A 57,671-nucleotide genomic window follows, 5' to 3' on the forward strand; every position below is an offset into this window, starting at 1 on the left:
CCCTTGATCCCTCGCTCACGGAACCAACGCAAAGAGTCTCTGGCAATGACCTTCCTCTCTTCCCGCCGCGACAGCATCGGCAGCGCGGCATGACCCGGGCATGTCGCCCGTCGCGCACGACCTCGTGTCCCTGATGCGCGATCGACGGCCCCCGCAGACCGACGAGGCACTGCAGCGCGAATTCGGCATCAGCGGGAAGGTCAGTGAATCGGCATCTGCCTGGATTTCGAGAAGGGCGATGCAAGCCGCCTCCAAGCGAGACCAGGGCGTGCTTTCCTTAGCCACTGCTGTGTCGATTCTTTCAGCTGCCATGTCGAGAGCGGCGTTGTGTAATTCGATGAACAGCGCGTCCTTGGACTTGATGTGATGATAGAGGGAACCGCCGAGGACGCCGGAGTGGTCGCCAATGTCCCGGATTGACGTGCCTCGATAGCCCTTCCGCGCGAAAAGCCTTGCCGCGATTTCTAAGATTTCGCGCTTGCGCGGACTCATATCGTCGTCGAAACGGACTTTCGTCTCGGCCGATGGCGGCGTGGAAGTTGCTTTCGGTACGTCGTTCATCGTGCTGCGAATAGCATTTTTCCGACGCTAATATGCTTACATATTGCGGCCTTTGGCCTGATGCGGTCAGGCCGACACGATCGACGTTCGGCCATGCGTTGCTTGTTCGCCTAGAGTGCAAGATCCATCGGCAGCTCAGTGGTCGATTTTATCTCCGATAGGGCCACCATCGAATTGATTTCCTGGACACCGGGTACACGAGACAGCTTTTCGAAGAAAAACCGCTCATAAGCCTCGATATCGCGCGTGATGATCCTGAGCAGGAAGTCGACCGTACCCATCAACACAAAGCATTCGAGCACCTCGGGAAATTCGCGGATCGCCTCGGCAAATTCGCTGACGTTGGTGCGTCCGGTGGCGGTCAGTTTGACCTGAGCAAATATCTGGGCGTTGAGACCCAGCTTACGGCGATCCAGCAGATCGACCTGGGCGCGAATATATCCGGCTTCCTTCAACCGGTTGATGCGTCGCCAACACGGCGCCTGCGACAAGCCAACGGCTTCGGCGATTTCGGTCGTGGCGCGAGATGCATCCTTTTGGAGCAGCGACAGAATTTTGCGGTCGAACACATCCAGTTCCGGCATATCCCATTCTCCACATCTAGATCTCCTGAAAACCCTATTCGCAAATTGCGCGAAAATCTCGCGTCAAAGCAATTTTTTTCAGCCAGTTCAGCCATAATATATGCGGGAAGGAGAATTCAACGTGGCGCAGTTTGCCGTAGAGGGCGATTTCCAGGAATATCTTCACGTCATCGATGACGCTGAAGCAGGCCTCACGGGGGTCATCGCCATCCATTCGACCGCTATCGGTCCCGCAGCGGGCGGATGTCGGTTGTGGCACTATTCCAGCAAGTCGGAACTGACCGCAGATGCTATCCGGCTGGCCCGCGGGATGAGCTACAAGAACGCGGTCGCCGGTCTGCCATTCGGCGGCGGCAAGGCGGTGCTGCAACGCCCGGAAGGCAGCTTCGACCGCGAAGCGTTCTTCCGAGCCTATGGCGATGCGGTGGCATCGCTTGGCGGCACGTACGTAACGGCCGAGGATGTCGGGACGACGGTGGCCGACATGCGCGCCGTGCGTGAGCGAACCGCCTATGTGGCGGGTCTTGATGCCGCCGCGGGCGCGGCCGGCGGCGATCCCTCGCCATGGACCGCGTTGGGGGTGTTCGAAGCGATGAAAGTGGCGGCGCGCGAAACACTCTCGCTCGATCTCAAGAACGCGACGGTGGCCATACAGGGGACAGGCAATGTCGGCGCTGGCCTGGCGCGTCTGCTCAAGCAAGAAGGCGCGCAGCTGATCCTTGCCGATATCGACGCAGCGAGAGTCGGCGCGCTCGCTGCCGAGCTGAGTGCCAGAGTTGTCGGTATCGACGAGATTCTGGCGGTCGACTCAGATGTCGTGGCGCCGTGCGCGCTTGGCGGTGTCCTGGATGCCGACGCGATTGATAAGCTCAAAGCCCAGCTCGTGTGTGGCGGCGCCAACAACCAGTTGGCCACGGAGGCCGACGGGGTACGCCTGCTTGGCCGCGGGATCGTTTACGCGCCCGATTATGTCGTCAACGCAGGCGGCATCATTAACGTCTCGGCCGAATATCTTGGCGAGACGACCCAGCAGGTCAGCGAGCGCGTTCACCAAATCGCCGGACGTCTCTCGATGGTCCTCCGGGAGGCGCGCAGTTCGGGTCGGCCGTCCAATGTGGTCGCGGATGAGCTGGCGCAACAGATCATTGCGGAACGCCGGCTACAGGCGGCATGACGCCCCCCGCCCGCTTCAGTGTGCGCGCGCGCGCCGATGCCCAGACGCTGTCGCGCCTCGTCAATTATTTCGCGCAGATGGACCTCACGCCCTCGCGTGTCAGAGCCGAGGAGGCGCACGGCATGCTTCGGGTATCGATCGAACAGGGCGACATCCCCGACGATCGGGCGGAGCTCATCGCGGAAAAGATGCGCAGCTCGGTGCTGGTCGAATCCGTCGAACTGCGCCGCGGTCGTCGACTTCTCTCACTCCCTGGAAAAAGCGCATGACCTATCCGCAAAATGTCGGGTTCCATGTCCCGGAGCCCTTGGCACGCCCTGGTGAGGCCAGTGATTTTTCGCACGTGTCGGTACCCGCAGCGGGGATCGTCGCGAGACCGGAAATCGATGCGGATCCAGCCGAGATGCGCGATCTTGCCCATGCGTTGATCCGGGTCCTCGACGATGACGGCGCGGCCATCGGCTCCTGGCAGCCTTTCCTGCAACCGGCGCTCCTGCGCAAGGGATTGCGGGCGATGATGCTGACCCGCGCTTACGACACACGCATGCTGCGCGTGCAACGGCAGGGAAAAACAAGCTTTTACATGAAGTCCACCGGCGAGGAGGCGGTCGCCGTGGCTGCCGCGTTCGCGCTCGAACGCGAGGACATGTGCTTCCCGACCTATCGTCAACAGGGGCTGCTCGTCGCCCGTGAGTGGCCGCTCGTCGACATGATGAACCAGGTATATTCAAACACCGGTGACCGGCTGAAAGGCCGGCAGATGCCGGTTTTCTATTCAAGCCGTGAGGCGGGCTTCTTCTCGATATCGGGTAATCTGGGCACGCAATACAGCCAGGCGGTCGGCTGGGCCATGGCGTCAGCCTCCGAGGGAGATCGTCGGATCGCCGCCGCCTGGATCGGAGAGGGCGCTACAGCGGAGGCAGACTTTCACTATGCCCTGACCTTCGCCAGCGTCTATCAGGCACCGGTCATCCTGAATATCGTCAACAATCAATGGGCGATCTCATCCTTTTCGGGGATCGCCGGTGCCGAAAGGACCACGTTCGCCGCACGGGGTCTAGGCTTCGGCATGCCAGCGCTACGCGTCGATGGGAATGACTTCCTGGCGATCTATGCGGTGACACGTTGGGCGGCGGAAAGAGCGCGAGCCGGATTTGGCCCGACCGTCATAGAACTCTTCACCTACCGGGCCGAGGGGCATTCGACATCGGACGACCCTGCCAAATACCGGCCCAGCGCGGAGGCTCAGGCCTGGCCGCTCGGTGATCCGATCGCGCGACTAAGGACCCACCTCATCAATGCCGGGGAATGGTCCCAGGAGCAACATGACGCACTTGACCAGGAACTCGCCGGCGTGGTGCGCGACGCCGGAAAGGAGGCTGAACGCCACGGCACGCTGAAAGATGGCGTGCGACTGTCCGCCGCGACGATGTTCGACGATGTCTACAAGGATGTGCCGCAGCACCTCATCGACCAGCGCGCACAGGCGGGCTTCTGATCATGTCCGCGATGACGATGATCGAAGCGATCAACAATGCGATCGACGTGGCGCTGGCGCGCGATCCAGCCGTGACGGTTTTTGGCCAGGATGTCGGTTATTTCGGCGGGGTGTTCCGCGCGACGGACGGGCTGCAGCGCAAGCACGGGATACGCCGCGTGTTCGATGCGCCCATCGCCGAAGGCGGAATCGTCGCTGTGGCGGTGGGCATGGGCGCATATGGCAAGCGTCCCGTCGTCGAGATCCAGTTCGCCGATTATATCTATCCCGCCGCGGATCAGCTGATCTCGGAGGCCGCGCGGATGCGGTATCGGACCGGCGGGGATTGGTGGTCTCCCATCACGGTACGCGCGCCTTATGGCGGCGGAATTTACGGGGGACAGACCCACAGCCAGTCGCCAGAGGGAATTTTTACCCATGTCGCCGGTCTGAAGACCGTCATCCCCTCCAATCCCTATGACGCAAAGGGGTTGTTGCTTGCCGCGATCGAGGATGACGATCCTGTGCTCTTCTTCGAGCCAAAGCGCCTTTATAATGGCCCGTTCGATGGCCATCACGACCGACCGATACGATCCTGGTCGGGTCATGCCGATAGCGAAGTTCCCGAAGAATATTACGCAATACCACTCGGCAAGGCCAAGGTGACGCGCGCCGGAGAAGCGGTAACGGTCCTCGCTTATGGAACGATGGTCCATGTCGCGCTCGCCGCGGCGAGCGAGACCGGCATCGACGCCGAGGTCATCGATCTGCGCACACTGATCCCGCTCGATCTGGAGGCGATAAAAGCGTCAGTTGCCAAGACCGGCCGGTGCGTCGTGGTTCATGAAGCGACGCGCACGTGCGGGTTCGGCGCTGAATTGGCCGCGCTTGTGCAGGAACATTGCTTCTTTGAACTCGAAGCACCGGTCGAACGCGTGACCGGCTGGGACACGCCCTACCCGCATATCTTCGAATGGGAATATTTTCCCGGGCCCGCACGCGTGGGCGCCGCCCTTCGCCGAACTTTAGAGATTTGACCAATGACCAGCTATTCCTTCAAGCTTCCCGACATCGGCGAGGGAATCGCTGAAGCTGAGGTCGTCCGGTGGTACGCTCAAGTTGGCGACATCGTGGAGGAGGACGCCCTGCTCGCGGACCTGATGACCGACAAGGCGACGGTGGAAATGACCTCACCGGTAAGCGGCCGGATCACCCGGCTTGCCTGCGAGGTCGGCAAGATGGTCGCCATCGGATCGATACTCGCGGTGCTTGAAACAGACAGCGAGCCCCCTGCCCTCCCGTCGGAGGGCGGCACCATCGCGGCAACGCTGGACGATCGCGGCCCATCTCCTGAGCTTTCGCTGACAGCGAGAGACGAACCTGAGATGCATTTGGCGCTTCCTCCCGCATCAGTCGAGCAAAGGCGCATCCTCGCGTCCCCCGCAGTGCGCGAACGCGCGCGCAACCTCGGGGTCGATCTCGCCGAAGTTGCAACTGGGGAGCCCGGCAGAATACGTCATGCCGATCTCGACGCCTTTCTCTCCTATAATGCGCGCAGCGGCTATCGTGCCGTCGGGGCACGGCGCCCCGATGAACAGGTCAAGGTGATCGGTTTACGTCGTCGTATCGCGGAGAATATGGCGGCATCGAAGCGCGCCATTCCTCACTTCACTTATGTCGATGAAATCGACGTGACGAAGTTGGAAGCGCTTCGCGCCGACCTCAACGAGACGCGCGGCGCAAGACCGAAGCTGACGACGCTTCCTCTGATCATTTCAGCTCTTTGCCGCGCAGTTCCGGATTTCCCGATGATGAATGCGCGTTACGATGACGAATCCGGTGTCGTCACCCGGCATGGCGCGGTGCATCTGGGCATGGCGACGCAAACCGCGGCGGGACTGACGGTGCCGGTCATCCGCGATGCCCAAGATCGAAACATCTGGCAGCTGGCAAGGGAGATCGGCCGGCTTGCGACGGCCGCGCGCGACGGAACAGCGACGAGCGCGGAGCTGTCAGGATCGACGCTTACCATCACGTCGCTCGGTCCGCTGGGGGGCATTGTCACAACGCCAGTCATCAACCGGCCAGAGGTTGCGATCCTTGGCCCCAACAAGATCGTCGAGCGACCAGTCGTCCGGGGAGGCTCGCTCGAGGTGGCCAAGATGATGAATCTATCGGTCAGCTGCGATCACCGTGTCGTCGATGGCTGGGACGCGGCGAGCTTCGTTCAGGCCCTCAAAGCCTTGCTGGAAACGCCGGCCGCCTTGTTCTCCTGAGCGCCGTCGCCAAAAATCGCGAAGCCTCGCCGGCACAGCGCGCGTCGGCGTCCTCGACCTGGCGAGAGTTCGCGCCCGCCGTGGGTTTAGTGTATCGCCGTCATCGCCGCCACCGGCTCGACCGCAACCTGATTTTCGGCCGCCCGGGCTCTGCTTCAGCCCGAGCCTTTCACGCGACATACACCATCCGACAACCACCGGCAGCGCGCGATGGCCCGTCTCCCTATCAGTAGCGCACGCTGAACTGGACACCGTAGGTCGCTGGCATGCCGGCATAGCGGCGCACATTATCGAGCGAGCGGGACACGTTGTTCCAATAATATTGGTTGGTGATATTCCGCCCGAATATCTGGACGCGATATTTTCCCTGATCAAAGTCGATACCTGCGCGCGCGTCGACCAACCAATACGCGTCGATATCGAGCAGATTGCTGCCACCGAAGCCGGCGGTGGTCTTGGTCCGGTAATTGGCGTTCGCGCCGAGAACCGCCTGCATCGTGCTCGTCAGCGGGAAGCGATATTCGCCGTCCAGCACGACCTGCCATTTCGGCGTATAGGGAAACGGGTCTCCGGCAAAGTTCGCCGAATTGCCGAGGATGTCCACATTGATGAAATCCCCGACGACCCGCGTATCGAGATAGGTCGCGGCCGCGGTCAGCGTGAGACCCTTCAGCGGGAACACCGTCAGCTGCGCCTCGCCACCCTTGATTTCGGATTTCGGAACATTGGTGAGGACGTTGATCGCGCCGAACACGTTGGGCGTGAAAACCTGTCGACCGAGAAGCTGCTTGTTGCGATAATCATAATAGAAGGCAGCGGCAGTGAACTCGACCTTGTGGTTCAGCAAGGCGGTCTTGAGACCCACTTCATAGGCCAGCACCGATTCCTGCTTTGCGGGCGTGAATTGGAGATCATTCGTCGCCGCAGGCGTCGAGGCGCTCCCCGCCTTGTAGCCCTTGCTGACCGATACATAGAGCAATGTGTTTGGCGTCGGCTTGAAGTCGATGCCTCCGCGCCACGACAGATTCTGCTGGTTGAGTTTGTCGAAATAGAGATCGGGGCCGAGCGTCAGCGGGTTGACCGAGCCGCATCGAAAGGGCGCCAAGGGGCCGATCGGCGCGAGCCCCTGCGCTGCGCGCGACTTGTTGATCACCCGCGTGAACGCGTCGGCGGCATTAGCCGACTGCGGCACGGAACAGCCGGTATAATGCAGGTCAGCCGCCGTGTAGCGAACTCCCCCGCGGATAGTCAGGCGATCGGTAACCTTGTAGTCCAGATTGGCGAACATCGCCTGCGTATCGAAACGCTGCGTGACATCGGCCTCGGTCTTGTCGAGCGGCAGAGCTGGCGGAGCACCGAGCGACACCGCGCTCGTCGAATAGGAAATATCGATATAGGCCGCAGCGGCTGCATAATCATGTGCGTAGTTGAGCCCTGCGATATAGGAGAGCCGGCCGACATCGCCCGACGCGCGCAGCTCCTCCGAGATCGATTGCAGCTTGCCGCGCATGTTGGAATCGATGTTGGTCAGCGCCGTGCCATCGGCGTCGGCCAGCTGGTCGACCTTCATATCGGAAAAGGACGTCAGCGATGTGAGCGTCATCTCCGGCAGCGCCTTGAAGTCGATGCGCAGATTGCTCTGCACGAAGCGATTATGGTTGCGATAATCCTTGCCCTGATCCCAGTCCGCCGCCCGGTCGTCGGCGGGCGCCAGCGGATAGGTGGCGAGCAGCGGGATGAACTTGGCCTGGGCGGGCGTGCCGGGTGCGAAGGCGGTAAATTGCGGCGCCTGCGTGTCTGAACGGTCGTAGAAGCCGTTGACGTCGAAGCGCACGCTCAGCCGGTCGTTCGGCTTCCAGGCAAGGATGAACCGCCCTTGCGTGAAGTCCTGCGCGCCGAGCGTGTCGTCACGCGTATAACTGCGTTGCCAATCGCCCCCCTGCACCGTGCGAAGGGCGAGACGCGCGTCCAGCGTCGAGCTGATCGGGCCACTGACATAGCCCTGCACATCGACGACCCCGAACCGAGCATAGCTTGCCGTCGCGCCAGCGTGGAAGGTGTCGGTCGGCTTGGCAGCGATATAGTTGATCGCGCCGCCGGTCGCGTTCTGCCCGAACAATGTGCCCTGCGGCCCCTTCAGGACTTCGACGCGCTGCAGGTCGAAGGCCGCGCCCTTGGACTCGATCGAGAAGGGGATCGGCGCCTCGTCGACATAGACGCTGACCGTCGGGCGGGATGCCAATGACTGATCGAAGAAGCCGACACCACGCAGCGAGAAGACCGGGACCGAGCGGCCGCTCTCGACATAGCTAAGGCCCGGCGTCACCTTGACCAGATCCTGCACCGAATAGATGCCCTTGTCGGCCAGCGCCGCACCGCTGATCGCGGTGACGGATGCTGGCACGCTCATCGCGGTCTCCGACCGCTTGTTGGCGGTGACGACGATGTCCGTCGTCTGCGGCGCGTCCATGGCTTCCGGTGCGGGCGCAACTGGCGCCGTCTGGGCAATTGCGGGCGTCGCCAGAGCAATGGCGAGCGAGGCCGCCGACACGCAACAAGCCAACCGAACGTACCTCATTCTCAACTCTCCCCGATCAGCCTGACCAGTGTGCCTGGCTCTCCACATGGCGATAGCCACATTGCATGTTCCATGCAATATGGAATTATTAGCGACAGAAACTGCTCAATAAAGCCAATCTTGCATGGAACATGGCAGATTGGGCACCCTAAGTCCCCAACGCCGCAACCGGCGAGAGCACGGGCTTTGCGGGACAGGCGCGACATCGTAGAAGGCCGACATGACAGCGAAAACCGCGTTGAAGGCATCGACCCCCACCCGCTCGCAGGCAACCGCGGAAGCGATCCGGGCGATGATCCTGAGCGGCGAGATCGAGCGTGGCGAATGGCTGCGGGCCCAAGTGCTGGCCGATCGCCTCGGCGTGTCGCGCACCCCTGTCAGCGAGGCGCTCGGCTTCCTGTATAAAGAAGGGCTGCTCGAATATCGTGTCCACCGAGGGTACCGCGTCAAGACCTTCGACGCCGACCTGTTGCTCGGCGCCTTCGACGTGCGGCTCACGCTCGAGGGACTGGCGTGCCGGCTGATCGCGGAGCGCGGCATGAGCCATGCGACGGCGATCCTGGTGCGCGACAATCTTGCGCGCACCGAGGACATTCTCTTCAATCATGAATGGACGCCCGAGACGCGGGAACGCTGGCGCCTCGCTAATCTCGAATTTCACGATGCCCTGCTCACGGAAGCAGCCAATCCGTATCTGACCGAGGGCGTGCTGCGCACCCGGCAATTGCCCCCGATCCTCAACAGCGCGAAAGAGCCGATTGATACGAACGAACTGTTCCCACGGCTCGATCGGACGTTCAGCCAGCAGGCGTTCCGCGACCATGCCCGCGTCGCCGAGGCGATCGAAGCGGGCCAGGGCGCACGGGCCGAGGCGATGATGAAGGAGCATATCTTCACGACCCGCGAGGCGGCGCGCCGAATTCTCACGCTGATGGTGAGCTGAGGCTCAATTCCCGAACGTACTGCCGGCCGGCGCGGCGAGCGCCTCGATGAGCGGCCGGACGTCGGTCAGCTCGTCCAGCCCCATGACCATCCGCTCGATCCGGTCGCGGCGCTCGGCGGTGATGATCCCCTTGGTCAGCAGGTGATATTTGGCGGATATCTCGACGCGTGACATGCCCGTGGCGAAGGTCTTTGACTGCAGGAGATGCTCTTCCTCCTTGCTGCCATCGGTGAAGGTGATCGTCACTGTCGATTCGAGGATCGACTTGTCGAACGCTGGTTCGTGCCGGGCGTGTATCTTGCCGATCATTGCCCATATATCGTCGGCGTCAAGCCTGGCCGGCGCGAACTGGGCGGGAAGCACGGCACCATCGACGATCGCTGCCGCCATCGCATAGCCGATGAACATCTGCGCGCCGGTTGGCTCCATCGGGCGCTTGGCTTCCCACCATCCATGATTGAACGCCGCCGCCGACATGGCGATGTCGACGCGTGCCACATCCTTCGGCGCGAAAGGGCGCCGCGCGCGGATCGCGAACATCGCGTCGAGGGGGCCGTGCGACGCGCCCATCGCGGCATAAGGCTTGATCGAGATCGCCGGCGTTTCCCACTTCGTGCCCAGGCCATTCGCGATGGCGGCGATGACCGGGGCGTACCCTTCCCCGAATACCGACAGGTAACCGCCATAGGGGGCTTCGAAGACCTGCTTGATGCCGGTGTATCCGCCTTGGGCCAGCATCGCGCCGGTATAGCCGGCACGGGACGCGAAGCCGTGATGCATCCGCTTGACCATCGAGCCGAACTGCGCCGCCATCAGCCCGCCAGACTGGGTGCCGGCGATACCCAGAGCATCCTCCATCTGGGCCGCCGACAGGCCGATCGCGACGCCCGCGGCCGCCGCCGCAGCATGCGTGCCGAACACCGATCCCGAATGCCAGCCCCGGGTGAGCATATCACCACCGTGCAGTGCCAGACCGGCGCGTGGTCCGGTCTCGAAGCCGGCGATCGTCGCGGCAAGAAACGCCTTGCCCGACATCTTCTTCCCGATCGCGGTCGCGAACAGCGCCGGCAGCACGACCGAGCAGAGATGCACCGGCGCGGCGGGATAGACATCGTCGAGCTCGAACGCCTGAATGAAGGTGCCGTTGAGCAGCACCGACGCCGGACGCGCGATCGTCCGTCCCCAGCCGATCAGGAAAGCGTCGCCGGCGCCTTCGAACGTCATCATCGCGTTGACCGCGGTGCGCGACCAGGGAAGCTGGGCGCCGACAAGCGCGCAGCCAAGGCCGTCGAGGATGATGTCCTTTCCGCGCTCCACCACCGCCTTGGGGATGGCGTCATATTTCAGTCCGGCTAGCCAGGTGGCGAGCTGACCCGTAACTCCTGCGGGTGCCGTCGGGTCCTTGCGCTCGCCGTCAGGCGAAGGAAGGGGTGTGGTGCCGGTTGCGGCGGCGGGTGCGGCGACCGCGGTGACCGCTCCCGCGATCGCGGCCTCGCGCGCCAAGCTCATGAAACCCCGGCGATCCATTTTGCTCTCCAATTCCAAGACCTCAGTTTGCGCAATGCTCGTCAGCCGGCGAGCACAGGATCGGGTATATCCCATATCCACGGCCGTTCAGCGCGGTCCCGCGCCTGCCAGTCGAGGATTCTTTCGCGTACCAGGGCGGTCTGCCCGATATCGTCCAACCCCTCGAGCAGCGCCTGGCGCCGCAGCGGATCGATCTCGAAGGCGATCGTCCGGCCGCCCGGCGCCACGATCAGACACCGTTCGAGATCGACCGTGACCGGCGCGTCGCTCGCCCGCACATCGGCGGCTATCGCCTCGACCTGTGCTTCAGGCAGGCGGATCGCCAGCAGACCGTTCTGGAAACAATTGCCGTAAAAGATGTCACCGAAGCTCGGCGCGATGATCGCGCGGATGCCGCGCGCCGCGAGCGCCACGACCGCGCCCTCGCGCGACGAACCGCACCCGAAATTTGGCCCGCACAGCAGGATCGGGGCATCACGGAACCGCGGCTGATTGAGCACGAAGGACGGATCCTCGCTTCCGTCGGCGCGGAAGCGCAGTGCTTCCAGCGCATAATCGCCAAGCCGGCTCTGGTCGTTCTGGGTCAGCCGCTCGATCCGGATGATCACGTCGGTATCGATATTGGCGTGCGGCAGCTGCGCCGCCTGGCCGGTCACTGCGGTAAAGGGCTGCACGCTCAAATCTTCCTCACATCGGTGATGATGCCGGTGATCGCGGCGGCCGCCGCCATTGCCGGACTGGCGAGGTGGGTTCGCGCGCGCGGGCCCTGCCGCCCGACGAAATTGCGGTTCGACGTCGAGACCGCTCGCTTGCCCGGCGGTATGATCTCACCATTGGCAGCGACGCACATGCTGCACCCGGGCTCGCGCCAGGCAAAGCCCGCGTCGCGGAATATTCTGTCCAGGCCTTCCGCCTCCGCCGCACGCTTCACGGCGACCGAGCCCGGCACGACCCAGGCGGTGACGCCCGTGGCGACGTGGCGGCCGCGCGCGATCTCGGCCGCCGCCCGCAGATCCGGGAGCCGGGAATTGGCGCAGGAGCCGATGAACACATAGTCGACCTGCGTCCCTGCGATCGGCCGACCGCCTTCGATCCCCATATAGCCCAGCGCTTCTACGATCTGCTCGCGCCTGATCGGGTCGGGTTCGAAGGCAGGATCGGGAACGATGCCGTCCACATCGATCGATTGACCCGGGCTGGTGCCCCAGGTGACCGTCGGCGCGACCTGCGACACGTCGATCGCGACGTCGCGGTCGAACACCGCATCGTGGTCGCTCGCCAGCAGACGCCAGGCGGAGGCGGCGAGCTCGAACCCTTCGCCCTGCGGCGCGAAGGGCTTGTCGCGCAGAAAGTCGATCGTCTTCTCGTCCGGCGCGACAAGGCCTGAGCGAGCGCCCATCTCGACCGTCAGGTTGCAGATCGTCAGCCGCCCCTCGATAGTCATCGCCTCGATCGCACCGCCGGCGAATTCGATCGCATGCTCCACCCCGCCGTCGGTGCCGAGCAGACGGATGACATGAAGGATGATGTCCTTGGGTGACACTCCCTTGCCAGACTCTCCGTCCAGCCGGACGCGCATGGTCCGCGGCCGGCGCAGGCGCAGCGTCTGGGTGGCAAGCGCGTGGATGCATTCGCTCGTCCCGACACCGAAGGCAAGTGCTCCCAGGCCGCCATTGGTGCAGGTATGACTGTCAGCACAGACGACCGTCGCGCCCGGCAGCACGAGGCCGAGCTCCGGTCCGGTGACGTGAACGATCCCCTGCCCGCGCTCGCCGAGATCGAACAGGCGGATGCCCCTGGCGCGCGTCTGTTCCACCATGGCGTCGTAGAAGCGCTGGCCGGTCGGAAAGGTCGCCGCGGTACGGCCCGGCGCGCTCGAGACAGCATGATCGGGGGTTGCGAAAGCCAGCTCCGGATTGGGCACGTCCAGGCCGCGCTCGACGATCGCCTTGAACGCCATCGGCCCCGAGAGATCGTGCAAGAGATGGCGATCGACATGGAGCAGCGCCCAGCCGTCCCCCAGATCCTGAACGATATGCTGGTCCCAGATCTTCTCGAAGAGCGTCCTGCCCATCTCAGGCCCCGACTGCCGGCGAACCGTTGCGGATCGCATCCCATTCGCGCGACCCGAGTCTCTCATAGAAAGCCGCCAGCGTGTCGCTGCCCAACTTCTGCGGTTTACCGGCGCCCTTCAGCGTGGCGAGGGCAGCATCGACGCCGGCCACCACGGCAAGCAACGCTATGCCGGGATGAATGACCAGCCGGAAGCCCATCTTTGCGGCCTCCTCATGAGAGACCAACGGGGTGCGGCCTCCCGGGACCATGTTCAGCAGGCAAGGCCCGCCAACTTTGGAGGGGATCGCCGCCATTTCTTCCAGCGTCTCCGGCGCCTCGACAAACGCCATGTCGGCTCCGGCTTCGAGCGCGCCGCGCGCACGTGCTATCGCCTCGTCCAGGCCCATGACGCTCCGCGCGTCGGTGCGTGCGATCAACACGAAATCGGGGTCGCGCCGCGCCGCCACGGCGGCCCGGATCTTGGAAAGATATTCGTCGTGCGGGATAACTTCCTTGCCCACAAGATGCCCGCATCTTTTGGGAGACACCTGATCCTCGATATGGATCGCGGCAACGCGGCGCGCTTCGAACTCGCGCACCGTCCGGGTCACGTTCACTTCATTGCCATATCCCGTGTCGGCGTCGGCGATCAGGGGGATGTCCACCGAACGGCTCATCCGCGCAGCATTCTCGACCATCTCGCTCATCGTCAGCAGCCCGTAATCGGGATAGCCGTGAGCGGCCGAGGTTCCCGCCCCGGTCATATAGACGGCATCGAATCCGGCGGCCTGCACAAGCCGCGCCGTCAGTCCGTCATAAGCACCGGGTGCGGTGATCAAGCCGCCACGGGCCAGCATCGTACGCAAAACGGCAGATGGCGTCATTTTATCCCCTTACGATGGACCAAGCTTGCAGGAGGCGGAGCAATCGCCGAGCCAGAGAGCAACGCCATCCATGCAATATGACCTGATTTGGCCCCATCTTGCTATGAAAATGGGTCATGTCAATTAATATTGCATGTAATGGAGCGATTTCGCTATGAGATGAAATGCAGACACGCACCTGGCGAAGGAGAGGCTATGAACGGCCGGTTGAGGATTATCGGGGCGCTGTGGTTCTTCCAGATCGCCAACTATCTAGACCGGACGGTCATCGGTTTTGCCGGGCCGACTTTGATGAAGGCGCTTTCCATGCCGCCCGAGACGTTCGGCGTGCTGCTGTCTTCGTTCGCGATCGGCTATGGTCTGGCGCAAATCCCCGGTGGCATTCTCGCCGATCGCTGGAGTGCACGCGCGCTGTTGATCGTGTCGCCTCTCCTATGGGCGCTGTTCACAGGCCTCACCGGCCTGCTCACCACCGTCACGGCGCTGGTCGTGGTGCGCCTGCTGCTCGGCCTGTCCGAGGCGTTGAGCAACAGCGCGATGGTAAAATTGCTCGGCGATCATTTCGAGCCACATGACCGTGCCGTTGCGTCGGGGCTTCTGTCGACATCGTTCGCGATCGCGCCGGCCATCGCCGGGCCGCTTGTCGGCAGCCTGATCGGCGCGTTCGGCTGGCGAAGCATCTTCTTCCTCATGGCACTTCCCGCGCTCGTTGCGGCGGTCATCAATTACATCTGCGTGCCAAGGGATGGCGCTGAGGTGTCGGCGGCGGGCCTTGTGGCGCATGACGCGATACCGATCGGGCAATTGCTGCGGCTTCCCGTTTTATGGCTGGCGGCCGCCATCTGGTTCCTGTTCTTCATCGCCTTTTCGGGTTTCATCGGCTGGATGCCGAGCTATCTCTCGATCGCGCGCGGCGTCGATGTGAAGGCGAGCGGCGTTCTCGGCGGCATTCCCTATTTCGCCGGCGTCATCGGTCTGCTCGCGCTTGGCTGGGCCGGTCGCGGCGGGCGCATGACGCTGTTGCCGCGCGTGCTGGCAGCCAGTTTCGCTGGAGGTGCGATCGGCATGTGGATTGCGTTTGCGGCGCCTTCGCTGGTCGGCTGTGTATTTGGTCTTTCGGTCGCCGCTTTTTTCCTCTTCGGCATCATCGGCACCTTCGCCGCGATCGCAGTAGGGCTGGCACCGCCCGGCAGCCGCGGCGCCTTCTGGGGCGTGACGTCCACGGTCGGGCAGATCGGTGCGGTCCTGGCGCCCTATGCGATCGGTCGATCGGTCGGCCTTACCGGGAGCTTTGCAGGCAGTTTCGGTCTGATGACCCTCGCGTTGCTCATGGCGGCGGCGATGACCCTGCTGATCCCGTCCAGGCCGCTCGCACCAGCGGCTCGCGCGTAACGTTGCTGCGGAAGGAAGCCTGATGTCATTGAAGTTCGTCGAAGCCGCTGCCGGGCACGTCCCGACAGGGCTGCTGATCCGTCACATCCTGGAGGGCGCCGTCGCGACCGCGGCCGAACAGGAGATCGTCTACCGCGACAGGTTTCGCTACACCTATGCGGCCATGGCCGAACGGGTTCACCGCCTGGCGTCGGCGTTGTCGGCGCTTGGTGTCGGCGAAGGAACAACGGTGGCGGTGATGGACTGGGACAGCCACCGCTATCTCGAGGCCTATTTCGCGGTTCCAATGATGGGCGCGGTGCTTCAGACCGTGAATGTCCGACTTTCGCGGGCGCAGCTCGTCCACTGCCTCGCTAGTACGGGCGCAACCCATCTTATTTTCCACGCTGACTTCGCGACACTGGTTGCGGACATTCTTCCCGATCTGCCGGAGCTCACTTGCCACGTGCTGATCGACGAGAATGGTGCCGTCGGCATGGACGGCGTGGCGGGCGAATATGAAGTGCTTCTCGCGGCCGCGTCGCCCCCGTTCGCCTTTGTCGATTTCGACGAGAACGCCGTAGCGACCACCTTCCACACGACCGGCACCACCGGTCTCCCCAAGGCAGTCGCGTTCAGTCACCGCCAGATCGTGCTCCACGCACTTGCGCTGGCGACGACGATGGGCTGGCAACCCGTCGGGCAGGGATTGCGCCGGGACGATGTCTACATGCCGCTGACGCCGATGTTCCACGTCCACGCCTGGGGTTTGCCTCTCGTCGCGACGATGGCCTGCATCAAGCAGGTCTATCCCGGACGCTACGAGCCGGCGCTAATCATCGATCTGAAAGTGCGCGAAGGGGTCAGCTTTTCACATTGCGTGCCGACGGTGCTGCGCATGATCCTCGACGCAGCGGACACCGTCGGCATGGCGACGCTGGCACCCTGGGCGATGCTGGTCGGCGGCTCGGCTTTGCCGGAGGCTCTCCAAAATGCGGCCACCCGATCGGGGATCACCACATTTGCCGGTTATGGCATGTCGGAGACGGGACCTGTCGTCGCGATCGCACGCAGTGCCGGTGAAAACAGTGCCGAGTTGCGCCGGGCCGGACGGTTGGTGCCACTTGTCGCTGCAACGACTGTCGATGCGGAAATGATGCCCCAACCACGCGATGGCATATCAGTCGGCGAACTCGTCCTCCGCGCGCCTTGGCTGACGGCCTGCTACCCCGGAGACAGCTCGTCGAGCGACGATCTATGGCGGGGTGGTTGGCTGCATACCCAGGACATAGCAACGATCACGTCGAATGGGACGGTCGAGATCAGGGACCGCCTGAAAGACGTCATCAAGAGTGGCGGCGAATGGATTTCCTCCGTGCAACTCGAAGATCTCATGTTGCGTCATCCGCTCGTGAAAGAGGCGGCGGTTATTGGCGTGCCCGATCCGCATTGGGGCGAACGCCCCATCGCGTTCATCGTCATCGACGAACTCGCCCAGGCTGCCGAGGCGATCGATTCTTTGGGATCCCTGCTGGCTGAACATGCCGCGACGGGCCAAATGCCTCGTTTCGCGGTTCCCGCACGGTTCGAGTGCATCGACTGCCTTCCCAAGACCAGCGTCGGCAAAATCGACAAGCGCGAACTTCGCAATCGGACAAGTTGAGAATTGGCTGTCGTTGAGCGCGCCGCCAGCCCAAGAATGGCTTGCGGCTGCTTCGACGTGCAAATATCTCTGGTTCCACAGAGCTGCTGTCAGAGCGGAAAGGGCTACCGAGACCTTCGCGACGACCGCGCCGCAAGGCATCGGCTCTTTGGATCGCGCGCCAGAAGCACAGAAGGAACTCATCGCCTTGCACCGCGCTGGCACCATTGTGCCTCAAGGCCCGACGGCGGCGTCGGTGGCCTATGCGTGATCGAGCCATGTTACAGCGATGGCCGGCCCGGGCGGGCGCCGAAGAGCGCGCAGACATGCCGCAGAGAGCGTGAGCGCCGCCCAGCCCGAGGATCGGCGGCGCAAGGTGTGTCGGCTGCTGATTGCCGACCGCAAGCTCATCGGCCAAGGCCGCCGAGATCAAGATGAATAGATGTTGCGCCCGTCGTGCGCACCATCGACAAGGATTCTGGAAATGGACGCACGGTTGGCGAGCTGATCAATCGGCGGTGACGAGGACTGACCGAGGAATGCAGCGGTGGCCGTCGCGCCGCTTGACATATCCTCTGACAGGCTAGAACGTAAAGGGAACTCGCACCTCGTGGCCTCCGCACGGCTTGATCGGCGGATGGATTCGCTTCGGCCAACGAAATCTCGCGGCAGCGGTCCAGCTCGATCACTGCGCCGGCTCCGCTGGCTTCGTCCTGAAATGCAGCCATGTCGAAATTGCGAATGCCCCGATCAGGCAGACCAACGCGGACGCGAACGCACCGCGCGCGTCACCTTGCGTAACGAATGCGGAACATAACAGCGGACCGCCTGCAGCTCCCAGCGCCTGGACACCGGGAATAACCAACGCCGTGCGCCGCGATCTGTCGTTCTCGATAACGAGGGCGACCTGCAGGGGCGTGAATATTCCCCAGAAGAAGCCGAACGCTGTCCCGGCAAGCAGCAACGACCTGTAGTCCGGGAGCGAGGTGATAAAGACGATCAGACCGACATTGACGCAAAGACAGATGGTAGCGATCGTATAATAGTGAACGCGCTGGGCAACCATCGCAAGGCCGGCAGATCCGAGGATCGAGGTGGCGACCGTCAGCGCGATGACATTGCCAACCTGTTCCAAACCAAGTCCGGCCTGCCTTGCCAACAGTCCGAAATAGGAAAATGCTCCGATGAAATAGGCGTAGGTCAGGAATACGGAGAAAAGACTGGAAACGCTCGCCAGCGTCCAGCTGTTCTGCGGGTGCTCCACGGCACTGACCCTGAGGCGCGCCATATGCCCGGGCAACAGAGGTACGACGAGCAGGGAGATGGCAACGGCCGCCGCGAGTACATAGAAGGCACCATCGGCGCCGCCGGCCTTCATGGCGGTGCCCGGGAGCACCGCCGCCAGCACGAATTGCGCCACGCCCTGAAGGACCAACAGGATGCCCGCCCATCGCGCCGGAGTGGGCGCGCGCGCGATGATGATCGCCGCCGGCGCAACCAGGACGCCTTCCGCCAGCCCCGCGACCGCGCGATCAGCCAGGATACCACCGCCGGTGAGGCGCGAGATCAGCAAGTCCACCACGATCAGGACGACCGCAGCGATGGCGACGCGACCTCGGATCTTTGCCGGGTCCCAGACACTGCTCGCGATGGCGACTCCGATCCCGATCGTGACGAACTCGATCGCCACCGTCCAACCGACCGCGGACGCGGACAACCGCGCCTCATCGACCAGCGCGCCAAGAACGACGGGTTGCACGCCGGCAATCAGAAGTGCCGTCGTTCCAAGCAACAGGAAGGCAAAGATTTGAGATGATGATGGAGCCTGGCCGATCCACGCCTTGGCATGGGTCGATCCCGACTTTTCATCCACGCCAGCGACAGCCATCTGTGTTGCTCCATTATTGTACGTGCGGCGCCGCATGGTGCTGGGCCGAAGGCTCACTGATATTTCCGCACCAACGCGCCCAGCGGACGGCGGGCTACTTCATCGTCAAGCTGCAAATCAGGCCGGCGCCCCGGCGATCGTCTTGACCTCCATGAAATCGGCGAGCCCGAACCTGCCGCCTTCCCGACCGTTGCCGGACTGCCCGTATCCGCCGAAAGGCAAGCCCATCGGCGTCGCCCAGCTGTTGATGGTCACAAGGCCGGCGCGCAGTCTGTGCGCAGTGGCCGCGGCGAGAACGGGGTCTCCCGAGACAACCGCGGAAAGCCCGAACATCGTGTCGTTCGCCAGCGTCACCGCTTCATCAAGGTCGTCGTACAGGGTAACGGTCGCCACCGGGCCGAAAATTTCCTCCTGCCATATGCGCATTGCAGGCGTGACCCCGGCCAGGACGGTTGGCCGAACGTAAAAACCCGATGTGAAACCTTCCGGCCGCCCGAGGCCGCCGCTTACGACCCTGGCGCCTTCGTCGATCGCCGCCTTTATGAGATCCTGGATTTTGTCGAACTGGGTGGCGTTGATCACCGGGCCGATATGCGGCCCCATCACCGCAGGGTCGCCAACCTGAACCTGCTCGGCGATCGCCTTTGTGACCGTGATCGCCACGTCCGCCTGCGCGCGATGGACGAGCAGACGTGTCGGCGCGATGCAGCTCTGGCCGCTGTTCGCGAAGATGCCAGGTACGGTCTGGGCCAGCGCCGTTGGCAGGTCGGCGCCCGGCAGCACCAGATTGGGCGCCTTTCCGCCCAGTTCCTGGTGAACGCGTTTGACCGTACGCGCGGCGGCCACGGCGACTGCGATTCCGGCGCGCGTGGAACCGGTGAAGCTCACCATGTCGACATCCGCGTGTTCCGCGAGCGCAGCGCCGACTTCGGTCCCGCGGCCATTCACGAGATTGAACACGCCCGGCGGGACGCCGGCATCGTGAAGAATCTCGGCAAGGATCATTGCGCACGATGGCGCCTCCTCGGAGGGCTTCAGCACGACCGTGTTGCCCGCGGCGAGGGCTGGCGCCAGCTTCGCGCAAATCTGATTGAGCGGCCAGTTCCACGGCGTGATCATCGCCACGACACCGATCGGCTCGTGAACCACGCGCCCGTTTCCGACGCTTTCCTCAAACGGAAAATCCCGCAGCGCGGCCAGTGTCGCCATGAACTGCCCCAGACCGGCCGGCACCTGGGCGACGCCGCAAAAGCCGATCGGTGCGCCGACCTCTTCGCTCACCGCCCTGACAAGATCGGGGATGCGCATCTGATACTGCTGGATCACGCTCTCAAGCAGTGCGATGCGCGCGCCGAGGCTGGTGCGGGAATAATCTCCAAAAGCGCGACGTGCCGCTGCGACAGCTACATCGACGTCGCGGGCGGTTCCGAGGACGATCTGCGTAACAGGCAGCTCGGTTGCCGGATTGAGTACCTGGTGGACCTCGCCACCAAGGCTATCGACCCAGGCCCCATCCATGTATTGCTTGAGCAGACTGGTCACTGTCTTCTCCCGTCGCGCACAAAATCATTCGCGCGGAGCGCCGTTGTTAATCCGCGGCCACTGGTTGATACGATGCCGCCGACCATATCCGCATGATCGACGGCGCCGTTTCATGTCTAGAATTTGACTCCGGCCGCGATGCCGTATCGGCGGGGGTCGAGCGTGAAGACATTTGTGTACAATCCGGAGGACTGATCGGTGAGATAGAGCCCCGTGATCGCATTATTGTCGAAAATGTTCTGGACGAATGCCCTCACGTACCAGGCGTCGTCGCGCCCGTTCAGCTGAATTTGCGCGTTGGCCTGCTCATACCCCGGAATCTTGTTGACGAACCCATTGAAGATGCTGCCATATTGCTCCCCTGTGTAGGTAAGGTCGAGGCGTGGAACGAGTGTCCAGCCGCGGTGCAGCGGAATCGTCTGATCGATGCCGATCGAGAATTTGACCGTAGGGGCCTGAGGAAGCTTATTGCCCCTGATGCTCACAGGAACCCCGGAATTGTAGACGCTGATCGCGCCCCCCGTCCCGGCCGCCGCGTCAGCAAGTGTCGAGCACAGGCTGAACGCACCATATTGCGTACCGAGATTGGCGTCGCTCGGGAAAGTCGTGGTGGGTCGCAGGCCGTTCGCTTCGGTCAGCCCCTGCGAGGCATTAATCGAATTATTGACCGCGTTCACGAAGCCCACCGCTGTCGCGGCGCCTCCCGCATTGGCCACCACAGCGCAGTTGTATGCTGCCGACAAGTCTTTCACGATGACGGAGTTTGGATTGCCACCGGACGGATCACGTTGATTGACGAACTTAGTGTCGTCCAAGACCTCGGTGTGAAGGTAGCTGGCGCCGATATTGATCCGCGTGTTCGGGCCCGGCCGAACGATCGCTTCGGCTTCCAGGCCGTAGATCTGGGCGTCGATATTGTCGTTGATCGCCGTCTGTGCGACGATGCGGGCGAGCTGAAGTCCCTTATATCGGTAGAAGAATCCCGTAAGATTGAGCGTCAGCGCGCCGTTGGCGAAGGTGTTTTTCGAGCCGATCTCGAACGCGTCGATATGCTCCGGGCCAAAGGCATCCGGTACGGTAATACCGGCGGACTGCACGGCCGGGTTGAAACCGCCCGATTTATAGCCGCGCGAGTATGACGCGTAGAGAAGATTATGGGGCGTAAATTGGTAATCGAGCACGGCCCGACCGGTAAAGGCGTCAAATTGACCATTGCGGACGACGAACGGCTGGTTGCCGGCCAAGACCGGATCGGCATCATAACTGCCGGCGAAGGGCGATGTGAACGAGCTGCCTTGCGTGGTGTACGGTGCCAGAAAATCGGCAAATGATGTGCGGTTGACGACGGACTTATTGTCGTTGTTGTAGCGGAGACCGACGGTCAGCTTGAGGCGGTCGGAAATGTCGAAATAGCCTTCGCTGAAAATCCCGTAAGAATTGAGGCGATATCGATCCGTGCTGCTGTAGAAAAACGGTGTGGCAAGGAAAGACGGCGCCACCCCAGCGCCAAGCGAGGTGAAACTGCCGTACAGCCCCGAGAGATACCCCGAGCCGAATGAGCTCACGTCATAATCGGAAACGTGGAAGATCTCGCGCGAGTAGATCCCGCCAAGCAGGAAATTGAACCGACCGTCGAACTTCGACGTGAAAATCGCTTCGGCCGACCAGGAGTCGGTTTTTCGATTTGAGCGATCCAGCGCGAGCGGCGTTTGTCCGCAAATGCTTTTGCCGGAGAAGATGCCCGAAGAGGCAGGATCTGGCAGCGAAGTGCAGATCTTGCCGTTCGGACCGTCCGGGATGATCGCATTGACAAAGGACGAAAAATACGACGCGGGCAGGCCAGGAATCGCACCGGCGCCCAGCGCGGCAAGCGCATTGAGCGCCGGCTGGATCTGACTCCGCGATGCGATGCCGGGGCTGTAATCCTGGGAAGCGTCGTAGTTGGTGCGCTGATACAGCCCGGTAAACTGCGCCTTGATTGGTCCGAAGTCGTGATCGATGCGGCCTTGGATTTGCAGCTCATCGGTGAAGTAGGTCGGGGTCACATAGGTGTTCACCACGCGCGGGTCGGCAGGCTCCGTGTAGCCTGCAAAGGAGTCGGGTCCGTAGACGCTGCCGAGACTGAGCGCCGCGCCGAGCTGTGGCCCAAGGGCCAACGAAACGAATTGCTGCGACAGCAGAGTACCGCTGCTGGTCGCATTGAAATTCGTCTTGGAATAGTCCAGCCGACCATTGAGGCAGCCTAGGACGCCGGTTGGATCGCGCTGGCACATCTGCTTCTGGATGCGAAGGCGGTCATCCTTTTCGCGGAAGTACGAACCCATGAGGTCGACCGTGGTAGACGAGGATGGCTCCCACCGCAGCGATCCGCGGATCGAATACTCATCGCGGCCATCGATCCGCGAATCCTGCACCGCGTTGTACGTGTAGCCGTCGCGGTTGAGATAATAGCCAGCAACGCGCACCCCAAGCGTCGGGCCGATAGGCAAGTTTATCATCGCACGCGAGCGAACCGAGTTGTAATTACCGTACTCGACGTCTGCGCTGACCCCAAAGGCGTGCAGATCTGGCTTCGCGGTGATCACATTAACGACGCCCGAGGTGGCGGAGCGCCCAAACAGAGTCCCCTGCGGACCACGAAGCACCTCGACCCTCTCGAGATCGAAATACTCGGTTTCGAAGATGCGCGTGGCGAACAAAGGCGAGCCGTTGACGTGGATGGCGGTTGCTGCTTCGCACGAATCGCCGACACAGAGATCGCCGATTCCTCGGATGGTAAAACTTGAGTCCGCGAAGTTGGTCTTCGTGAAAGAAACGTTGGGCAGCGTCAACTGCAGGTCGGAGGCGTTGCGAATCTGCTGCTTCTCCAGCGCTTCGGAGGAAAATGCCGTCACGGCGATCGGCACTTTCTGCAGCGACTGCGATCGTCGCTGCGCGGTCACGACGATGTCGGTGGAGCCGGCGGTTTGCGGTATCACAGGATCCGCCGCCAGGGGAGCAACGGTCTCTGCCGTCTGCGGCGCCAAAGTCTCTCGTGTCAGCTCATTTTGAGATTGCTGCGCAACTTGCGCATGTGCGGACGTAACGGCTGCCATCGCGAAGACGGAAGCGGTGAACAGAAGGCCGTGGCGCATCATTCTCCCCCTCAGGTTAGGTGCTGACGACTGTTCGATCAGCCGCGTAACGCATTTGTCACAGTAGTGAAAACTATATATAGGGCAAGGTCTAAATTCGTGACGGTTTCTGGGTTTTTCGTTCTCGGCATCGACGGGCGCTCAGGAGCGGCGAAAATAATGTAATACAAGCTATTGCTACGGAAAGAGAGCCGTCGGCGGCCGCTCAGGACCTCACGGCAGGATCGGATCGGCAGCCGCTTCGTATCCAGAGAATCGGCGCACTACATTTTCGAGTATCCGCGATACCGGACCATCAAAGCGCTTGCCGTCCCACAAGCTGCCGCAGAACGTGATCGAGCCGACCGAGAAGACACCGCCACCCGCCGGGGTTTCAACATAGACCATGTCCGCACGCACGAGATCTCCGGCCGGCTCACCTGAAAGAGTGAGGCTTTCGGTCAGCATCTCCTCATGCACCGCACTGAAACTTGCAGGCGGATTTTCGGAAGTGGCGAGAACATGCAGCTTGCCTGGCGACCCTAGCACCGCATCCGCGCGATCGAGTTCGAAACCCGCGGCACCGCCGGCCGAAAGTCCGTAGTCCCCGAAGCGGTCCTCCTCCACGCCCTCGAATATCCAGGCCGCGGGTCCGTCATAGGAGGCTGCGCGGCGGCGAAAATAGGTCGCCTCAAACGGCCCCTGGGCAGTGAAGCCGATGCCGACCAACGCCTGCGGATAGCGCCGGGCGCGGCGCCACATCCCGCCAAGGAAACCATCGAGCTGATGGTGATATTCGCCCGGCTGTGCCGCCCACAACCGTATCCCGCCCTCGGCGCGCCGCACCTCGATGACCTCGGGCGACGACGGATTGCGCGCGATGCGCCAGTAGAAGCCATTGCCGCCGAGATAGGCCAGGTTGCCGCCATCGGCGACATAACGGGCGATGGCATCAAGCGTCCCTGCAGTATGGTATTCCGGGTGCGAACCGGTGACCACTGCATCATATTCACGAATCAGCGCCACGCCCTCGTCATCGAGATCTTCATCGGTGATGACGTCGAAGGCGATGCCCTTGTCCTCGAACCAGGCGAGCAAATGGGTATCCGCGGGATAGTGCCGCACGCCCGACCCTTTCGAATCGTCTTCGAAGACGAAATTCGGCCGCATGGTCAGGATCGGACGATGGCGCGAACTCAACGCGACGCCCGACCCGTCCGCGTGCCAATTATAGGTCGAACGGCCATAGGAACCGAACGCGCCGCCAGTGTAGGGCGAGGCGCCCCAACTCGCGGATCGTGCCCGCGCTTCCGGCGCACGATTGGCGAAATAGCAGTTCGCATAGGCCATATAAGTATAGGTCGGTGCGAGAAATGCGACGCGTGCCTGCGTCGCGCCGCAGGGCGGCAGAACATAGAAAGGCAGCCAGTCCTCCCCGTCCTTCGTCGTTAAGTGAAACGCATACGCACCGCTGCGCTGGTCGCCTGGTACGTCGAACGCAAAGGATCGATCCCAATCACATGAGCCGAAGTCGTCCTCGTGGAAATGGATGGCACCATATTGATCCGGCGCGTGGCGCCATACATGCTCGTCGCCACTCCACCGCGACCCTGTCACAGCGCGGGTGGGCAGGTTGCGCAGCACGCCGTCGACTGCTGACCCGGCACTCGCGACAACATGCTGTGTGCCCATCGAAAGAGAGAAGTCCCACCGGGCGACGAGACGGTTGTGAGAGGCGCCACCGGACCAGGGGGGGCCCCATCCCCGATAAACGGCGGGGTCCTCAATCTTTCCGGTGAAATGGCTGGCCAACTCCTCCCCGCCCGCGGCCACGGTCAATCGCCCCCCGCTGACCAGTTCAAAGCCCTCCGGAAGCCCGGCGTCAGCCGATTGACCTCGACTATCAGCGTCGACACGACCTATCGTCAGGCGCCGAGACGACGGATCCACGCTGAGCCAAACCCGCACCCAAACGTCTGTAGGCAGCACGCCGAGCAAATCGAGGATCACCATATCCCCGCCGCTAGATACCTCAGCGCGTAGACCAAGGTCAGTCAGGCGCATTGTAACGGAGCGGTCCGCGGCGCGCTGCTCGAGGATGATACCCCTGCCCAGATTCATCGTCAGGCAGATCAATACACTCCATGTCGCACCCTCACTCGGGGCCAGATCCGGACCCGGCATCTCGGCGTGGGATCCCGGACAGATGGACTGGCGCACGCCGGGATGCGTTTCGTGGTATCGGTGTGACAGGTCTTCGAACCTCAGGCCCGGACCCGATGGGTTGGGGTCACCCGAGATGACGCGCTGCAGTCGAGCGGTGAAAGGCTCGCCCGCCAGGACGGAGACGTGCGCGGTCAGCCGCTCACCGGGGCGTGCGGATAGACGGTCAAGATAGCCAGTGATCGGCATCTCGCGGGTGTCGAGCAGGGGAATGCGCAATCGATGATCCGTCACGATATTCCTTGACTATTCCGATCGCCTTCGGCGGCGAAGTGAACACGACATCCACCCGACCTCGGTGGGGAGCGAGTCGTCAGGGTGCCGATCGTGCCCCGCGCACGAGCCGCCCCGGCAGTGCACCGGTGTGCTCGCCGTTGCGATAGGTCACCACGCCACCGGCGACTGTCGCCACATATCCGTCGGCGCGCTGACGCAGGCGCCGCCCGCCCGCGGGCAGATCATGCGCGGTGGTAGGTGCGTGCAGCCGAAGCGCTTTCAGATCGATCACATTCACATCGGCGCGATGGCCGAGTTCCAGTCGCCCGCGATCTTCCAGGCCGACACTGAGTGCAGGCTCCCACGCCAGCGATCGAATGGCCTCGGGAAGCGGAATGGCAGTCGCCGGCGGAGCGTCGCGCACCCAGCTCTGCAGGTAGGAGGTGGGATAGCTCGCATCGCAGATCATACCGTAATGCGCACCGCCATCGCCGAGGCCGAGCACCGTGTTCGGATCGCGCGCCATGGTCCGTGCAGCGTCGAGATTCCCGTCGCGATAGTTGGCGCCGGGCAGGAAGAAGATCGCCCTGCCCTCGTCGCCAACCAGGAGGTCGAGCGCATATTCCGGCACCGAAAGGCCGAGTCCGGCCGCGCGACGGGCGATCTGGTCCGCTGCATCAGGTGCGTAATTCGGCGGATCGCCCATCGGAAAGGCATATTTGAACTGCTTGCAGAGCGCGAGTTCAACCTCGTTGCTGCTCGAAGGCTGCTCGGCGATGAGGCGGGCGCGCATATCCGGGTCGCGCAACGCAGCGACCCGGTCGGTCAGCGGCAGGTGAGCGATTGCCTTGTAACTGGGGTGCAGCGTGAAATAATGGAACGAGAGGTCGAGCCCGTAAAGGAAGCCGACCGGGCGCGGGAAGACCTGCGCACGCATCGTCACCCCATCGGCGACCGCGTCCGCCAGCAAGGCCAGCGACTGCTGCCAGGCACCCGGATCGCCGGTCTGCATCTGCAACAACGAAAAGGCCAGCGGACGTCCGGAGGTTTCAGCAATGCACCGCATCAGGGCGAACTCTTCCGCCGCGTTGCCGGTCACTTGCGGTATCATCTGGAACACGCCCGCGCCTGCATCGCGCAGCCCTTCTGCCAGCGCCAGCAGTTCGTCCTTATCGGAGAAAAGGCTGGGTGCCATCTCGCCGGCCTTGGTACGATGCAGTATGTTGCGCGACGTCGACACCCCGATCGCGCCGCTGCGGATCGCTTCGGCGGTGATCGCGCGCATTTGCTTCAGATCGTCGCTGGTGGGCGCCTCGCGACCGGCACCGCGCTTTCCCATCACATAAACCCTGACCGCCGAATGCGGCAATTGCGCGGCGACATCGATGTCGAGTTGCCGCCGATCGAGTGCGTCGAGGTAATCCGGGAACGTCTCCCAGTTCCAGGGCAGACCTGTGGTCATCACGATTTCGGGCACATCCTCCACGCCCTCCATGAGCTCGACCAGCATGTCGTGCTGATCGGGGCGGCAGGGCGCAAAGCCGACGCCGCAATTGCCCATCACGACGGTCGTGACGCCATGGTTCGACGAAGGCGCCAGCGTGTTCTCCCACATCGCCTGACCGTCATAATGCGTATGGACGTCGATGAACCCGGGCGTGACAATGCAACCGGCGGCATCGATCTCTTCGACCCCACGCCCTTCGACCTGGTCCAGCGCGACGATCAGTCCGTCGCGGATCGCCACGTCGCCCACCCGGCCCGGCCGCCCCGATCCGTTGTGGATCTCGCCGCCACGAATGACGATATCATAGCGGGTGACCCTGTCCTCTTGCGTTCCCCCGGTCATGCCGCCGCCAGTTCGCCGATTGCCCCGCGCGTCGCCTGGACCGACTGGTACGCCGCGAACCCCATCAGATTGACGTCTGTTGCCACGGTCAGGATCTGGAATCCCATCTGGCCCATCCGCGCGGCATAGCCGGGCGTGTTGTTCTGGATGCCGGCGATCTGCCCGCGCTGGCGCACGGCAGCGATCACGCGTTCGTAGATCGCGAGGATCTCGGGTTCCTCCCTGTCGAGAATCGGCGGCAGGCCCATGCACAGGCCTAGATCGCTCGGTCCCACATAAGCCCCGCTGATGCCGGGCGTGTCGAGGATTGCCTCCAGGTTGTCGACGGCCTCAGGCGTCTCGATCTGCGGCAGGACGAGGACGTTCGCGTTAGCGATCCCCTGGTAGGAATTTGCAACGCCATAGAATCCGGCGCGGATCGGTCCGTTCGAGCGGGCGCCCTGCGGCGTATAGAGACAGGCGTCGACCAGCGCCTTCGCATCCTCGGCGGTGTTCACCATCGGGCAGATCACGCCCCACGCCCCGGCGTCCAGCACCTTGCCGATGATACCGGGCTCGTTCCAGGGAACGCGCACCAGCGGCGTGACGGGACGACCGTGCAGCGCCTGAAGGGTGCTCACCAGGGACCGGTAGTCGTGCAAGCCATGCTGCAGGTCGATCGTCAGACTGTCCCAGCCGGTCTGCGCCATGACCTCGCCGACGAATGCGTCGGGAACCGTGAGCCAGCCGTTGACGCAGACCTTGCCTGCCTTCAGGCGCTGCATGAGCGGATTGGTCATTCGATCTCTCCAATTTTCTTATGTCAGAAATAGGTGCGTATCGACCCGGTCACGTCGTACCGCTCGCTTACGGTGTGGATGACGCGCCATTTGTCGAAGGTCAGGCAGGGATGCGAGATGCCCAGGCCGACCATGTCGCCCACGATCAGGGGCGTGTCGGCGGGAACGCTCACATAGCAATGCTGGTCGTCGAGATGACCCACCTTGTGCCGGTCAGACAGGGCCCCCGGTACCGACATATCGCTGTCGGGGCGGAACCAGTGTTGCAGGACCGGGAGCTGGTCATACGACAGGTCGCGCTTGCCGAGCGCAACGATCGCCAGATTCGGCTCGGGCCGCGCCTGCACATATCCCCACACCTCCAGTGCGGCACGCGGCCCGCCCTGCTCGAACAGTTCAGGCGCGCGGTCACGGAGGAACCGCATGGCGAAGGCGTACATCCCCGCGTCGTGCGTGATGTAGCAGCCGCTTCGCAGCAATATGGTAGGCGGCACGGCCAGCTTCGCGCGCTTGAACGCACTCACCACCAGATCGAAGAAGGCCGAGCCGCCCGCACTGAGCATGGCCGGTCCGACGCCGAAGAGGCCTTCGCGGTCACAGTGCTCGGCAACCTCCACGACCTCGTCAAGCAGCACGCGCACCGCCTGCAGCGTCGTTTCGAGATTTTCGCCACGCACGATTCCCTCGAAGCCCTCGACGCCGGCGAGCATCTGGTGCCGCGATGCCGCCACGCGGCGCGCCACGGCCGTCGCGTCGGCGACGCTCCGGCATCCGGTGCGCCCCCCGGCGAAACCCTTCTCCACCAGTACGGCCAGGCGCTTCGTTGCACCGGCGTCGTCGCCGATCCTGTCGATCTGCTCGACCAGGTCGATCGAATCGACCAGGCAGTAGAGCTCCAGCTCGTCATCCGCGGCGATCGAATCGAACAGATACCGGAGCGCTGCCCGCCCGATGATCTGGTTTGCAATGAAGATCCGCCGATAACCGAGCGCGATCGCGGCGGCGACCTGGTGCGGGGTCGCCAGGGTTATCCCCCAGGCGCCTGCCGCGAGTTGCAGGTCGAAGAGCGCCGGAGCCATGGTCGTTTTGCCGTGCGGCGCGATCTGAACGCCGTTCGCCTCGATGAAGGAACGCATCCAGCGCGCGTTGTGCTGAAGTGACTCTTCACGGATCAGCGCGGCCGGCAACGGGAGATCGCCACGGAGGATGTTCCACTGCTGCGCGGAGACCGCGGCAATCGGCATCGGCGCGATGCCGAGCGGGACGCCCTTGTCGAGGGGACTCAGAATAGCATCGGCGTCGCGTTGTGCCGCGTTCGCATCACCGAGGCTGGTCATCCCTGCCCCCGAACGGCGAAAATCGCTTCGATTTCGACACTGATGTTTCCCGGAAGCGACCCGACCCCGAAGGCTGAGCGCGCATGCGCGCCGATTTCCGGTCCGAAGATTTCCCCGAACAAGTCCGAACAACCGTTGATGACGCTGGGATGAGCAGTGAAATCCGGCGTTGCGTTGACCATGCCGAGAACCTTCACGACACGCGTGACGTGGGTCAGCGAGCCGAGTTCGTGATGCAGTACCCCCAGAAGATTCAGGCCGACGATCCGGGCGTGGTCATAACCCTCCGCAGCCGTGAAATCGGCACCTACCTTGCCGAGCTTCCAACCATAGACCGGACTGACCGGCCCCTGCCCCGAAAGGAACAGCAACTCGCCGATCCGAACGGCACCGACGAAATTGGCTACCGGCGGCGGCGGCGGCGGTAGGTGCAGGCCCAACGCCTCGAGGCGAGCGTAGGGGTCGATCGCAGTCGTCGCCATTTCAGTTCTCGCTGCTGGAATTTCGGGCGAGGGCGTCAAGCAGTTGCCCAAGCGTCGTCGCGGCATATGGAAGTTCGATAAGTTCAACCGCATTGCCGTCCGGGTCGCGGATGAAGAAGAATAGCGCGCCGTCGAGTGGAGTGAGGTCCCCCGCTTCGCCGAACTCTGCCTCGCGAAATGCCTGGTGGATCTGCTCGATGCCGCGGACGCTGAATGACAGGCAGAAATCGCGTGATGCGACGGCCCCCGGCCTCTCAGTGAGCTCGATTGCAAAATCGGCGATCAATCCCTTGATCGAGGGGCCTGATGGACCACTGCGATCGTCGACCACCACGCGCAACCCGAGCGAGCGCCGATAGAACTCGACCGATCTGTCGAGGTTGGCGACCTCGATAGCGACGTGGCTGGCCCCCAGTACGGGCGCGAGTGGTGCGGCGTGAGGTGACGCCGAACTCACGATCGCGCGCTACCGACAGAAGCCCCGAAGCGCTGGAGAGCAATGGCCCGCTTGCGACATAGCGCACATCCCACCGCCGCTGACGAGGAATATGTTTCACTACCATTTCGTTTCACAGACCCAGCCATCTTCGACCCAATCTTTCCTTCTAGTCACAGCTGATCGCTAGCTTCCCACTATTCCTAAATGTAGCTAAAACTATTGTCAATGCGGTTTGGACCAGCTAGCGAAAGGCGACGGAGCGCGAGAATGAACGTTCAGTGCGTTGGCAACCGAGGAGAAAGCTTATGTCGGATCTTGTGGAGGGGTCGCCCCGCGTCGCGGAGGTCGCCGAGTGGGAGGTGCGGGTAGCGCTCGCTGCGTTGTATCGCCTGGTTGCATTGCACGGCTGGGACGATGCGATCTTCACGCACATTTCGGCGCGCGTCCCCGGACCCGACCATCATTTCCTGATCAATCCCTACGGATTGTTTTTCGAGGAGATCACAGCATCGTCACTGGTCAAAGTCGGGACAGATGGAAAAGTGGTGAGCGAGAGCCCCTACCGCATAAATCCGGCGGGCTTCACGATCCACTCGGCGGTCCACATGGCGCGACCGGACGTCACCTTCGTCATCCATCTGCATGCCGCAGCCGGAGTGGCCGTGGCAGCTCAGGCTGAAGGCCTTCTGCCGCTCTCCCAGCATGCCCTTATCGTGCTGCCCAATCTGGCTTATCACGACTATGAAGGCATCGCGCTCAATCTGGACGAGCGGGAGCGGATCGTCGCCGATCTCGGCGACCGAAGCAGCATGATCCTGCGCAATCACGGCACGCTCTCCGTCGGCGGTAGCGCGGCCGAGGCATGGCTGCACATCTACTATCTCGAAATGGCGTGCCAGCAGCAGATCGACGCGTTGAGCGGCGGCCGGGATCGGCTGCAGCTTGCGCCGATCAAAGCCCAGGAAGAAGTACGCGCGCAAGTCCTCGGGCAGCGCGGCAACATGTCCGCTCTTGTCTGGCCGGGACTGTTGCGCCGGCTGGACCGTCACTTGCCCGGCTACGCGGCCTAAACCGCTCGGCACGAGAATTATCCAGAATTGCATAAGGAAACGCATGTGAAAAATACGGGCCCCAAGCGGCTGTTGGTGACTGGCGGGGCCAGCGGCATTGGCGCATCGATCGGGCGGCTGGCCGCCGAACGCGGTCATCGGGTCATGATCGCCGACATCGATGCGGACGGCGCCGAGGTCGTTGCCCGCGAAATCGGCAATGCTGCACGATCGACGATGCTGGACATTCGCTCGTCCGAACAGTGGGAAAGAGCCATCGCGCTGTGTAACCAGGAGCTGGGTGGGCTCGACGTCCTGATCAACAATGCCGGCATCGTGCATACCGGACTCGCTCGCAATGTCGCGCTCTCAGCGCACCAGCAGACATTTGACGTAAATACGATGGGCCCGATACGCGGGATGCTCGCCGCCTTGCCGTTTTTCCGTGCGCAGGGATCGGGGCAGTTCGTGACTGTATGCAGCATGACCAGTTTCTTGCCATTTCCGGGACTGGCAAGCTACGCCGCGTCGAAGCACGCGCTGCGCGCCTTTCATCACGCACTGGCTCTGGAAGAACGCGAAACGCCGCTTTCGTTCACGATTGTGCACCCGACTTCGACCGAAACGCCTATGCTCCAACAGGAGGCGCAAAGTGACGAAGCGCCCATGGCTTTTCTGTCCGAAGCGGTAACGCCTGACTATGTGGCGGAGATCGTACTGACGGCGATGCGCAAGAAGACCGTGGAGGTGTTCATGCCGCCCGAGCAGGCCCGCCCGGTTCGCTCGCTCGGTACCAATCCGCGACGTCTGCGCAAGGTGATCGCCTTGGCGGAAGCCGCTGGTCGTCGCAACCTGGATGCGAGGCGGGCCTCTGAGGACGAGCGCGCGAGCGAGGAAACCGTGACTGACGGCATCCCGTCTTAATCCGCGGTTACGGGAGACCGGCGCCGGGAACGTCGACGCCGATCGCCAAAACCTTGGCGTTCCGCTCGGCGCGTCGGGCGTCGGGATTGTCATCCTCCGCCGTCGTCACGAAAAGCGTTGTGCGATCAGCCCCCCCCAGCATGCAGGCAAATGCCTGCTGCTCGAGCTCGATCCGCTCGATCACTTCGCCACCCTGCCGCACCCGAAGAACCTCACGCGACGGAGGGCTGGCTACCCAGACCGCATCTTCCGCATCGAGACAGATTCCATCCGGCAGCACGCCTTCCGGAAGTGCGGCCCACAACCGGCGGCCCGAAAGTCCCCCATTCGAATTCAGATCGAAGGCAGTCAGTTGTCGCGTGCCGCTTTCCGCGACGATCAACGTCGATCCATCGGGCGTGATTACCATCCCGTTCGGGAACCAGAGACCCTCCGCGGCGATAGTCGCATCGCCCGACGGGCTGACCCTCGCCAGCGCCGCGGTTCGTGGCATCGACGGAGGATAAAGACAAAAGCCGAAGTTGCCCACGAACGCCGATCCGTCGCGCAGGACGATCATGTCGTTGGTATGCCACGTCGCGATCTCGGACAGATCGGCATGCACGACGACGCTGTCATCCGGCTCGATCCGCAATACGCGCCTATCGACCATCGAGACAACCAGCATCCGACCGTCCGGAAGCCAGCCGAGACCGGAGACGGGTCCGGGAAACGATGCGACGACCTCGTACCCGCCTTGCGGCCCGAGCCGAATGACACGATCGGCGTGAATGTCGGCTATGTACAAGGCATCATCGTGCCAACGTGGCGCCTCGCCGAACGCGATGCCGGTTACGATTTCGGTAATAATCCGTGCCATCATTCACTCCGCTGATATCGGATACGTCACCCCGGGGCCGGTCCACACTGACATCCATCGCCACGACGAATTGGGCGCAAAGCACTAGCGTCGCCCTTCTAATCCAAGGGCATCAATATATAGCATAAGCTATATTTACAATGTCGTTGTCGTGCGCCCGCGCGGCGTCGAGTTCACATTTCGATGGCCAAAGGCACCTACCTAACCTGGCTAGCGGCAGCTCGTGAATGGTGATGATCCGGTCGCGATCACGCGTCTTTGGACGCTCGTGGACACCGTGTGGCGGGCCCCAGCGGATCACTTTTTCGGGCAATGCTTTCGCTCACCAGTCAGGTTGGCGAAGCAAATAGGATATATTTTGCTATTGAATCTTGCTAGGTATTTTGCCGACCAGGAATACGTGCCGCTTATCAGATCAGAAACTGAACGTTTTTTGAACAGATGCTGGTCGGCGAGCATCGACCGAAGCCGCTAAGGAAATTGCGGAACGTCAACAGCGGCAGCGAGCTGCGTCTGGAATATAATCGGGTTTGACCCGACACCCAGATAAGGGAATGATTGCACGACATGTCCTCAGATTCAGTAAAAAGCCTTCGAACGACACGCGGTGCGCGGACGCGCGCCGAGCCTCCGGCTTCGAAGGAGCGGTTGCGTCCTGCGCCGCCAAAAAGCGGTCGTGGGGTGCTGACCTACGAAAAGCTGATGCTCGCCGCGGGTGAACTGCTTGGCGAGGTTGGGTTCGAGCGACTGACCACCAATGCAATCTGCGCCCGTGCCGCACTGACGCCACCTGCACTCTATCGCTATTTCGACGACAAATACGAGATCCTCGCCGAACTGGGACGCCGCCTGTTGAAGCGGCAATATGAGGCGTATGCGATCTGGCTGTTCGAGGGGGGCGTAAAGTCAGATCCGGAAGAGCAGATCGAGAACCTTGCCAGGTGGTTCGCGATCGCCGCGCGCATAGTGGAGGAAGAGCCAGGTGGCGTTTGGACTCTTCGAGCAATGCGCGCTCTACCGAACATGAGCGAGGTTCGACTCGAGTCGCAACGTTTGTTCACCAATCAGATGTTCGAGTATTACAAGCGGATCCTGCCGGATGTGGACCCGGAATTACTCTGGCATCGCCTCCGCATCCGTGCAGAATTCGGTTTCGTAGTGGACGAGATGGCAATTGAACAAACCGAGATCCCTCGCGACGTCCTGTTCAGAGAGGCAGCAAGAATCCTTAGTCGTTCGCTGTCGGACGCGAGGTGAGCGAGATCAGGCTCAGAGGCACAATGAACGGGAGAGAGGTGCTGTAGCTAAGCGCCCACGCCGTGCGCGACCGCGCAAACGAGTCCGGCCCCATGATGGTTAGTTGAGGTGATGCAAGCGTGTCTGGGGGCATGCCCCAGACACATTGGCCGGCTATCTCGGCGGAGGAAAAGGCAAGGCGGCTGTGCGGCTCGTGTCGCAACGGCTCCACCTGAGGCCGGCGCCGCCAATCTCGTCAATTCGGGCGGCCGGTATGTTGCTCATCGCGGATCAGCCGCTCGCTTGGGAATGATCGGCAACAGGATATACGAAGCGTAGCGCGAGCCGTGATAAATGGTTTGCGTTGCCACCACCGCGCCGGCGGCATCGACCAGCCCATTATTATCAGCTCCCGTATTCAGATTTCGCAGGTAATAGGGATGATAGCTGCTTTGGACATCGACGCGGATACGGTGCCCCTTTTGGAAGAGATTGCCTGTCACCCGCCAGAAATCGATCGTGTATTCGTAGATTCGATTGGGAATGATTTCGCTGAGTTTGGCGGAATTGAACGCACCGGCGTTTTGCGGGTCGCGGTTGCGAGCGCGCATCACGCCTTCCGCAAGCAGCCCGGCATAGCCATCGGGGCGCACGTCGATCAAATGAACGATCCAGTCTGTATCGCGAGCCGACGTCGAGGCGAACAGCTTTATCTGGATGGGGCCGGTTACCTCGGTGTCCTCGTTCAGTGGTGGCGTAGTATAAACCAATACGCTCGATGTCGCTTCCGGGACGCGGGCGTCGAGCGCGCCATCTTCGATGTTGCCGCCGGCAAACGGCGATAACGTCGGATGCGTCGGATCATAGACATAATGGTCGGAAGCTGCGTTTGGAGGGGGCGCGGGGAGCAACGCACCGTCGCCCGATGACGTATTTGCGTGGCCATTGCTGTCCAGAAAGAATTTGGTCCAGTGCGTCTGGGGTAACGGCCAGTCCCGTTCCGAATACCATTTGTTGGCGCCCATCACGAAGACGGAGACGGGCGGCTCGCGATCGATGCCGTTGTCGACCCCTTTCAAATAATGATCGAACCAGCGCAGGCTCAGAGCATCGCTATCCAGCGGCGCGTCGGGGCCATAGTCGACACTTCCGACCTTGCGCACCGCCGTCGTACCGTGTGGCCAAGGGCCGATGATCAGCTTTGGCGAGCGGCCTTCGCGGCTCGCGCCGTAGCGCTTCATACCGACATAGTTCAGCGGCGCGCCCGGCTGATCTTCGTCGAACCAGCCCGCGATGTTGAGCGACGGAACGGTGATCTTCGCATAGCCGTCGGGACCCTGATATGCGATCGCCCTGAAATAGTCGCTCGACGACAAGTTGTTGCGGATGATTTTTTCGAACCACGGCGCATCGAGCATCCCGCGATAGCGGTTGATGTCGAGATAGGGCGTGTGCATCAGGTCCCGGGAACGATTTTGCCGGAACCCGCAATAAGGCGAAGGTCCGACGATTTGCATCACGCGCCCCGACAGACAGGCCGAGACATCGAGAAACAGACCCTTCATCACTCCCTGCTGATAGGGGAGGTTGTACATCGGGTCGGGCGGCGCCATGATCGGTGCGATTGCCTTCAAGGCAGGATGGGCTTGGGACGCCGTCCACCATTGGGTCCAGCCCATATAGGACACGCCGAACATTCCCACGCGCGCGTTATTCCAACGCTGTTTGGAAACCCAGTCGACAAGGTCATACCCATCGTTCTTGTGCCTGGGATCAAACGGATCCCATGCGCCATCCGAATCGAACCTCCCGCGCATGTCCGCCAGGATCACGGCATAACCGCGCTCCGCATACCAGCGCGCCTGGTCCGAGCGACCGTCATTGCCCTTGCCGTAAGGAATGATCGACAGAAGCGCAGGAACGGCGGCCGTGACGTCGGGTCTGACAATATCGACCGAAAGCGCGACGCCATCCCGCATGACCACTTTCTGGCCGCGCTCTTCGATCAGGTGTTGCGCGGGACTGTCGCGGACAGACGGCGAAACCTGCGCGGATGCAGGCTGAGCTAAAGCCAGGATCAGCAAGAGGCTCGAACCGATCTTAAACAGGTCCATTCGAGCCTCCTGCCGCCCTTTCCGTCCCATACTGGTTCGTCAGGCTCAGAATTTCACCTCGAACTGGACGCCGATGGTTCTCGGACGCGGACGGAACAGGAGGGTCGGCACCGCAGGCGGTGACAGGATCCCGGCCCAGTTCGTCAGGTTCTGGACATAAACCGACAAGGTCTTGTTCGAGTGGGTCGACAGCTCGAAGCTGGCGTTAACGATCGTCGGCTTGTCGCTTTGATAAAGTGCGGCGGCTACACCCTGGCCGTTATCCTGAGCGATCCTGATCGACGTTTCCGAACGGTACGTCGCGGAAGCATTGAGGCGCCCGTCCAGGCCTTTGCTGATCGGGAAGGTGTAGGTGGCAAAGACGTTGGCAGACCATTCGGGCGAATAGGCAGTCCGGTCCCCCTTGCGATACAAAACCAGATCCGGCGCGGGCGCCGCACCTTTCTGAATGATGTCCTTGTCAAGGGTCAGGCCACTGTAACTCAGGCCTCCGCCGATCTGCAGACCCGATGCAGGGTACAAGGTCAGGTTGAAATCCGCGCCCCATCCGCTGGCCGAGGGCCCGTTGACCGTGGCCGGGGTGTAGGCCCCATTGTAAAGGATCTGTCCGAGCTGCTGTACATTGTTCCACTTCATGTAGAACAACGCACTCTCGAAACTGGCGAGCCCGCCCAACAGGCTTCCCTTTGCCCCGACTTCATAATTGTTGAGCGTGTCGGCCTTTGCCGGGGCCAGACCAGGCGCCGCCAGCAGGACAAGGGGTGCCTGGTTCAAGCCGCTGCGAAAACCTTGTGAATAAGACGCGTAAGCGGTGAAGGATTTGCTCGGCAGCCAGGTCGCGACGACACGCGGCGTCACGGCGTGGAACCTGGCGTCAACCGACGATGTCGGCAAGAAGGCGCCCGGCAGGACCGTCGTGTTGGAGGTGTCGTGGAAATAGCGCAGGCCGGCGCTGAGTTCGAAATGGTCATCAGCGAAGGTGCGGGTCAGCTGCCCAAATACGGCATAAGACTTTGACGAATCTTGCGATGACAACGGCCCCGGTAGAAGTACGGGTGCCAAATATAATAGCTTGCCGCGCTCGTCGCGGTAGAATGCGCCCGCCGACCAACGCCATGGCCCTGTTCCGACCGAATTGAAGAGCAATTCCTCGGTCACTACCGTTGTTGGGTAGGATGAATCCAGCTCCACCGGAATAACCCCTCCGGTGACATAGCTGTAATCACTCAGGATATGCTGATGGAAGTCGAGATAGCTGGTCGCGCTTGATACCGACATGAACGGCAAGTCGTAGGTGATCTTCCCGCTATACGCCTTGAAATCCGTAACCCCGGGCTGTGCGACGGTTGTGGACTGGTTGCCGGCGTTGTCCGCATAATCGCCGGCCTCATAGGTATCGTGTTCAAACCAGGCGCTCAGATCGATGTGAAGATTGTCGGCCGGAACTGCGGCAACTTTAATGCGCAGGTTCCTGTTGAGCACGCTGTTGGCGTTGGTTTTGCCCCGGACTGGCTGGTCGATCCAGCCCCCCAGGCTTTCAACGCCGCCGACCACGCGGATCGCGAGCTTGTCCTCGATCAGCGGAATGTTGACCGCCGCATCTGCCCGGAAACCAGGATCGCCGCCCTTGGTTACCGAGGCGCCGCCGCGTGCCTTGAATTCGAATTTCGACGGATCGGCGTCATTGGTGATAATACGGACGACGCCGTTTAGCGCGCTGGCGCCGTAGAGGGTTCCTTGCGGACCGCGCAACACCTCGATCCGCGCCATGTCATAGGCGTTCGCATTCGGGACGACAGCCGCTCGCACCAAGCTGAACGGAATCGAATCCATATAATATCCGACGGTGGACGATCCGGCCCCGAAAGGAGCCCCGGGCGACACGCCGCGAATGGATACCTCAGTCAGATTCCCGGCATCGTTACCGGATTGCGAGATGCCGGGGACTTGCAGCAACGCCTCCAGCGCGCCGCCGGTGGCTTGCTTGTCGAGCGCCTTCCCGCCAAGCACCGCGATCGAGATCGGCACCTTTTGTAGCGACTCCTCGCGCTTCTGCGCGGTCACGACGATGTCTGCAGTCGCTGTATCGGCGGTTGTCGATACCGGAGCTACCTGGGCTAGCGCGGGCGTGGCACAGATCGCGACGATGCTCGAACAGGTCAGGGCGGCGATGCGGAAGGCCCGACGGATTCCGCCCGGCAGCGGCGCATGTGGAAGCGCCAGCCCTTGAAGTGTGTCAACGCGATATGCCATTGTGATTCACCCCCTTATGTTTGTTTAGTGGCCGCTCAACGGTCGCTTGTGTTTCGTCAGCTTTGATAACCCGATCCGTACCCACGCTTTGGGTTCCGGCCGGGAGCCAATTCTTCGCATCTTTCTTAAGATGCGTGGCTCACCGCCGCTCCCGCTTTTCCTCTCAACGGAAGCACCAAGATTACGTGAGTCGCGTTGACCTCCAATGGCAATACCGACATCGCATCGTTGCTTCTTGAGCAACGCAGTGACAGATCTGTGTGATCCGTCGCGTGATGTCCCTGATCGCCCAGGTGGCACATCGGCGGACCGGCCTGCCTTTATGGTGCGCCAGATCGATTCCAGGCATCGGCGACAGGGTCGGGCCGGTGCTGTCCATGAGCGTCACCAGGAAGCGGCAGATGAAGGGATCCCCGATCATCTCGCTGACCAACGGACATCCCGATATTGGCCGAGAGCCGCGACGGCGAGGTGGCTGCCGTTGAGTAGCCGCAGCTTCATGAAATCCTATGGCGCCATGTCGTGCGAGGTCGGAAGATCCGGTTCCAGCGCACTCGGGCGGCTCCGCGGATTTTAGCGGTGTCGGATCTAGGCAGTCGCCAGTCGCGACGGTGCGAGCGGCAGAACGTCATCGACGGAATCGCCGGCCATCACACCCGCGAGCAGATTGCCCGTCGTAGGTCCCAGGGTAAAGCCTTGATGCCCATGCCCGAAATTGAACCAGAGCCCCCGGTGGCGCGGTGCGGCGCCGACCAGCGGCAGCATGTCCGGGGTGCATGGGCGCATGCCGGCCCAGCGGGAGTTTGCGACCGGGGCGCCGAGATCCAGAAGATCGCGAGCGGCGGCATAAGCGCGCTCCAACTGTCTTGGCATGCCATCGGGCTCGATGGCCGACAGATCGGCCCCGGTGGCGACGCGCAGGCCGGCGCGCATCGGAGCGTAGACCGCACCGATGGCTGCGTCGATGAGCAGGAGGTTCAGCCGGGTGTTGGAGGGGTCGGCATCCGCACGGGGATATTCGACATGCATATGATAGCCGCGCTTGCGGATCAGGCTGACACGATATCCCAACGGCTCGAGTGCCTGGGGCGACCATGGGCCCAGCGCCACCACGACATTTTCCGTCTCTATCGGCCCGGCGCTCGACAGGACGCGCCAGCCCCTGCCCGATTGCTCCAGCCCGCACAGGTCGGCTTTGACCAGGCTTCCGCCCCGCCGCCCGAAATACGCTGCATAGGCTTTCACCAGCGCACCCGGATCGCTGCACGTCCAGGCGTCGTGCCAGCGGATCGCGCCGGCTAAAGGCCGGCGCAGCGCGGGCTCAGCAATCGCCAGGGCGGCGCTGTCTTCGCGGTCATAGCCAATGCCGTACAGCGCCCGCCATTTTTCGGCCTTGCGCGCCTGCACCTCGAACGAAGCGGAATCGCGGAAGATGAGTCGATAGCCTTCCCGGCGGATCAGGGCTTCGGAGGCGGATGCCGCGATCCAACCGGCATGGTCCCGGGTGGCCCGGCGAATGAGGGCCGCATAGGCAAGGCTGGTCCGTCGATGTCGTGCCGGCGCCGAGTTGCGCCAATAGGTGAAGAGCGATGGCGCAAGGCGCCAGAGGCCGGGAAGATCCCAGTCGACGCTGTTGTCGGTTTTCCGCGCGATGCGCCACAAGGTGGCGATGTCGCGCGGGAGCGCATAAGGTTCGCATGCCTCTCCCTGGATGACGCCGGCGTTGCCGTAGCTGGTCTCGCTCCCCGGCTCGTTCCGATCGAGCAGCACCACATCATAGCCCCGCGCCTGCAGCGCGAGCGCGGTCGCGGTGCCGACCATGCCGGCACCCAGGACGACGACCTCATTGGACACCGGCATTCCCGGTCGACGACAGATCGTCGGACAGGTCAGACTCGCCGCTCCGCTGTTTTTGCCACTCCGCGAAGCTCGGCCCGAGCGGACTCAATCGGAGATCATCGGGCAGACGTGTCCAGGGAAGGTCGGCCGGATCGGCGAGCAAAAGCCCCGGCGCCTTGGCGACGATGATGGCCTCGGCGATCTGCTCGAAATCGGCGCGGAAATGCGTCGAGCTCTTGTTGACCAGGATTGCCATGCTTTCGGGGTCGATGCCGACCATCCTATACTGGTTTCGATCCATCATCTGGTCTTTCCAGGTGCTGACAACGATATGCACGCCGCCGATGGAGAGGCGCGCGGAGGGGCCGACATCGGTCACCTTTCCGGTCAGCATCCGGCCGCCGAAGACATAACAGCCGTCCGACAATTGCTCGACGCGGAAGACGCCCTCGAACGGCGCGTCGCCGGGCGTGCCCGATCGCCCCCCCAGCGCCAGGGTGATCTCGGCACCGACACCGGCCTCATGCGCGGCCTTGGCGGCCGCACTGTCCACCATCAGGCCGATCGCGGCGCCTTCCGCCTCGCAGTCGAGCAGCGCGCGCAACATTCCGGTTGTGTCCGAATTTGCGCCCCCGCCCGGATTGTCCTGCGTGTCCGCGATGATCACCGGCCGCGTCGCGTTTCGCGCAAGGCGCTGCGCCTCGCGAACCGCCTCATGAGGATCCAGCAGGCGCTGCTCCCAATTTCCTTCGCCGGCGACGATCCTTCCATATAGCGCATCGACCGTCAGTTCGACCACCTCCCGGTCGCTGCCATAGCCCCAGACGACCGGACCACATTCGGGGAAGTCGGCCGCGGGAAACCCCATGGTGAAGGAGAGCGAAGCGATCGAACCGGTTTCGAGCCCGGACATCGCATCGTATAATGCCCTTGCCGGGTCGGCGAGTGTGGACATGGCGTTGATCGGGATCAGGAACGGGATACGCCGTGCCGCCCGGTGAAGGGCCGGCCCAAAAAGCAACGCCTTGAGCAGCCGCGCCGCGCGCGCACCGGTGACCGCCATGTCCTCATGGGGGTAGGTGCGATACGCTACCAGCCCGTCGGAATGGACGAACATACGCTCGGTGACATTCGCATGGAGATCCAGGCTTGCGACGATCCTGACTTCCTGCCCGACCAGCTGGCGGAGGCGTTCGAGCAACTCACCCTCGCCATCGTCGAGATGCTCGGTCACCATCGCGCCGTGCAAGTCGATATAGATGGCGTCGAACGGCCCGCTCGCCGCAGCATCGAGGATCGCGCTGACGATGCGCTCATAGGTCTCGCGACTGACGCGCGCTGATGGTGTAGCGCCCGCCCAAAGCGAGGGTATGATCTCGACATCATCCGCCTTCATCTCCCGGAGGAAACCGCCGACCGGAATGTTGACGTCTTCGAGCCGGAACATCTCGTCGGCCAGTGCCATCGCCGGATACATCCCGCCGCGCTCGAACGCATCGAAGTTCGTGATGTCATCGCAGAATGTATTGGTTTCATGTTGAAACCCAGCGATCAATATTCTCACTACATCTCACCCGATCGATACAGGAGGAACTCGGAAATTAGCCGGGAAAGGCCGTTATGATCTTCGGGCTCGGCGCAGGACAATGCCGATCCGAATGAATCTCTTGCTCGACGCTATATTGACAAGGCGTGACCATCAATGGCAGTAAATTCTCTTCTTTGTTGCTTTTTGAGCAACGGATTGGAGCCCCGTGACCGAGGATGGAATCGCGCTGAAATCGGATCGCCGCCTGAGCGAGCGGCGGCTCAGCTACCTGTTCGAGGCGGTCGAGGCCAAATCGATCCGGGGGGCTGCCGACAAACTCGATATCGAGCCTTCGGTGGTCAGCCGGCAGATCCAGATCCTCGAACGCGAACTCGATGCGATCCTGCTCGACCGCCATGGCCGCGGTGTCGTGCCGACCGAAGCGGCGCGGCTCGTCCTGGATTATTATCGCCGCCACCGGATCGACGAGGCGACGATGCTGTCGCAGCTCGAGGAGCTCAAGGGGCTGCAGCGCGGCGACGTCTATATCGCAACGAGTGAGGGCTTTATCGAGGCCTTGATCGAGACGGTCCTGCACGATTTCAGCCGGAAATATCCCAAGATCAAGATTACGCTGAATTCAATGTCCGTCTCGACCATCGTCCGGCTGATCGCGGAAGAGCGCGTGAATATCGGGCTGGCTTTCGCTCCCGCCCCGAACAACGCGGTCCATGTCTTCGCGCGAAAACGGCACCCGCTCTTCATCATCGCGCGGCATGACCATCCGCTTGCGCGGCAGGACGTCATCCCCAGCATGCAGGCGCTCGCAGGCCTGCCTTTCTGTCTCGTGCCGGAGGAATTCGGGATCGGCCAACTCACCAAGCTCGCCGAGCACTCGACCCAGGTCTCGCTGACCCGCGCGATGGAGACCAATTCGCTCCAGGCACTGCGCTATTTCGTGACGTCCGGGCTCGGCCTGACGATCCTCCCGAAGATATTGGTCAAGCACGAGCTGGAAGCCGGGATCGTGAAGGCAATCAAGGTCAGGAACGTGTCGCTCGAGGCCGCGGAGGGGCAGATCATCGTGCCGAAGCGCACGATCAAGTCGATGGCGGAAGAGGCAATGCTCGATAGCCTCTCATCGCTGCACTGGTTCACCTGACCGTCGGCTCTCGGAAACGCGGCCCCTCTGCCGAGGCACCGAAAGCAGCCAGATCAGGTCCGTATTACGCCTTCCGCGCGCTGTACGCCCGCGCCATTTCGCCGGCGCCGGCGACGAAGCCGGACGTCAGCGAGCGCACCTCGGTGAGAACCGGGGCCGGCGCCCGATCGGGCGTGCCGCTGTCGAGCGACGGCTCGGGCGCATATTCGGCGAGAAGCTGCATCGCCTGGGCGAACTCAAGCGGGCGCAGCTTCTGGATGAGCGCCAGAGCGAGGTCGAGCCCCGCCGACACGCCCGCGCCGGTCGCCCGGTTGCGGTCGAACACGACGCGCTCGTCCACTTCGATTGCGCCGAAATCCTTGAGGAACGGCCGCCCCAGCCAGTGCGAGGTGGCGCGGTAGCCGTGCAGCAACCCGGCCTGCCCCAGCAGCAAAGATCCGGTGCAGACGCTCGTCACCCATTTCGCCCGGGAGCCCCGGTCGGCGAGGAAGGCGAGCATCGCGGGATCACGCATCGCCGCCAGCGTGCCGCTGGTCCCGCCGCCCGTCATCAGCACGTCGAGGTCCTTGGGGCAGGTCTCGAAGGTCGCGTTGGGCGTCAGGATCAGGCCATTTTCGGACGGCACGGGACGCAGACTGTCAGCGACGAAATGGATTTCCGCGCCGGCCAACCTGCCCAGGAAATAATGCGGGCCGATCACGTCGAGCGCGGTGATGTGATCATAGATGACGATCCCGATCTGCTCCTTGCCCTTCCAGCTTGGCGGGACGAGATCCATGTAACTCCCAACCTTGGCACTCGCGCCCGCCGGAGCCTGTTGTGCGCCGGCGGCACTGGCTGCGCTGCCCGCGACGAGCGGGGCGAGGAGGGTCAGAAAGGTTGCCGTGCGGCGATCGATATCCATCATGATGGGCCTCCGGAGCATGTCAAAGGGTTGCGAAGAGGGTGGCTTCAGTCATCGGAGCGGACGGGCTTGAAGCTGGCGGCGCTGTTCGGATCGCCTTTCCCCTTATATTGCGCGCGCAGCGGATAGGGGAAAATCGGCCGCGTGAACTTGGGTTTGGCCGGATCGAACTTGTGATCGGACATCGCCTCGTCGGTGAAGTGCGCGCCGATCATGACGTCCGGCGCCTTCGCCTTCTCGACCCATTTCTCCAGATAATCGAGATAGTCGATCACCCATGGCCCCTTGCCGGCCCCACAATGGTCCATATCGGGCACCATGAAGAGGCGGAGGAAATCCTCGGTGGCGGCGCGCCCGCCCATGGTCCGCTCGATCGTCTTGTAGAAGGCGATCGAAGTCAGCGGCGACGGCCCGGCATCGGCCCAGCCATGATAGAAGATCAGCTTCCCGCCGGCTTCCTTGAACTGGTGAAGATCGGGATTGTCGGCCTGGAACAGCGACTGGATCAGCCCGAAGCGCTTGTAATCGGCGTCGGGATCGAAATTCTCGAATTTCCAGGCCGGGCCCGGATTGGGGACGAGCGCCATATATTTGAGGAAATCCTCATAGAAGGTCCGCTTCATGAGGGGATTGTCGTTCATCCCCAGATAGCTGATCTCCGATCCCGGAAGGAAGGCGCGGTCGCCGACCCGGTCGCCCGATGCCGATCTGTGCTCGCTGTAGAACGAAACCGCCGCATCGGCTTGCGCCGGCGTAAGGCAGTCGGCGGTCGCGCCGGGCGGGCAGACATAGGCGCGCGGGTCGAACGTGCATAAGCGCGGATCGCCGATCTGCCCGTCCTTCAGTCCGTCGTTCATGTCGCACTTGGCGATCACGGCCTTGTTGAGGAACCGGATGGCGGCACTATCGAACAGCGGCGCCCCGCTCGGGCTGTACAGGAAATGCGCGCGCTGCGCGAAGTTGAGCGCAATATCGGGATAGTTCATGCCTGGCGCGCCGACGATGATCCCGTTGAAATCCCAGGGGAACCGCTCGGCCTCGACCAGCGCCTGGCGGCCGCCGCAGGAACAGCCGCTGAAATAGGACCGGTCGGGCCTGCGCCCATAATAACGCTGGACGATCGCCTTGCCGGCCAGCGCGGTGACATGCGTGGCGCGATAGGCGAAATCCATCACCGCCTGCGGGTTGTTATAGGCCCATTCGACCCCTTCGGCTTCCTTGGCGCGGTGGCCCATATCGGTCGTGATGCAGGCATAGCCCTTTTTGAGCGGCTCTTCGCACGCGCCGATCCAGGCCAGCGATCCACAGAATCCGCCGCAACCAACTTGCAGGAACTTGCCGTTCCACCCCTCGGCCGGCAGCCACATCAGAATGCCGACCTGGGGCGCGACGTAGCCCTCAGTCTCGCAATAGGCCGGCTTGTCGGCCGTTGCGACGATCAGCTTCGCCGAATTGAGATGAGTCGGCGCATCCGGGATCCCGGCCAGGTCCTCCGCTGCCAATGCCTCGCATTTTGCGGACAGCGCGGTCGACGCGCCGGGCGAGGCCGTTTGCGCCTGTGCCATCGACGGCCATATGCCCGCCGCGAGACAGAAGGTTGCGAGCGCGATGGCGCCGGGAATCCTCATGACATTACCTCATTTCCAGAAGGGAGATCGGATCGGCTTTCCCTGATACGGCTCGCCGCGACGGCACCGGCCAGAAGCAACCCGACGACAAGATACAGTGCGACCGCGTAGTTCTGCTTCGAGGCGTCGAGCACTGCCCCGATCAGCAGGGGAGAGACGAAGCCGGCGATCTGCGCGCCGGTGTTGACGATGCCGAACGCCGTGCCGGTCGCCTCCAGGGGGACCAGCAGCAGGGGCAAGGTGAACAACGTGCTCATCGACGCGCCGATCAGGAGAAAGCCGGCCGTCATGAAGGCGACCGACAATATTCCACCGGGCGCGACCGCCGCGCCATAGGTGGCGATTGCCGACAGCGACAGGCAGAGCAGGATCAGCACATGGCGTCGCCCGGCGAAGAAGCGATCGCCCGCATACCCACCGAGTAGATAGCCCAGCGCGCCCGCGGCAAAGGGGATCGAGGCCAGCGCGCCCATCTCGGCGACGCCGAACCCGCGCGCCTTGAGCAGATAGGTCGGCAGCCAGTTCTGCAGGCCCCAATTCGCCGCGCCGGCGAAAAAGGTCGCCGCAAAGCACCACCGCATCTGCGACGAGCCGAACACCGCGCGCCACGCCTGGCCCGTATCCCCTTCCGTCCGTGCTGCCGGAGTCGAAGCACGGGCTCCGCCAAGCACCCCGCGGATCGCCAGCGCCAGCAGCAACCCGGGCACCAGCAACCCGAGAAAGGCGGATCGCCAACCCCAGTGCAGGATGATCGTCGCGACGAACGCCGGTGCGACAGCGCCACCGATCAGCGTCGCCGCGAGCACGATGCCGTTGGAGCGGCCGATCTGGTCGCGCGAAACCGAAATTGCGATCGCCTTGGAAACGGCGGCCGGGGCCGGCCCCTCGCTCAGCCCGAACAGGATGCGGACGACGATCAGCATCGCCAGCGACGTCACCAGGCCGGTCATCGCGGTGAAGATCGACCAGCAGATCACCGCCACGACGAGCAGGCGCGCCGGCCCCAGTCGGTCCGCCAGGATACCTGAAGGGATCTGCATCAGCGCATAGCCGAAGAAGAAGGCACTGAGCACCGACCCGGCGGCGGTGGAGGAAAGCTGGAACTCTTTGGTGATGAACGGGATCGCGGTCGCCATCACCGCACGATCGAGATAGGTCAGGAAATAGGTGGCGAACAGCAAGGCGATCACGATGATGCGGCGTCGGCTGCCCCGCGTGCTTTGCTCGGCGCCGCCGACAAGAGCTGGATTCGAACCGGTCAGAGCCAAAACCTGACTCCCATGACGATGTTCGTTGAACTGGCGCCGTCCCCGGCGGCATGCGCATAGTCGGCGCTTCTGCCGGCGCGCCATTCCTGCTCGATGCCGACATAGGGCGCGAACTCGCGCACGATCTCGTAGCGCAGCCGCACCCCGAGTTCCGCCCGGTCCAGCCCTGCACCGATCTGCAATCGAGGGATGTCCTGCGCCGATAAATTCAGTTCGACGCGCGGCTGGAGGATGAGGCGCTGGGTGATCCTCTGGTCGAGCTCCACTTCGGCCCGCGCCGTCAGATCGCCCCTGTGCGAGAGGAACGCGGCGGCATCGATCTCGAACATGCCCGGCGCAAGCCCCTGGATGCCGATCACGGCATGGGTCCGGCGCGGCCCTGCGAGATCCTGCCGAACGCCCGCCTGAAGATCGAAGAAGGGCGCGACGGCGTGGCTCCAGAGCGCCTGCACCTCGGCGCGCTCGGTCGGCTGGCCGAAACGCCCCTCGCCTTCGCTCTTGACCCATAATTTGTCGAGATCGCCGCCGACATAGCCCTGCGCGTCCCAGAGATAGCCGTCTTTCCCGGCACGCCCGCGATATTCGAAGCGATCCGCCTGGAACCAATGGAGGGAAGCGCCGCCATGCATGTGCGTCAGTTCAGCGCGCGACCGCCGCATCGCCTCCGCCCCCCAGATCGAATCGGCGGCCCGGGCCGGTCCGCTGCCGGCTTCGGGCGGTGGCGGGGTTTCCTTCATCGCCGGGCCAGTCGCCGCCATCGGACCCATGGCGCCATGATCCGGCATCGCCGCGGAACCGTTCATCGGCGCCGGGCCGGGCATGGCATGCTCGTTCTGCTGCGCCCATGCCGGGCTGGCGGCACCGAGCAACAGGGCCGCAATCAAGATCTTCATGCCGCGCCCTTCGGCCCGGCCACCGTGACCACCTGAAACATCCCGGCATGCATGTGGTACAGCAGGTGGCAATGAAACGGCCAGTCGCCGGGCTCGTCGGCGGTGAGATCGAACTGGGCGCTCGCGCCGGGTTGCACGATGACAGTGTGCTTGCGCGGCTGGTCCGCCGCTTCCTGCCCGTTGACCAGAGCGAAGAACATGCCGTGCAGATGGATCGGATGCGCCATCATCGTGTCGTTGACCAGCTTCACCCGCACCCGCTCGTTATATGCGAAGCGGATCGGGCTATCGCTGACGGCGGAATATTTCCGGCCATCGAACGACCACATATAGCGTTCCATATTGCCGGTGAGATGGATCTCCAGGAAACGGCTCGGCGCGCGCTGGTCAGGATCGGGTTCGAGCGCGATCAGCATTTTGTAATTCAACGTGCTGTGTCCGGCATCGCGCAGGCCGAGCCCGGGATCGCCCATCTTATCCACCGGCGCCATCGACACCATGTCCAGGCCGGGACTCACTTCGACATCGCCAGGCAACAGCGACGTCTTGCGCATCGGCATGCCGCTCATTTCCATGGCCTTGCTGCTGCCCATAGGCGTGGTCATGCCGGCGCCCATGGGCATCGCCATGCCGCCACCGCCGTGGTTCATGCCCATGTCCGCCATGGTCAGCAGCACCGGTGCCCGCAGCGCCGGCACCTCCGCCCGTGCGCCGGGCGTCGACGCGAGCGTGGCCACCGCCATGCCCGACCGGTCCATCGCCTCGGCCACCAGCGTATAAGCGTCGTTCGACCCGGGCTCGATCAGGATGTCATAGGTCTCCGCCACGCCGATCTGGAACTCGTCGACGGTGACCGGACGGACATTCTGCCCATCGGCCGCTACTATGGTCATCACCAGGCCGGGGATGCGGAAATTAAAGAAGGTCATCGCGCTGCCGTTGATGACCCGCAGCCGAATCCGCTCTCCCCGCCGGAAGAGATATTCCATACCCTCGTTCGGGCCGCGTCCATTGGCGAGATAGGTATAGGTCGAGCCCGAGACATCGGCGATATCGGTCGCCATCATGCGCATATCGGCCCACATCCGCCGGCTTTTCGCCGACAGCGGATAATGGTCGGTCCAGCTTGTCTGCTGATAGTTGAAATAGCCGTCACCGGCTTTGAGCTTCGCCATGATGGCATGCGGATGCAGCGGCGAGAATTCGCTCAGGAGCAGGATATAGTCCCGGTCCGCCTGTACCGGATCGGGGCCGGCCGGGTCGATGACGACCGGCCCGTAGTGGCCGGTTTGTTCCTGCAGTCCGGAATGGCTGTGCCACCAATAGGTGCCGGCCTGGCGGACGGGAAATTCATAGCTGAAGCTTTTGCCCGGCGCGATGCCCGGGAAGCTGACACCCGGAACGCCGTCAAACTGGAGCGGCAGAAGGATGCCGTGCCAGTGGATCGACGTCTCCTCCTGCAGCGCGTTCCGCACGTCGATCCGCACCGGCTCGCCCTGCTTCAGGCGGACGAGCGGCCCCGGCACGGTGCCGTTCACCGCCACCGCGTGGCCGTGGCGCCCCTGAACGAAGCGATGGCCGGCCGCGACCGTCAGGTCGATCACCGGCCCGCGTACCTCATCGAAGCCGGGGCGGATCACATCCGCCATCAGATCGCCGCCTTTGGCCCAGGCGGGGAGCGCCAGCCCGGCGCCTCCTGCCCCGATCAACGACAGGGCGGTGCGGCGCGATATGCCTTGCTGTTTCTTCGACACGGTCATCGCTTCTTGAGATGCCTTTCGAGAAACGGCGCCATGTCGCCAAAGGCCTGGGCGGATTCAGGGATATCCGCGTCGAGATAGATAGCGTGCGACTGGCCCTCGTACACCTCGAGTTCCGTCGGCACACCGGCATCGTGCAATTTCCGCCGTACCCGCGCGCTATTCGACTGGAAGATGTCACCCGTCCCGCTGATCAGCACCGGGATCGCGCGAGGGCCCTTGGCGGCTTGCGCCAGCCCGGGCTGGGCGACGCAGCACAGCGCCGCCAGCATCAGGGACGTCGGGAAAGAGCGTTTCATCGGTGGCTGGTCCTGACCGTCATGTCGCCTCGCGCCACCTCTAGAAACGGGCTTTGAGCATGACATAGGCGGAGCGCGGCTGGATCGGAATCACCACCGGGGAAAGATATTCATAGGTGTCGAAGCCGCGATGCCCGCCCAGATTGACGCCCGAGACCGTGACCGTGAACCGGCCGAAATCATACGAGGCCTGCGCGTCCACAGCCGCATAGCCGGGTACCGCCACGGTGTTCGGCAGAAACACTTCGCGCGCGGTGAATGCGGTGACGCCTGCGCCGAAGGACAGGCCTTTCGCGGACCCGTTCAACACGCGGTAATGCGCCGCAACGCGCCCGCTATGCTTGGGCACGCGCGCCAGCGTCTGACCGACGAGTGTGGCGTCCTCGTCCCTGGTCACCTTAGCCTCGGTATAGGCATAGTTGGCGAGGATCGACAGCGCCCGGCTCGGCTCCCAGGTGATGTCAGCCTCGAAACCCCGCGAGCGCTGCTCGCCGGTCTGGATCGAATATCCGAAATTGTTCGGGTCAGCCGCAGGGACGTTGCGCCGTGTCAGCTCGAACGCGGCGAGCGTGCCCCAGACATGGGCACTCCCTAAAGCGAGCTTCAGCCCACCCTCGAAACTGCGGGATGTCTCCGGTTTGACATTGTAACCAGGTACGGCGACCAGCTGGTTTGCCCCGCGAAAGGCGGTTGCGTATCCCGCAAACAGTGCCGCGCCGGGAACAATATCGAACGTCGCCCCGACGCGCGGCGACACGTTGTGATAGGCGACATTCGTTGCGTTCTCGACCCGGTGCCAGGTGAAGCGCGTATAGCGTAGCGAACCCGACAGATGCAGCCGGCCATAGGTCGCCTGATCCTGAACATAGCCGGCGATCGTGTCATAGGTATCCGTCTGGGTGCTGAGCGGCGGCAGCGCCGGCCCGAAGGCGAGGTCATAGACCGGGTGCGCCAGGTCGAGCAGACCCACCGGCGTGAAGTCGAAATTGAACGCCGAATCATAATTGGTGTGGTCGTAGTTGAAGCCCACCAGCAGCTCGTGATGGCCGCCCAGCGTATCGACATTGGCCAGCAGATTGGCGTCGACCGTCGCCTCCTTCACCGAGGCGGGGAGATTGATCGGAAAGATCGGGTAGACCGTCGGCGTCGCGGGATCGGCCCCGATAAAGTCGGGATAGATGAAGCTGCCATATTCATCGTACTTGTTGTAATAATAGCGTCCGGTAACGGTCAGTTGCAGATCGGCGCTGAACTTGTGCCGGAGTTCCGCCGTGATAAGCTTGTTGACGATCACGCTGCGCGGCTGGCCGATCGGGGCGCCCGGAAAGGCTGAGGCGGCGACCTGACCGGCCAGGGCCTGCGCCGCGGGCAGGCCGCTATATTCGAGCTGGCTGCGCCGGTCATATTTCCCCCGAAGCAGCAACTCGGTCCGGTCGCCGAGCTGGAACGAGATGCTCGGCTGGATCGACCAGCGATAGCCCTTCACTTCGTCGATCCAGCTCTTGTTGCTCTGATATTCGCCCGTGATGCGCGCCGCGACCCCGCCGCCCAGCGGCACATTCAGATCGGCATAGGGGTTGATCGTCGCGAAGCTGCCGGCCCGGAATGCGACATAGCCGCCTAACTTGTCCTCCGGCCGCACCGAATCCACGTTGATGAGCCCACCCAGCGGCGCCCCAGCGCCGCCGCCGTACACGGTACCCGTCGGTCCCTTGACCACCTCGATCCGCTCGACGCCCGTCAGGCTTGTCGGGTCGGCCAGCGCGTTTATGCCGAAGGCGGGCAAGCCGTCGAGATAAATTTCGGCTGGGAACCCACGCACGAGCGGCTGGGCGAGCGCCGATTCCTCCGGCTTGGTTGGGACCACGCCCGACACATTGACCAGGGCATCGGCCAGCGTGCGGCGGTCCTGGTCGGTGATCAGCGACTTGTTGATCACCTGGACCGACTGCGCCACATCGATCAACGGCGTCGGGGTGCGGGTCGCCGAACCGGAATCGCGGATGACGTACCCGTCGCGCCTGGCGGCGACGACGATGTCCTCGCCCCAGCTACGCGGCGCATCTGCCGGCACCGTCTGGGCATAGGCGCCCTGAGCCAGGAAAATGGAGGCAAACACCCCGGCGTTGCTCAGTCGCAGCCTGCTTTTTCTATCGCCATGATATGACATTGCTATCGCCCCTTTAGTGCCCGCGCTTCGCATTCCGGTCGCGGGCCTGTACCCGTCGCCTTCGTGCCTTTGTCCCAGGCCTCGTTCGTTGTGACGTAGGCGTGCCTGTGTAAGGCGGCGTCTCACATCAGCGATTCACCAGGCCTCGCCCACCGAATTGCAGACTGGCGCCGCAACCCTTTTGAGTATCTCGGCGTCTTCAGACAGAGTAAGCGGGTTCCGTTGATGTCCAATGCCCGGATAGTCAGGGGCTCGTTGCTTTTTGAGCAACGGATTGGCCGGGACGCGAGCAGCCGGGTGTGGCGCAGCCCGCCCCGCCCTCTCGCGGATTGAACCACCGAAAGCCGGAGGCAGGAAGAGGTGCGCCGCGCGTGATGGATGGCCTGCCTCACAAGTTCGGCGCCGGCGGCATCCACCAGCTGGCGATTGTCAGTGCCGCTGTTCAGATTGCGCAGGGCGAAGGGAAAGTAGCTCCTCGGAATATCGGTCCGAATCCGATGTCCCCTGGCAAAGACATTCCCGTGACCCGTCAGAAATCGATGCCGTATTCGTACTTGTGGTTGGGCGCGATCGGGCTGAGCCGGCCGCGTTGAACGCTCCCGGGCTGGAGGCTTCAGAAAAGTCCCTTGTCCGCTCCGGCCGCGATCGTGGCCTTGGTCCCCTTGTCGTAGATCGACGTGAGCCACCCGCCGACCGCCGCGATCAGACGCTGGTCCCGGCCGAGCGCGCCGAACAACTCGGTGATCGACAACAGCAGCGTCGGATCCTCGCCGCCCTCCCGTGCCTTGCGCGCCAGCAGTTCGGCCATCGGATGCAGCACCCGGATCGGTTCGCCATCCTCGCCCCTGCCCGTCACCCGGCGACACCAGGCGGCGAGGCCCAGCGCCAGCAGCTCGATCGGCCGGTCGCTCGCAAGCCGGTCGCGGATGGGGTCGACAAGCACGTTGATCGGCGCATCGGTGTTGACGCGCTGCGTGGTGTCGCGGATCGCGCGGTTGGCGAACCGGTCGATCAGCGTGCGCTTGTACTGAACGATATCGATCCCGGGCACCGGCGGCAGGGTCGGCCCGGTTTCCCTGTCCATCAGCGCGGCCATGTAGCGGCGGATCAGCGGATCCTCGATCGTCTCGCTGATCAGCACATAACCCGACAGCTGCCCGAGCCCGGCGATGGCGAGATGGCTGGCGTTGAGCAGTCTCAGCTTCATGAACTCATAGGGCGCCACATCGTCTACGAACTGTGCGCCGACCTTCTCCCAGGCAGGACGCCCCGCCGCGAAATCGTCCTCGATTACCCATTGCCGGAAGATCTCGGCATGGAGCGAGGCGTGATCCTCCAACCCGGTCTCGCTGGCGAAGGCGGCGATCTCCTCGGCGGTCGGCACCGGCGTGATCCGGTCGACCATCGAGTTTGGGAAGCGCGCCTGCGCGGCGATCCATTCGGCCAGTTCCGGGTCTTGGCGACCGGCAAGGGCGAGCACGGCCGCCTTCAGTACATGGCCGTTATGCTGAATATTGTCACAGCACAAAGCGGTGAAGGCCGGAAGCCGCGCGTTGCGCCGACGCCGATAGGCCTCGACCAGGATCCCGGGCACCGTTCGCGGCCGCTCCGGATTCGTGAGATCGGCGATGATATCCGGGCTGGAAAAATTGAGCGTCTTCGTCGCCCGGTCGAGATGATAGCCATTCTCGGTGACCGTCGTGCTGACGATGCGCGTCTCTGGCGCAACGATCGCCGCCAGCAGCGCCTCGCTCGACTCCGAGGCGTCGATCGCCGCGACGATCGAACCGATCACGGCGCGGTGCTCGCGCGCACCTTCGCGCTCGATCAGGCTGTACAGCCCGTCCTGCCCCGCGAGCGCGTCGAGCAAGTCCCGGTCGGCGGCGCGCAGCCCGGTGCCCTGGATGCCCCATGCCAGCGCCTCCGGATCCTGCCCCATCAGGTCATGAGTGTAGCGCGCCATATGGGCGCGGTGAAATCCCCCCAGCCCGAGATGGACGATACCGGACGAGACGCTCCGCACATCATATCGCGGTGTCTCGAAACTGGCCGGCAAGGCGGGAAAGGCGGCGCGTGAGAGGATCGCTGACGTCATCGGGTTGCTTCTCGACCAGGGTGGACGGCGGCTGCTGCTTCCTATGGCACGGGGCTGACAATGGCCTGACGCCATTCCTGGATGAGCTGGCGTCGCCGGGCATGATCCTGGAGGCTCAGCAACAGCGGCGTCACGGACGCCTTGGCGAGCAGCGCGTCCGACGCTGCCAGGGCGATCGCCGGCGGCCGGCCCGGCGGCGCGAGCGCGCGGCGGGCCAGCGCCCGCGCCTCGTCGGACACCAGAAAGGCGGCGAGCCGCATGGCAGCCGATGGTGCGCGGGCGCCTTTCGGCACCATCAGCGACAGGGTCTGCAACGCCTGATAATCGTCCGGCACCACCACCGATATCCGACTCCCCGCCCGCTGGGCGGCATAGGCGTAGGAGAGTTGCACATTATAGGCGAAGCGGATCTCGCCGCGATCGACCGCGTCCACCATGACGTTCGAGCAGCAATACAAGCGTACCTGCGCCCGGCCGAGCCCTTCGAGCAGCCGGCCATAGAGCGAGGCCTGGCGCGAATCCGAGGCGGCGAAATCATAGCCCTCCGCAGACTCCTCGATATCATAGGTGCCGATCCGGTAGCCGCCCCCGGGGAGCCGCCGCAGCCAGTCGAGCAGCGCTATATGGCTGTCCGGGATAGGCCCAGTCACCGGCCTGGCGAAGACGAACGCGCCGGGTTCGACGGTGAAGGCCACGACCTGGTCGCGCCACGCGGCCTGTCCCGGCGCGGCCGCGCCGATCGCAGCCGGAAGCGACCGCGCGCAATCCTCATTGGCGAGACGCATCAGCTGGTCGGTGGAGGCCGAGAGATAGAGGTCCGCCGACGGTTCGTGCCGGTGGCAGCTATCGAGCGCCTGCTGCAGGAACGCGCCGCTCCGCGACTGGATATAGGCGATTGACAGCGTCGGATCGTGCCGCTGGAACGCAAGCAGGAAAGGCCGCACGAACCCCGCCTCGAGCGAGGCGGAGATCACGAGAGGCAATCCCACCTCGCGCTGCGGTGCTGGAAAATAGGTCACGTTCGCCCCCTCGGGCGGCGCGAAATCGCCGCGCGGCGATGGGCTGCGCTGCGAGGACGCGATGCCGAGGGCCACCGCGACCAGTAGGGCGATACCGCCCAAGGTGAGCGTAGGTCTCACGACGGGAGGCGCTCGATGGGCGCGAGCGGGAGAATCAGACGGATCTCGAACAGATCATCCCCCGCCCTCGCGAAAGCCAGTTCTCCATTATGTGCGCGGGCGACGTCTGCGACGATTGCCAGACCAAGACCGGCACCGTCACGTTCGTGCCGCGGCAGGTGGAAGGGCTGTGCCGCGCTCTCCCAGAGCGCGGGATCGATTCCTGGCCCATCGTCAGCAACGCTCACGACCACCTTGCCCCGATCCGCCAGCACGGCCACGCGGAGGAGCGACCGCGCACCATGCGTCACCGCGTTGCTGACGAGATTCACCAGCGCTTCGCGCAGACTGATCCGGTCGCCTTCGACATATAGGCATGTCTCGGCCGGTTCGAAGTCGACGGAGAGATCGCGTTCGAGCGATTCGGGGATTGCATCGCGTAGCACCTGGTGGAGCAGTTCGATCAGCTCGACGCGCTGATGCGCTATCCGCTCGCTGCGATAGCTGACCATCGCCTGGCCGAGCAACTGGTTGGTCAGCCGGCTCAGCGTGGCGATATGCCGGCGCAGGCGGTCGACCCGCTGGAGCCGGGCAGCTCCGCTCCTGTCGGTCAGCAGCAACTCGGTCTGTGCGCTCAGTGCGGCGAGCGGCGTGCGGATCTGGTGTGCGGCGACGCCCGTGAAGCTCTGCAGGGTACTCATCCGGTCATGGAGGCGCCGCAGCGCGTGATTGATCGCCGCGACCAGCGCCTGCGTCTCGCGCGGACTGTCGACCTGAAGCGGCGCGGTATCCTGCGGCCGGCGCTCCGCCAGCGCGCGGCCGATCCGGTCGAACGGCGCGAGCGCCCTGCGCACCGCGACCAGCGAGGCGATACCGCCGAGGGTGCCGACGAACAGGATGATCGCACCGATCCTGAGCATCAGCCGGGCGACGAGGCGACGGCGCGCATCCAGGCTCTGCGCCACCACGACGCTGCACCAGCCGTTCACCGTCGGCGACGCGATCAGGCGATAGATAGTGACCGTCCGCATCGGCGCACCGGCAAAGTCGCGATTGCCGAAGACGGCGCCGGCATCGCGCGGCGAGGCCCCGGTTACGGTCAGGGCGGGATATCCGGTCAGCACCGCGCCATCTGGCGCGCGCACCGCGAAGAAGAAGCGATCCCCGGTCGACTGGGCGAGCGTCTCGAACGCCGAATCGGGCGGCAAGGCAACGATCCGCCCCTGATCGACCTGGATGGCGTCGCCGATCTGGGCAGCGGCACTGAGCAGCAGGCGGTCATAGGCATCGGTCGCTGCCGTCATCGAAAACACCCATGCCGCGCCCATCGCGATGATCGCGCCACCCGCGAAGACCGCCACCAGCAACAGGCGCAACCGGCCGAAGATCGAATCCGGCATCGGCGTCGTCATGTCGCGACGATGCGATAGCCGACGCCCCGCTGCGTGGTGATTTCGACTCCGGTCCCGACCAGCTTCCTGCGCAAGCGTGCGATCATCACCTCGATGTTATTCTCGGTCGGCTCCGCGTTGTAGCCGAACAGCTGGTCGAGCAATTGCGCCTTGCTGAACACCTGGGTCTGCCGCGCCAGGAATATCTCGAGCAGCGACAGCTCGCGCCGCGACAGACCGA

45 protein-coding genes (1 of these 45 only partly in view) are annotated in these 57,671 nt (G+C 63.3%); 13 read left to right on the forward strand and 32 right to left on the reverse strand.

The features are described from left to right. Positions 1 to 15 precede the first annotated feature (15 nt). The gene (locus ABD050_RS06425) at positions 16 to 492 is read right to left on the reverse strand and encodes a TetR/AcrR family transcriptional regulator (protein ID WP_343888492.1); all 477 of its coding nucleotides are present in this window, start codon (positions 490 to 492) and stop codon (positions 16 to 18) included. A 179-nt stretch (positions 493 to 671) separates the two neighbouring features. Beyond that, positions 672 to 1,145, reverse strand: a complete 474-nt coding sequence (locus tag ABD050_RS06430; protein WP_343888422.1) for an Lrp/AsnC family transcriptional regulator — start codon at positions 1,143 to 1,145, stop codon at positions 672 to 674. 121 nt (positions 1,146 to 1,266) lie between these two features. Here ABD050_RS06430 and ABD050_RS06435 point away from each other — a divergent pair, with 121 nt between their 5' ends. From ABD050_RS06435 to ABD050_RS06455, 5 genes are read left to right on the forward strand one after another with little or no spacing between them, the layout of a single operon-like run. After that, a complete protein-coding gene (locus ABD050_RS06435; protein ID WP_343888423.1) occupies positions 1,267 to 2,319 on the forward strand; it encodes a Glu/Leu/Phe/Val family dehydrogenase in 1,053 nt (350 codons plus the stop codon). Continuing rightward, positions 2,316 to 2,588, forward strand: coding sequence for a hypothetical protein (locus ABD050_RS06440; protein ID WP_343888424.1), 273 nt, complete (start codon positions 2,316 to 2,318; stop codon positions 2,586 to 2,588). Before ABD050_RS06435 ends, ABD050_RS06440 begins: the two co-directional genes overlap by 4 nt. Beyond that, positions 2,585 to 3,817: a thiamine pyrophosphate-dependent enzyme gene (locus ABD050_RS06445; protein ID WP_343888425.1), complete on the forward strand. Its 1,233-nt coding sequence runs from the start codon at positions 2,585 to 2,587 to the stop codon at positions 3,815 to 3,817. The genes ABD050_RS06440 and ABD050_RS06445 overlap by 4 nt, the downstream gene beginning before the upstream one ends. A gap of 11 nt (positions 3,818 to 3,828) precedes the next feature. Then, positions 3,829 to 4,833, forward strand: a complete 1,005-nt coding sequence (locus ABD050_RS06450; RefSeq protein WP_343888493.1) for an alpha-ketoacid dehydrogenase subunit beta — start codon at positions 3,829 to 3,831, stop codon at positions 4,831 to 4,833. A 3-nt stretch (positions 4,834 to 4,836) separates the two neighbouring features. Next, positions 4,837 to 6,072: a dihydrolipoamide acetyltransferase family protein gene (locus tag ABD050_RS06455; RefSeq protein WP_343888427.1), complete on the forward strand. Its 1,236-nt coding sequence runs from the start codon at positions 4,837 to 4,839 to the stop codon at positions 6,070 to 6,072. 226 nt (positions 6,073 to 6,298) lie between these two features. On the opposite strand, the gene ABD050_RS06460 is transcribed toward ABD050_RS06455, so the two are convergent. After that, positions 6,299 to 8,542 (reverse strand): TonB-dependent receptor, encoded by a 2,244-nt coding sequence (locus ABD050_RS06460; RefSeq protein WP_343888428.1) that lies wholly within the window; start codon positions 8,540 to 8,542, stop codon positions 6,299 to 6,301. A 328-nt stretch (positions 8,543 to 8,870) separates the two neighbouring features. Here ABD050_RS06460 and ABD050_RS06465 point away from each other — a divergent pair, with 328 nt between their 5' ends. Continuing rightward, positions 8,871 to 9,593 carry a GntR family transcriptional regulator gene (locus ABD050_RS06465; protein WP_343888429.1) on the forward strand — a complete coding sequence of 241 codons (723 nt, stop codon included), beginning with the start codon at positions 8,871 to 8,873 and terminating at the stop codon, positions 9,591 to 9,593. A gap of 3 nt (positions 9,594 to 9,596) precedes the next feature. On the opposite strand, the gene ABD050_RS06470 is transcribed toward ABD050_RS06465, so the two are convergent. The 4 genes from ABD050_RS06470 to ABD050_RS06485 are packed head-to-tail and all read right to left on the reverse strand — an operon-like array spanning position 9,597 to position 14,059. Then, positions 9,597 to 11,120 carry an MmgE/PrpD family protein gene (locus tag ABD050_RS06470; RefSeq protein ID WP_343888430.1) on the reverse strand — a complete coding sequence of 508 codons (1,524 nt, stop codon included), beginning with the start codon at positions 11,118 to 11,120 and terminating at the stop codon, positions 9,597 to 9,599. A 41-nt stretch (positions 11,121 to 11,161) separates the two neighbouring features. Beyond that, positions 11,162 to 11,794: a 3-isopropylmalate dehydratase small subunit gene (gene leuD / locus ABD050_RS06475; RefSeq protein ID WP_343888431.1), complete on the reverse strand. Its 633-nt coding sequence runs from the start codon at positions 11,792 to 11,794 to the stop codon at positions 11,162 to 11,164. 2 nt (positions 11,795 to 11,796) lie between these two features. Then, the gene (gene leuC, locus ABD050_RS06480) at positions 11,797 to 13,194 is read right to left on the reverse strand and encodes a 3-isopropylmalate dehydratase large subunit (protein WP_343888432.1); all 1,398 of its coding nucleotides are present in this window, start codon (positions 13,192 to 13,194) and stop codon (positions 11,797 to 11,799) included. A 1-nt stretch (position 13,195) separates the two neighbouring features. After that, positions 13,196 to 14,059: an isocitrate lyase/PEP mutase family protein gene (locus tag ABD050_RS06485; RefSeq protein WP_343888433.1), complete on the reverse strand. Its 864-nt coding sequence runs from the start codon at positions 14,057 to 14,059 to the stop codon at positions 13,196 to 13,198. A gap of 195 nt (positions 14,060 to 14,254) precedes the next feature. Here ABD050_RS06485 and ABD050_RS06490 point away from each other — a divergent pair, with 195 nt between their 5' ends. Next, positions 14,255 to 15,451 carry an MFS transporter gene (locus tag ABD050_RS06490; protein ID WP_343888434.1) on the forward strand — a complete coding sequence of 399 codons (1,197 nt, stop codon included), beginning with the start codon at positions 14,255 to 14,257 and terminating at the stop codon, positions 15,449 to 15,451. A 22-nt stretch (positions 15,452 to 15,473) separates the two neighbouring features. Continuing rightward, complete coding sequence (locus ABD050_RS06495) at positions 15,474 to 17,093, forward strand: long-chain-fatty-acid--CoA ligase (RefSeq protein ID WP_343888435.1); 1,620 nt, start codon at positions 15,474 to 15,476, stop codon at positions 17,091 to 17,093. Between the two features lie 664 nt (positions 17,094 to 17,757). Here the strand turns inward: ABD050_RS06495 and ABD050_RS06500 are convergent. The 9 genes from ABD050_RS06500 to ABD050_RS06540 all read right to left on the reverse strand — a co-directional run bounded on the left by ABD050_RS06500 (position 17,758) and on the right by ABD050_RS06540 (position 30,958). Continuing rightward, positions 17,758 to 18,996 carry an MFS transporter gene (locus ABD050_RS06500; RefSeq protein ID WP_343888436.1) on the reverse strand — a complete coding sequence of 413 codons (1,239 nt, stop codon included), beginning with the start codon at positions 18,994 to 18,996 and terminating at the stop codon, positions 17,758 to 17,760. An 81-nt stretch (positions 18,997 to 19,077) separates the two neighbouring features. Then, a complete protein-coding gene (locus ABD050_RS06505; protein WP_343888437.1) occupies positions 19,078 to 20,502 on the reverse strand; it encodes an aldehyde dehydrogenase family protein in 1,425 nt (474 codons plus the stop codon). 116 nt (positions 20,503 to 20,618) lie between these two features. Continuing rightward, positions 20,619 to 23,639 (reverse strand): TonB-dependent receptor, encoded by a 3,021-nt coding sequence (locus ABD050_RS06510; protein ID WP_343888438.1) that lies wholly within the window; start codon positions 23,637 to 23,639, stop codon positions 20,619 to 20,621. A gap of 210 nt (positions 23,640 to 23,849) precedes the next feature. Next, complete coding sequence (locus ABD050_RS06515; RefSeq protein WP_343888439.1) at positions 23,850 to 26,072, reverse strand: N,N-dimethylformamidase beta subunit family domain-containing protein; 2,223 nt, start codon at positions 26,070 to 26,072, stop codon at positions 23,850 to 23,852. A 79-nt stretch (positions 26,073 to 26,151) separates the two neighbouring features. Beyond that, entirely contained in the window at positions 26,152 to 27,903 is a 1,752-nt protein-coding gene (locus tag ABD050_RS06520; RefSeq protein ID WP_343888440.1) for an N-acyl-D-amino-acid deacylase family protein, read from the reverse strand. Beyond that, positions 27,900 to 28,682, reverse strand: coding sequence for an HpcH/HpaI aldolase family protein (locus ABD050_RS06525; protein ID WP_343888441.1), 783 nt, complete (start codon positions 28,680 to 28,682; stop codon positions 27,900 to 27,902). The genes ABD050_RS06520 and ABD050_RS06525 overlap by 4 nt, the downstream gene beginning before the upstream one ends. A 23-nt stretch (positions 28,683 to 28,705) precedes the next feature. Next, positions 28,706 to 30,019: a type III PLP-dependent enzyme domain-containing protein gene (locus ABD050_RS06530; protein ID WP_343888443.1), complete on the reverse strand. Its 1,314-nt coding sequence runs from the start codon at positions 30,017 to 30,019 to the stop codon at positions 28,706 to 28,708. Continuing rightward, the gene (locus tag ABD050_RS06535) at positions 30,016 to 30,501 is read right to left on the reverse strand and encodes a RidA family protein (protein ID WP_343888444.1); all 486 of its coding nucleotides are present in this window, start codon (positions 30,499 to 30,501) and stop codon (positions 30,016 to 30,018) included. Before ABD050_RS06535 ends, ABD050_RS06530 begins: the two co-directional genes overlap by 4 nt. Before the next feature lies 1 nt (position 30,502). Beyond that, on the reverse strand, positions 30,503 to 30,958 hold the full coding sequence (locus ABD050_RS06540; RefSeq protein WP_343888445.1) for a VOC family protein: 456 nt from the start codon (positions 30,956 to 30,958) through the stop codon (positions 30,503 to 30,505). A 287-nt stretch (positions 30,959 to 31,245) separates the two neighbouring features. Here ABD050_RS06540 and ABD050_RS06545 point away from each other — a divergent pair, with 287 nt between their 5' ends. Continuing rightward, positions 31,246 to 32,010: a class II aldolase/adducin family protein gene (locus tag ABD050_RS06545; RefSeq protein WP_343888446.1), complete on the forward strand. Its 765-nt coding sequence runs from the start codon at positions 31,246 to 31,248 to the stop codon at positions 32,008 to 32,010. Between the two features lie 45 nt (positions 32,011 to 32,055). Further along, a complete protein-coding gene (locus ABD050_RS06550) occupies positions 32,056 to 32,913 on the forward strand; it encodes an SDR family NAD(P)-dependent oxidoreductase (protein WP_343888447.1) in 858 nt (285 codons plus the stop codon). A 7-nt stretch (positions 32,914 to 32,920) separates the two neighbouring features. Here ABD050_RS06550 and ABD050_RS06555 read toward each other — a convergent pair whose 3' ends face one another. Then, the gene (locus ABD050_RS06555; protein ID WP_343888448.1) at positions 32,921 to 33,772 is read right to left on the reverse strand and encodes an SMP-30/gluconolactonase/LRE family protein; all 852 of its coding nucleotides are present in this window, start codon (positions 33,770 to 33,772) and stop codon (positions 32,921 to 32,923) included. 567 nt (positions 33,773 to 34,339) lie between these two features. Here ABD050_RS06555 and ABD050_RS06560 point away from each other — a divergent pair. Beyond that, on the forward strand, positions 34,340 to 35,029 hold the full coding sequence (locus ABD050_RS06560; protein ID WP_343888449.1) for a TetR/AcrR family transcriptional regulator: 690 nt from the start codon (positions 34,340 to 34,342) through the stop codon (positions 35,027 to 35,029). A gap of 260 nt (positions 35,030 to 35,289) precedes the next feature. Here ABD050_RS06560 and ABD050_RS06565 read toward each other — a convergent pair whose 3' ends face one another. The 4 genes from ABD050_RS06565 to ABD050_RS06580 all read right to left on the reverse strand — a co-directional run bounded on the left by ABD050_RS06565 (position 35,290) and on the right by ABD050_RS06580 (position 42,778). After that, positions 35,290 to 37,122 carry a CocE/NonD family hydrolase gene (locus ABD050_RS06565; RefSeq protein ID WP_343888450.1) on the reverse strand — a complete coding sequence of 611 codons (1,833 nt, stop codon included), beginning with the start codon at positions 37,120 to 37,122 and terminating at the stop codon, positions 35,290 to 35,292. A 45-nt stretch (positions 37,123 to 37,167) separates the two neighbouring features. Further along, complete coding sequence (locus ABD050_RS06570; protein ID WP_343888451.1) at positions 37,168 to 39,375, reverse strand: TonB-dependent receptor; 2,208 nt, start codon at positions 39,373 to 39,375, stop codon at positions 37,168 to 37,170. A 588-nt stretch (positions 39,376 to 39,963) separates the two neighbouring features. Then, positions 39,964 to 41,229, reverse strand: a complete 1,266-nt coding sequence (locus ABD050_RS06575) for an NAD(P)/FAD-dependent oxidoreductase (RefSeq protein ID WP_343888452.1) — start codon at positions 41,227 to 41,229, stop codon at positions 39,964 to 39,966. After that, positions 41,219 to 42,778 (reverse strand): M81 family metallopeptidase, encoded by a 1,560-nt coding sequence (locus tag ABD050_RS06580; RefSeq protein WP_343888453.1) that lies wholly within the window; start codon positions 42,776 to 42,778, stop codon positions 41,219 to 41,221. Before ABD050_RS06580 ends, ABD050_RS06575 begins: the two co-directional genes overlap by 11 nt. 190 nt (positions 42,779 to 42,968) lie before the next feature. On the opposite strand from ABD050_RS06580, the gene ABD050_RS06585 reads away from it, so the two are divergent. Beyond that, positions 42,969 to 43,904 carry a LysR family transcriptional regulator gene (locus ABD050_RS06585; protein ID WP_343888454.1) on the forward strand — a complete coding sequence of 312 codons (936 nt, stop codon included), beginning with the start codon at positions 42,969 to 42,971 and terminating at the stop codon, positions 43,902 to 43,904. A 64-nt stretch (positions 43,905 to 43,968) separates the two neighbouring features. On the opposite strand, the gene ABD050_RS06590 is transcribed toward ABD050_RS06585, so the two are convergent. From ABD050_RS06590 to ABD050_RS06620, 7 genes are read right to left on the reverse strand one after another with little or no spacing between them, the layout of a single operon-like run. Then, positions 43,969 to 44,811, reverse strand: coding sequence for a DJ-1/PfpI family protein (locus ABD050_RS06590; RefSeq protein WP_343888455.1), 843 nt, complete (start codon positions 44,809 to 44,811; stop codon positions 43,969 to 43,971). Positions 44,812 to 44,855: 44 nt separating this feature from the next. Further along, positions 44,856 to 46,436: a tannase/feruloyl esterase family alpha/beta hydrolase gene (locus ABD050_RS06595; protein ID WP_343888456.1), complete on the reverse strand. Its 1,581-nt coding sequence runs from the start codon at positions 46,434 to 46,436 to the stop codon at positions 44,856 to 44,858. Then, on the reverse strand, positions 46,433 to 47,704 hold the full coding sequence (locus ABD050_RS06600; protein ID WP_343888457.1) for an MFS transporter: 1,272 nt from the start codon (positions 47,702 to 47,704) through the stop codon (positions 46,433 to 46,435). Before ABD050_RS06600 ends, ABD050_RS06595 begins: the two co-directional genes overlap by 4 nt. Further along, positions 47,695 to 48,597 carry a copper resistance protein B gene (locus tag ABD050_RS06605; RefSeq protein ID WP_343888458.1) on the reverse strand — a complete coding sequence of 301 codons (903 nt, stop codon included), beginning with the start codon at positions 48,595 to 48,597 and terminating at the stop codon, positions 47,695 to 47,697. The genes ABD050_RS06600 and ABD050_RS06605 overlap by 10 nt, the downstream gene beginning before the upstream one ends. After that, complete coding sequence (locus ABD050_RS06610) at positions 48,594 to 50,357, reverse strand: copper resistance system multicopper oxidase (RefSeq protein WP_343888459.1); 1,764 nt, start codon at positions 50,355 to 50,357, stop codon at positions 48,594 to 48,596. Before ABD050_RS06610 ends, ABD050_RS06605 begins: the two co-directional genes overlap by 4 nt. Continuing rightward, on the reverse strand, positions 50,354 to 50,656 hold the full coding sequence (locus ABD050_RS06615; RefSeq protein WP_343888460.1) for an alpha/beta hydrolase: 303 nt from the start codon (positions 50,654 to 50,656) through the stop codon (positions 50,354 to 50,356). Before ABD050_RS06615 ends, ABD050_RS06610 begins: the two co-directional genes overlap by 4 nt. Before the next feature lie 40 nt (positions 50,657 to 50,696). Continuing rightward, positions 50,697 to 52,775 carry a TonB-dependent siderophore receptor gene (locus tag ABD050_RS06620; RefSeq protein ID WP_343888461.1) on the reverse strand — a complete coding sequence of 693 codons (2,079 nt, stop codon included), beginning with the start codon at positions 52,773 to 52,775 and terminating at the stop codon, positions 50,697 to 50,699. A gap of 422 nt (positions 52,776 to 53,197) precedes the next feature. On the opposite strand from ABD050_RS06620, the gene ABD050_RS06625 reads away from it, so the two are divergent. Beyond that, positions 53,198 to 53,419 carry a hypothetical protein gene (locus ABD050_RS06625; protein ID WP_343888462.1) on the forward strand — a complete coding sequence of 74 codons (222 nt, stop codon included), beginning with the start codon at positions 53,198 to 53,200 and terminating at the stop codon, positions 53,417 to 53,419. Positions 53,420 to 53,439: 20 nt separating this feature from the next. On the opposite strand, the gene ABD050_RS06630 is transcribed toward ABD050_RS06625, so the two are convergent. The 4 genes in view from ABD050_RS06630 to ABD050_RS06645 are tightly spaced (at most 41 nt apart) and all read right to left on the reverse strand, a layout consistent with a single transcriptional unit that may run on beyond the window. Then, positions 53,440 to 54,921, reverse strand: a complete 1,482-nt coding sequence (locus ABD050_RS06630) for a mannitol dehydrogenase family protein (RefSeq protein ID WP_343888463.1) — start codon at positions 54,919 to 54,921, stop codon at positions 53,440 to 53,442. Positions 54,922 to 54,962: 41 nt separating this feature from the next. Then, positions 54,963 to 56,042: an ABC transporter substrate-binding protein gene (locus ABD050_RS06635; protein ID WP_343888464.1), complete on the reverse strand. Its 1,080-nt coding sequence runs from the start codon at positions 56,040 to 56,042 to the stop codon at positions 54,963 to 54,965. 14 nt (positions 56,043 to 56,056) lie between these two features. Beyond that, positions 56,057 to 57,451, reverse strand: a complete 1,395-nt coding sequence (locus ABD050_RS06640; protein WP_343888465.1) for a sensor histidine kinase — start codon at positions 57,449 to 57,451, stop codon at positions 56,057 to 56,059. Beyond that, positions 57,448 to 57,671, reverse strand: partial view of a response regulator transcription factor gene (locus ABD050_RS06645; protein WP_343888466.1) — the final stretch only. The gene runs 442 nt beyond the window's last position; the window shows 224 of its 666 coding nt (coding positions 443-666); the start codon falls outside the window, past its right edge; it ends in the stop codon at positions 57,448 to 57,450. The genes ABD050_RS06640 and ABD050_RS06645 overlap by 4 nt, the downstream gene beginning before the upstream one ends.

It is taken from the genome of Sphingomonas oligophenolica (assembly GCF_039522915.1).
GTDB classification, from domain to species: Bacteria; Pseudomonadota; Alphaproteobacteria; order Sphingomonadales; family Sphingomonadaceae; genus Sphingomonas; species Sphingomonas oligophenolica.

Coding starts and splice junctions, on each gene's coding strand:
- ABD050_RS06590 (WP_343888455.1), bottom strand. CDS start 44,811: ATGATGGATATCGATCGCCGCACGGCAACCTTTCTGACCCTCCTCGCC.
- ABD050_RS06560 (WP_343888449.1), top strand. CDS start 34,340: ATGTCCTCAGATTCAGTAAAAAGCCTTCGAACGACACGCGGTGCGCGG.
- ABD050_RS06630 (WP_343888463.1), bottom strand. CDS start 54,921: ATGACGTCAGCGATCCTCTCACGCGCCGCCTTTCCCGCCTTGCCGGCC.
- ABD050_RS06510 (WP_343888438.1), bottom strand. CDS start 23,639: ATGATGCGCCACGGCCTTCTGTTCACCGCTTCCGTCTTCGCGATGGCA.
- ABD050_RS06430 (WP_343888422.1), bottom strand. CDS start 1,145: ATGCCGGAACTGGATGTGTTCGACCGCAAAATTCTGTCGCTGCTCCAA.
- ABD050_RS06640 (WP_343888465.1), bottom strand. CDS start 57,451: ATGACGACGCCGATGCCGGATTCGATCTTCGGCCGGTTGCGCCTGTTG.
- ABD050_RS06565 (WP_343888450.1), bottom strand. CDS start 37,122: ATGGACCTGTTTAAGATCGGTTCGAGCCTCTTGCTGATCCTGGCTTTA.
- ABD050_RS06525 (WP_343888441.1), bottom strand. CDS start 28,682: ATGACCAATCCGCTCATGCAGCGCCTGAAGGCAGGCAAGGTCTGCGTC.
- ABD050_RS06615 (WP_343888460.1), bottom strand. CDS start 50,656: ATGAAACGCTCTTTCCCGACGTCCCTGATGCTGGCGGCGCTGTGCTGC.
- ABD050_RS06450 (WP_343888493.1), top strand. CDS start 3,829: ATGACGATGATCGAAGCGATCAACAATGCGATCGACGTGGCGCTGGCG.
- ABD050_RS06425 (WP_343888492.1), bottom strand. CDS start 492: ATGAGTCCGCGCAAGCGCGAAATCTTAGAAATCGCGGCAAGGCTTTTC.
- ABD050_RS06455 (WP_343888427.1), top strand. CDS start 4,837: ATGACCAGCTATTCCTTCAAGCTTCCCGACATCGGCGAGGGAATCGCT.
- ABD050_RS06490 (WP_343888434.1), top strand. CDS start 14,255: ATGAACGGCCGGTTGAGGATTATCGGGGCGCTGTGGTTCTTCCAGATC.
- ABD050_RS06570 (WP_343888451.1), bottom strand. CDS start 39,375: ATGGCATATCGCGTTGACACACTTCAAGGGCTGGCGCTTCCACATGCG.
- ABD050_RS06595 (WP_343888456.1), bottom strand. CDS start 46,436: ATGAGGATTCCCGGCGCCATCGCGCTCGCAACCTTCTGTCTCGCGGCG.
- ABD050_RS06535 (WP_343888444.1), bottom strand. CDS start 30,501: ATGGCGACGACTGCGATCGACCCCTACGCTCGCCTCGAGGCGTTGGGC.
- leuC (WP_343888432.1), bottom strand. CDS start 13,194: ATGGGCAGGACGCTCTTCGAGAAGATCTGGGACCAGCATATCGTTCAG.
- ABD050_RS06495 (WP_343888435.1), top strand. CDS start 15,474: ATGTCATTGAAGTTCGTCGAAGCCGCTGCCGGGCACGTCCCGACAGGG.
- ABD050_RS06530 (WP_343888443.1), bottom strand. CDS start 30,019: ATGACCAGCCTCGGTGATGCGAACGCGGCACAACGCGACGCCGATGCT.
- ABD050_RS06470 (WP_343888430.1), bottom strand. CDS start 11,120: ATGGATCGCCGGGGTTTCATGAGCTTGGCGCGCGAGGCCGCGATCGCG.
- ABD050_RS06520 (WP_343888440.1), bottom strand. CDS start 27,903: ATGACCGGGGGAACGCAAGAGGACAGGGTCACCCGCTATGATATCGTC.
- ABD050_RS06605 (WP_343888458.1), bottom strand. CDS start 48,597: ATGAAGATCTTGATTGCGGCCCTGTTGCTCGGTGCCGCCAGCCCGGCA.
- ABD050_RS06445 (WP_343888425.1), top strand. CDS start 2,585: ATGACCTATCCGCAAAATGTCGGGTTCCATGTCCCGGAGCCCTTGGCA.
- ABD050_RS06440 (WP_343888424.1), top strand. CDS start 2,316: ATGACGCCCCCCGCCCGCTTCAGTGTGCGCGCGCGCGCCGATGCCCAG.
- ABD050_RS06610 (WP_343888459.1), bottom strand. CDS start 50,357: ATGACCGTGTCGAAGAAACAGCAAGGCATATCGCGCCGCACCGCCCTG.
- ABD050_RS06555 (WP_343888448.1), bottom strand. CDS start 33,772: ATGGCACGGATTATTACCGAAATCGTAACCGGCATCGCGTTCGGCGAG.
- ABD050_RS06485 (WP_343888433.1), bottom strand. CDS start 14,059: ATGACGCCATCTGCCGTTTTGCGTACGATGCTGGCCCGTGGCGGCTTG.
- ABD050_RS06465 (WP_343888429.1), top strand. CDS start 8,871: ATGACAGCGAAAACCGCGTTGAAGGCATCGACCCCCACCCGCTCGCAG.
- ABD050_RS06500 (WP_343888436.1), bottom strand. CDS start 18,996: ATGCGGCGCCGCACGTACAATAATGGAGCAACACAGATGGCTGTCGCT.
- ABD050_RS06545 (WP_343888446.1), top strand. CDS start 31,246: ATGTCGGATCTTGTGGAGGGGTCGCCCCGCGTCGCGGAGGTCGCCGAG.
- ABD050_RS06460 (WP_343888428.1), bottom strand. CDS start 8,542: ATGGACGCGCCGCAGACGACGGACATCGTCGTCACCGCCAACAAGCGG.